General features: G+C 67.7%; 44 protein-coding genes, 2 tRNA genes and 4 pseudogenes (1 of these 50 only partly in view). 18 read left to right on the top strand and 32 right to left on the bottom strand.

Going from position 1 to position 45701, the window contains the following annotated elements:
* The 7 genes and pseudogenes from T398_RS17895 to amcA (T398_RS17865) all read right to left on the bottom strand — a co-directional run.
* On the bottom strand, positions 1–178 hold a 178-nt coding region (locus T398_RS17895), incomplete at its 3' end, for a coenzyme F420-0:L-glutamate ligase (RefSeq protein ID WP_496448372.1).
* 94 nt (positions 179–272) lie between these two features.
* Positions 273–842 (bottom strand): kinase, encoded by a 570-nt coding sequence (locus T398_RS17890; protein ID WP_496448353.1) that lies wholly within the window; start codon positions 840–842, stop codon positions 273–275.
* A gap of 15 nt (positions 843–857) precedes the next feature.
* Complete coding sequence (locus T398_RS17885; RefSeq protein ID WP_496448352.1) at positions 858–1520, bottom strand: pentapeptide repeat-containing protein; 663 nt, start codon at positions 1518–1520, stop codon at positions 858–860.
* A gap of 67 nt (positions 1521–1587) precedes the next feature.
* Positions 1588–1770, bottom strand: coding sequence for a multiple cyclophane-containing RiPP AmcA (gene amcA / locus T398_RS17880; protein ID WP_496448350.1), 183 nt, complete (start codon positions 1768–1770; stop codon positions 1588–1590).
* Positions 1767–2902, bottom strand: a pseudogene (gene amcB, locus T398_RS17875) (cyclophane-forming radical SAM peptide maturase AmcB). The gene amcA (T398_RS17880) and the pseudogene amcB overlap by 4 nt, the downstream one beginning before the upstream one ends.
* On the bottom strand, positions 2899–3246 hold the full coding sequence (locus T398_RS17870; RefSeq protein WP_496448370.1) for a hypothetical protein: 348 nt from the start codon (positions 3244–3246) through the stop codon (positions 2899–2901). The pseudogene amcB and the gene T398_RS17870 overlap by 4 nt, the downstream one beginning before the upstream one ends.
* Positions 3243–3407: a multiple cyclophane-containing RiPP AmcA gene (amcA, locus tag T398_RS17865; protein WP_496448348.1), complete on the bottom strand. Its 165-nt coding sequence runs from the start codon at positions 3405–3407 to the stop codon at positions 3243–3245. The genes T398_RS17870 and amcA (T398_RS17865) overlap by 4 nt, the downstream gene beginning before the upstream one ends.
* Before the next feature lie 369 nt (positions 3408–3776).
* Here amcA (T398_RS17865) and T398_RS17860 point away from each other — a divergent pair, with 369 nt between their 5' ends.
* On the top strand, positions 3777–5003 hold the full coding sequence (locus T398_RS17860; protein ID WP_496448346.1) for a helix-turn-helix domain-containing protein: 1227 nt from the start codon (positions 3777–3779) through the stop codon (positions 5001–5003).
* A 6-nt stretch (positions 5004–5009) separates the two neighbouring features.
* Here the strand turns inward: T398_RS17860 and T398_RS17855 are convergent, their stop codons facing one another.
* The 5 genes from T398_RS17855 to T398_RS17835 form a co-directional block, all read right to left on the bottom strand.
* Positions 5010–5690 carry a YdcF family protein gene (locus tag T398_RS17855; protein WP_496448345.1) on the bottom strand — a complete coding sequence of 227 codons (681 nt, stop codon included), beginning with the start codon at positions 5688–5690 and terminating at the stop codon, positions 5010–5012.
* A gap of 98 nt (positions 5691–5788) precedes the next feature.
* On the bottom strand, positions 5789–5986 hold the full coding sequence (locus T398_RS17850) for a hypothetical protein (RefSeq protein ID WP_496448343.1): 198 nt from the start codon (positions 5984–5986) through the stop codon (positions 5789–5791).
* Positions 5987–6285: 299 nt separating this feature from the next.
* Entirely contained in the window at positions 6286–7464 is a 1179-nt protein-coding gene (locus T398_RS17845) for a DNA adenine methylase (protein ID WP_496448341.1), read from the bottom strand.
* 5 nt (positions 7465–7469) lie between these two features.
* A complete protein-coding gene (locus T398_RS17840; protein ID WP_496448339.1) occupies positions 7470–8606 on the bottom strand; it encodes a hypothetical protein in 1137 nt (378 codons plus the stop codon).
* A gap of 248 nt (positions 8607–8854) precedes the next feature.
* On the bottom strand, positions 8855–10903 hold the full coding sequence (locus T398_RS17835) for a helicase HerA domain-containing protein (RefSeq protein ID WP_496448337.1): 2049 nt from the start codon (positions 10901–10903) through the stop codon (positions 8855–8857).
* Positions 10904–11214: 311 nt separating this feature from the next.
* On the opposite strand from T398_RS17835, the gene T398_RS17830 reads away from it, so the two are divergent.
* The 3 genes from T398_RS17830 to T398_RS17820 are packed head-to-tail and all read left to right on the top strand — an operon-like array spanning position 11215 to position 18248.
* Positions 11215–12327, top strand: coding sequence for a restriction endonuclease-related protein (locus T398_RS17830; protein ID WP_496448335.1), 1113 nt, complete (start codon positions 11215–11217; stop codon positions 12325–12327).
* The gene (locus T398_RS17825) at positions 12324–15668 is read left to right on the top strand and encodes a pPIWI_RE_Z domain-containing protein (protein ID WP_496448333.1); all 3345 of its coding nucleotides are present in this window, start codon (positions 12324–12326) and stop codon (positions 15666–15668) included. Before T398_RS17830 ends, T398_RS17825 begins: the two co-directional genes overlap by 4 nt.
* Positions 15669–18248, top strand: coding sequence for a pPIWI_RE module domain-containing protein (locus T398_RS17820; RefSeq protein ID WP_496448332.1), 2580 nt, complete (start codon positions 15669–15671; stop codon positions 18246–18248). It begins immediately after the preceding gene.
* A 74-nt stretch (positions 18249–18322) separates the two neighbouring features.
* Here T398_RS17820 and T398_RS17815 read toward each other — a convergent pair whose 3' ends face one another.
* The 4 genes from T398_RS17815 to T398_RS17800 form a co-directional block, all read right to left on the bottom strand.
* A complete protein-coding gene (locus T398_RS17815) occupies positions 18323–19798 on the bottom strand; it encodes a tyrosine-type recombinase/integrase (RefSeq protein WP_496448330.1) in 1476 nt (491 codons plus the stop codon).
* Entirely contained in the window at positions 19795–20205 is a 411-nt protein-coding gene (locus tag T398_RS17810; protein WP_496448328.1) for a hypothetical protein, read from the bottom strand. Before T398_RS17810 ends, T398_RS17815 begins: the two co-directional genes overlap by 4 nt.
* Positions 20180–21097, bottom strand: coding sequence for a DUF2637 domain-containing protein (locus T398_RS17805; protein ID WP_496448368.1), 918 nt, complete (start codon positions 21095–21097; stop codon positions 20180–20182). Before T398_RS17805 ends, T398_RS17810 begins: the two co-directional genes overlap by 26 nt.
* Before the next feature lie 216 nt (positions 21098–21313).
* A complete protein-coding gene (locus T398_RS17800; RefSeq protein ID WP_496448326.1) occupies positions 21314–22195 on the bottom strand; it encodes a replication-relaxation family protein in 882 nt (293 codons plus the stop codon).
* 1140 nt (positions 22196–23335) lie between these two features.
* Between T398_RS17800 and T398_RS17795 the strand changes: the two genes are divergently transcribed.
* The gene (locus T398_RS17795; RefSeq protein WP_496448325.1) at positions 23336–23992 is read left to right on the top strand and encodes an HAD family hydrolase; all 657 of its coding nucleotides are present in this window, start codon (positions 23336–23338) and stop codon (positions 23990–23992) included.
* On the opposite strand, the gene T398_RS17790 is transcribed toward T398_RS17795, so the two are convergent.
* Positions 23989–25323: a helix-turn-helix domain-containing protein gene (locus T398_RS17790; protein ID WP_496448324.1), complete on the bottom strand. Its 1335-nt coding sequence runs from the start codon at positions 25321–25323 to the stop codon at positions 23989–23991. The two genes, T398_RS17795 and T398_RS17790, sit on opposite strands and share 4 nt — an antisense overlap.
* Before the next feature lie 484 nt (positions 25324–25807).
* Here T398_RS17790 and amcA (T398_RS17785) point away from each other — a divergent pair, with 484 nt between their 5' ends.
* The 6 genes from amcA (T398_RS17785) to T398_RS17760 all read left to right on the top strand — a co-directional run bounded on the left by amcA (T398_RS17785) (position 25808) and on the right by T398_RS17760 (position 30073).
* Positions 25808–25990: a multiple cyclophane-containing RiPP AmcA gene (gene amcA / locus T398_RS17785; RefSeq protein ID WP_496448323.1), complete on the top strand. Its 183-nt coding sequence runs from the start codon at positions 25808–25810 to the stop codon at positions 25988–25990.
* The gene (locus T398_RS17780) at positions 25987–26175 is read left to right on the top strand and encodes a hypothetical protein (RefSeq protein WP_496448321.1); all 189 of its coding nucleotides are present in this window, start codon (positions 25987–25989) and stop codon (positions 26173–26175) included. Before amcA (T398_RS17785) ends, T398_RS17780 begins: the two co-directional genes overlap by 4 nt.
* Positions 26172–27185 carry a hypothetical protein gene (locus tag T398_RS17775; RefSeq protein ID WP_496448320.1) on the top strand — a complete coding sequence of 338 codons (1014 nt, stop codon included), beginning with the start codon at positions 26172–26174 and terminating at the stop codon, positions 27183–27185. Before T398_RS17780 ends, T398_RS17775 begins: the two co-directional genes overlap by 4 nt.
* A gap of 14 nt (positions 27186–27199) precedes the next feature.
* A complete protein-coding gene (locus T398_RS17770; RefSeq protein ID WP_496448318.1) occupies positions 27200–28192 on the top strand; it encodes a nucleotidyl transferase family protein in 993 nt (330 codons plus the stop codon).
* A gap of 227 nt (positions 28193–28419) precedes the next feature.
* Positions 28420–29061, top strand: coding sequence for a hypothetical protein (locus T398_RS17765; protein WP_496448316.1), 642 nt, complete (start codon positions 28420–28422; stop codon positions 29059–29061).
* Entirely contained in the window at positions 29054–30073 is a 1020-nt protein-coding gene (locus T398_RS17760) for an NAD(P)/FAD-dependent oxidoreductase (RefSeq protein WP_496448315.1), read from the top strand. The genes T398_RS17765 and T398_RS17760 overlap by 8 nt, the downstream gene beginning before the upstream one ends.
* Positions 30074–30088: 15 nt before the next feature.
* Here T398_RS17760 and T398_RS17755 read toward each other — a convergent pair whose 3' ends face one another.
* From T398_RS17755 to T398_RS17745, 3 genes are all read right to left on the bottom strand, one after another.
* Positions 30089–31108, bottom strand: a complete 1020-nt coding sequence (locus T398_RS17755) for a tryptophan--tRNA ligase (protein WP_496448313.1) — start codon at positions 31106–31108, stop codon at positions 30089–30091.
* Between the two features lie 40 nt (positions 31109–31148).
* On the bottom strand, positions 31149–31829 hold the full coding sequence (locus T398_RS17750) for an HAD family hydrolase (protein WP_496448312.1): 681 nt from the start codon (positions 31827–31829) through the stop codon (positions 31149–31151).
* A gap of 164 nt (positions 31830–31993) precedes the next feature.
* A tRNA-Lys gene (locus T398_RS17745) sits at positions 31994–32069 on the bottom strand.
* Between the two features lie 304 nt (positions 32070–32373).
* Here T398_RS17745 and T398_RS17740 point away from each other — a divergent pair.
* A pseudogene (locus tag T398_RS17740) lies at positions 32374–32514 on the top strand (L,D-transpeptidase); the annotation flags it as partial.
* A gap of 185 nt (positions 32515–32699) precedes the next feature.
* Here the strand turns inward: T398_RS17740 and T398_RS17735 are convergent.
* The 3 genes from T398_RS17735 to T398_RS17725 all read right to left on the bottom strand — a co-directional run bounded on the left by T398_RS17735 (position 32700) and on the right by T398_RS17725 (position 34929).
* Positions 32700–34082, bottom strand: coding sequence for a right-handed parallel beta-helix repeat-containing protein (locus T398_RS17735; RefSeq protein WP_496448366.1), 1383 nt, complete (start codon positions 34080–34082; stop codon positions 32700–32702).
* Between the two features lie 186 nt (positions 34083–34268).
* A complete protein-coding gene (locus T398_RS17730; protein ID WP_496448310.1) occupies positions 34269–34526 on the bottom strand; it encodes a hypothetical protein in 258 nt (85 codons plus the stop codon).
* A gap of 226 nt (positions 34527–34752) precedes the next feature.
* Complete coding sequence (locus tag T398_RS17725) at positions 34753–34929, bottom strand: hypothetical protein (protein WP_496448308.1); 177 nt, start codon at positions 34927–34929, stop codon at positions 34753–34755.
* A gap of 63 nt (positions 34930–34992) precedes the next feature.
* On the opposite strand from T398_RS17725, the pseudogene T398_RS17720 reads away from it, so the two are divergent.
* The 3 genes and pseudogenes from T398_RS17720 to T398_RS17710 form a co-directional block, all read left to right on the top strand.
* Positions 34993–35262 (top strand): annotated as a pseudogene (locus T398_RS17720) (helix-turn-helix domain-containing protein); the annotation flags it as partial.
* A 72-nt stretch (positions 35263–35334) separates the two neighbouring features.
* Positions 35335–36303, top strand: coding sequence for a hypothetical protein (locus T398_RS17715; protein ID WP_496448365.1), 969 nt, complete (start codon positions 35335–35337; stop codon positions 36301–36303).
* Positions 36304–36313: 10 nt separating this feature from the next.
* Entirely contained in the window at positions 36314–36907 is a 594-nt protein-coding gene (locus T398_RS17710) for a GNAT family N-acetyltransferase (protein WP_496448306.1), read from the top strand.
* Between the two features lie 77 nt (positions 36908–36984).
* Here T398_RS17710 and T398_RS17705 read toward each other — a convergent pair.
* Positions 36985–37060 (bottom strand) — tRNA-His (locus T398_RS17705).
* An 88-nt stretch (positions 37061–37148) separates the two neighbouring features.
* A complete protein-coding gene (orn, locus tag T398_RS17700) occupies positions 37149–37739 on the bottom strand; it encodes an oligoribonuclease (protein ID WP_496448304.1) in 591 nt (196 codons plus the stop codon).
* A 74-nt stretch (positions 37740–37813) separates the two neighbouring features.
* On the opposite strand from orn, the gene T398_RS17695 reads away from it, so the two are divergent.
* Positions 37814–39070 carry a glycosyltransferase 87 family protein gene (locus tag T398_RS17695; RefSeq protein ID WP_496448302.1) on the top strand — a complete coding sequence of 419 codons (1257 nt, stop codon included), beginning with the start codon at positions 37814–37816 and terminating at the stop codon, positions 39068–39070.
* A 56-nt stretch (positions 39071–39126) separates the two neighbouring features.
* Here the strand turns inward: T398_RS17695 and T398_RS17690 are convergent.
* The 3 genes and pseudogenes from T398_RS17690 to T398_RS17680 form a co-directional block, all read right to left on the bottom strand.
* Positions 39127–39561: pseudogene (locus T398_RS17690) on the bottom strand (hypothetical protein); the annotation flags it as partial.
* A gap of 135 nt (positions 39562–39696) precedes the next feature.
* Positions 39697–40437, bottom strand: coding sequence for a YcnI family copper-binding membrane protein (locus T398_RS17685; RefSeq protein WP_496448300.1), 741 nt, complete (start codon positions 40435–40437; stop codon positions 39697–39699).
* A 16-nt stretch (positions 40438–40453) separates the two neighbouring features.
* Positions 40454–42118, bottom strand: coding sequence for a copper resistance CopC/CopD family protein (locus T398_RS17680; protein WP_496448363.1), 1665 nt, complete (start codon positions 42116–42118; stop codon positions 40454–40456).
* A gap of 285 nt (positions 42119–42403) precedes the next feature.
* On the opposite strand from T398_RS17680, the gene T398_RS17675 reads away from it, so the two are divergent.
* A complete protein-coding gene (locus T398_RS17675; protein ID WP_496448298.1) occupies positions 42404–42928 on the top strand; it encodes a MauE/DoxX family redox-associated membrane protein in 525 nt (174 codons plus the stop codon).
* Positions 42921–43634 (top strand): DsbA family protein, encoded by a 714-nt coding sequence (locus T398_RS17670; RefSeq protein ID WP_496448296.1) that lies wholly within the window; start codon positions 42921–42923, stop codon positions 43632–43634. The genes T398_RS17675 and T398_RS17670 overlap by 8 nt, the downstream gene beginning before the upstream one ends.
* A gap of 12 nt (positions 43635–43646) precedes the next feature.
* On the opposite strand, the gene T398_RS17665 is transcribed toward T398_RS17670, so the two are convergent.
* The 4 genes in view from T398_RS17665 to T398_RS17650 are tightly spaced (at most 10 nt apart) and all read right to left on the bottom strand, a layout consistent with a single transcriptional unit that may run on beyond the window.
* Positions 43647–44420: an energy-coupling factor ABC transporter ATP-binding protein gene (locus tag T398_RS17665; protein ID WP_496448294.1), complete on the bottom strand. Its 774-nt coding sequence runs from the start codon at positions 44418–44420 to the stop codon at positions 43647–43649.
* Entirely contained in the window at positions 44417–45187 is a 771-nt protein-coding gene (cbiQ, locus tag T398_RS17660) for a cobalt ECF transporter T component CbiQ (protein WP_496448293.1), read from the bottom strand. The genes T398_RS17665 and cbiQ overlap by 4 nt, the downstream gene beginning before the upstream one ends.
* 10 nt (positions 45188–45197) lie before the next feature.
* Complete coding sequence (locus T398_RS17655) at positions 45198–45590, bottom strand: PDGLE domain-containing protein (RefSeq protein WP_496448292.1); 393 nt, start codon at positions 45588–45590, stop codon at positions 45198–45200.
* Positions 45587–45701, bottom strand: partial view of an energy-coupling factor ABC transporter permease gene (locus tag T398_RS17650; RefSeq protein ID WP_496448362.1) — the end only. Its footprint extends 602 nt past the window's final position; 115 of the gene's 717 nt are visible here — the last part of the coding sequence; the start codon falls outside the window, past its right edge; it ends in the stop codon at positions 45587–45589. The genes T398_RS17655 and T398_RS17650 overlap by 4 nt, the downstream gene beginning before the upstream one ends.

Raw genomic sequence — 45701 nt, 5'->3', positions numbered from 1 at the left:
GTTTCTCCGCGACACTCACGGCCTTGGAAGCCACCACCACCACATCCCCCTCCTGCAACTCGATACCAGTACAGGCCAGGACGCCGATGATGGCGCCCGCCAGGTCCGCACCAGGCTGGAGCTCGGGAAAAGGTTCCAGCGCGAAAGCGGAGAAAGCGGAGGTCGGGACAGCGGTCATCGTCGGGCTCCTGCGGGAGTGAGGACAACAGGTGCACAGGCGGATGGGTCCGGCGGCGAGCCTCGCTGAACGGCGAAACCCTCGGCCGGCAGTGCTATGGGAACGGGACGTTCGGAAGCAGGTCGTCGTCGCGTCCGGTCTGGGGAAGCCCGGCGGCAGCCGCGATGGCCTCGACGGCATCGTTCAGTCCCGTGGTTTCGGGCAGGACCAGTTCGCTCGGCCAGCCCAGTACGTCATGGGGGGTGTACAAGCCGCTCATGTGCGCGGCGGTGAACTCACTGACCTGCGGACGCGTGAGATGACGGCGCAGCGTCTCGGGCAGGGACACGTCGAGATAGCAGAACAGCGACCGGCCGCGGTGGCCGTCCCGCAGGGCCGTCAGCATGCTGCGGTAGCGGCTGGCGTGCATGATGCCCTCCAGCACCACGTGATAGCCGTGGTCCAGGGCGAACCGAACGGTCTGCCCAATCAGGGCAGGTGCCGCGCCGCCGGGCTTGTCCCGCTCGCGCAGCAGGATGCGGCGCAGGTAGTCCTGCTCGACCAGGGCACAGCCCCGGCCGTGCCGGCGACGTAGCTCCCGGGCGACGCTGCTCTTACCCGAGCCGGAGTTACCCCGCACGCAAACAAGGATCGTGGCCGGGCTGCCAGTGGCTTCAGCGACCACGATGCCTCCCTGGCTTCAGTCGTTGCGGACGGTCAGCTTGACGGCGGCGATGGCCAGCCGGGTGACGTCAGGAAGTTGGTCCTCGCCGAGGGTGACGCCGCGCAGGTTGTCCAACGGCGTCGTGAGCCCGTGGAGGCGGCTGCCCCGCAGGTCGGCCCCGTCGAGATGGCAGGAGTCCAACTCCAGACCGGCGAGGTCACAAGACCGCAGCGCGATACGCGGCAGCCGACAGGAAGACCACGCGCCGTTGCTGAGAGTGCAGTCGGTGAACGCCACCGACCCGGCGGCGGCGACCCGGTGGAACGTGGCGTAGTCAAAGCGGCAGCCGTCGAACAGGACATCCTTGAGACGTACGTCGGTGAACCTGGTGCCGGTGAACCGGGAACCGGTGATCGCGCACCGTTCGATGGTGGTGCCGGTCAGGGTCGCTCCGGAGAAATCGGTGCGGGTGATCTCGCAGCCGTAGAGGCTGCCGCCTTCCCAGGTGCTCTCGCTCAGGTCCACACCGGTGATCAGACTGCTGCGAATGCGGGCGTCCGCAAGGTTCAAGCCGCGCCACGCTGCGCCCTCGACCAATGCCTCGGTGAGGCCCCCGTCCAGGTCCGTCGTGGTGTCGAGGTCGTCCGGATCGAGGTCCGGCAGCAGGACCTTCACGTCGCCGATCGCGGTGGTACGCATGTGTCCCTCAACCTGTGTGGGCGCGGGGTGGGCACGCCACCCCCGCACATTTCCCGTGGTGGTGGGGCTACTTCTTCTTGTTCCAGTTGTCCCAGCCGGGTCGACTGTCAAACTTACCCTTGTTGTCCCAGGTGGGACGGTTGTCGAACGTCGCCGCGTCGATTGACGCTATCGACCGCTGGGGGTCGACGCCGAGGCGGGCGAGTTGCTCGGGTGCGGCGTTGACGAGGGTCGCGAGTGTGTTGGTCATGACGCTCCTCCTTGAGGGGTGAGCTGGTCCGCGGCGGCGCGAACGAGGCCTGGCGGGTGGTCCGGCAGTAGGTCGTTTCTCGGGCGGTGAACGTCGCGTGCTCGAAGTAGCGGTTACCGGCCTGAGCGCCCCGGCAGAAGTCGTAGAAGGCGCAGTGGTCGGCGCAGTCGTTGAGGGCTGTTACGAACTCGGCGACGTAGTCCAGGTCGCTGGCGCGGGCGAGCATGGCGGTGATGGGTTGCTGGAGGACGTTGCCGGCGATGAAGTCGCCGTATCGCGGCTCGGTGATGCCGAGCAGTTCCGGTGACAGCAGCACTACCTGTCCGTCCCAGGAGACGGTCGGGATCGGCTCGTACGGGCCGTGGTCGACGCGCCCGGAGCGGGTGGCGGCAAGGTAGTCGGCCAGCCGGTCCACGTCGCGGATCCGCAGCGGGCTGCCACCGACGCGACGTGCGATGAGGCGCTGCCAGAACCGGTACGCGGCATCCTCCGACACCGGTGCCCGGTCAGCGCCCTCCTGCTCTTCGATGTTGAAGCCCACCGACTCGCAGCCGGGAAGGCCGGTGAAGAAGTCGACGAGGGCTTCCGCGTGGTCGATGGTTTCCAGGGTGACCACACAGATCACCGAGTACCCCAGCCCCGCGTCGGCCAGGGTCTGCATGCCACGCAGGGTCCGGGCGTCCGTCGGGTTGCCGGCCCGGTCGAGGCGGTTACGGTTCAACGCGCCCGGTCCGTCGATGCTGACCCCCACCTCGAACCCGTAGGTGGTAAACAGCTCGCACCACTGGCGGTTGATCAGCGTGCCGTTGGTCTGAATCTCGTGACGCACCATCCCCGCGCGCCGCAGCTCCTCGAAGGGGGCCAGCAGGCCCCGGAACAGCCCTATGGGTGTGGCGGTGGGTTCACCCCCGTGCCACACGACACTCACGGGATGACCGCTGTTCTGCTGGGCGATCGACTCGGCACAGGCCCGCGCGACCGCGCCGCTCATCAGGCGCAGGGATCTCCGGTCGGGCAGGTAGCAGTAGGTGCAGTCGAGGTTGCAAAAGCTCGTTGGCTGCACGGCCAGGGTGTGGAAGCTGCCGGCGATCGCCGGCTGGCCGGTGGCGTTGATGAGGCCGATGCCGTTCACGAGGTGGCCCCCTCGATGCTGACGGCCGTGGTGGTACTGAAGCGGTAGGCGGGAGTGTGGCGGGCGGGCCAGCCGAGGAACCGATGGAACATCTCGGCGGCGCTGCCCGTGACGCTCGGGTTGAGCCGGTGTAGGTCGTCGATCGCGCCATGTAGGCAGCCGGCCAGGTAGAGGAACAGGCTCACTGGAGCGTCCCGGTACTCGGCCAGGAGCGCGAGCTTCGCTGCGCCGCAGGGCCACGGCTGCCCGCATCGGCGGCACAGCCACAGCGGGCGCATCGGCAGATGTTCCACCTCGGCCGGCGCGAGCCGGATCGCCGCGAGACGGCGCTGCTGCCCGGTCACCGGCGGCCGCACTCGCGGGCTTGCTGCTCGAAGAGCCGACGCCACACGAAGGTGAGCAGCGGCGGGTCAGCGGGCCAGACCTGCCCCGGCGAGGCCGTCCACCCGCGCTCGGGGCGCCGGGACTGGCCGGCCATGGCGTTACGCGAGACGTAGACCGTCATGCCGACACCCCCACCAGGGACGATGAGCGGCGGGCTCGCCGGGGGAATGGTGAGCCCGCCGCCGCACCGCGGCGGCTGGGAGCAGACCGCCGATCACCCACCCGCGCAGCCCTCATGGCGGTACGCAGGCGGGGAAAACGCCGAGACAGTTCGCTCCCGGACGGCCCGAGCCGGCTGCCCCAGCCGTGGTGTGGTGCCCCGCTCATCGATCCCTCCATCTGCAGCTCCCTGCCAGCGATCCCGTCACGGGCATCGACATGCGCCGGTGATCTGGGGTGAACTGAACGTAGGGGCGGACTGTACGGAGGACCGGGAAAATCCGTACCGGGTCCGACGGGCTTCAGCGGGCAGGGTGATGGTGTGCGAGGGATGACGGACGACATGACGATCGGCCAGCGCGTCGCCTTCTACCGGCGTCGGCGAGGGCTCTCCCAGGAGGTGCTGGCCGGTCTGGTCGGCAAGACGCAGGAGTGGTTACGCAAGGTCGAAACGAATCGGGCCGACCTGGACCGGCTGTCGGTCATACGCACGATCGCCAAGGCCCTCGACGTGTCCCTCGGCGACCTGATCGGTGCGCCGAGCCTGTTCGAGTGGTCGGACGACTCAGGGCGCGAGACGATCCCGGCCTTGCGGGCCGCGCTTCACGACTATCGTCACCTCGCGCCGGCGCTGGCCAGCACGGGAGACGTCGCGGCCCTCGCCCTGCGCAAGATCGAGAACGACGTCGCCGAGATCTGGACCGCCTACCAGCACTCCCGGTACGGCACCCTCGCCCGCCGGCTGCCCTACCTCATCCACGACTGCCTCACCGCCACGGAGGCGTACGACGGAGACAACGGCCAGCGCGCGCATGCGATGACCGCCTACGCCCACCAGCTCGCCGCGTTGTTCCTCACCAAGCTCGGCGAAGGCGACCTCGCGTGGACCGCCGCGAGCCGAGGGCTGGCCGCCGCCAACGCCAGCCACGACAATGTCGTCATCGGCTCACTCAGCCGCTCCGCCGCGCACTCGCTGGCGTCCATCGGTGAGTACGCCCAAGCCCGAGGCCTCGCCGCCACGGCAGCGCAGTTCCTGGAACCACGGCTCGCCAAGCCGACTCCGCAGCTGCTGTCGGTCTACGGTAGCCTGCACCTCGTCTGCGCGCTGGCCGCCGCCCGAGACGACGACCGCGCCTCGGCCGACACCCACATCACCGAGGCCGACGCCGCCGCACGACGGCTTGGTGCCGACGGCAACCACGTGTGGACCGCGTTCGGGCCGACCAACGTGTCGATCCACAAGACGACCGTAGCGATGGAACTCGGCGACGTGCAACGCGCCATCGCCATCGGCGCCCCACTCGACACCAGCACCGTGCCCGTCGAGCGGCAGGTTCGGCACACCATCGAAACCGCCCGAGCCCTCGCCCGGTGGAACCGCATCGACGACGCGCTCGCCGCGCTTTTGGACGCCGAGGTCATCGGCCCCGACCAGGTGCGCTACCACCGGCTCTCCCGCGACCTCGTCCGGGACATCCTCACCCGCCCCCGGCCACCGCGACTGGCCGTCGAACTCAGCGAACGGATGGGCGTCCGGTCGGGAGGGCCGCGCTGGTAGCTGGGCTCAGACCAACCGGCTCGTGTAGCCAGCCGCCACCAGGCGCTCGAAGGCCGCCCGTACCTCGTCCGGCATCTCCTGCGGGATCGCGAACCCGCGCTCCGCGTACACCTCGATCCGCTGCGTGTCGCCCACCAGCATGTCCACCACCCGCCGCCGGTCGCCGATGCTGCTCATGTAGTCGTCCAAATCGAGCGGGTTCGACGCGCACACCACATCGACCTCCGGCCACATCAACCTGCAGGTGGCGTAGGCCCGACGCTGCTGGTACGGCCGCGACATGATCAGCACCGACTTCACCGGGATCCGGTGTTCGGTCAGGAGCTGACGCGAGTACTCCAGGTTCTGAGCGGTGTTCATGGCACGCGGCTCCACAAGAATCGCTTCCCCGGGTACGCCCTGCTCAACGGCGTACTCGCGATAGTGCACCGCTTCCCCACGCGGGAACCGCTCGACGGTCGTCGGGGCGTTCGCGCCAGTGAACACGATCCTTGGGAACAGGCCCTCGCGGAACAAGCGCGTCGCGATGACAGCCACGCCGAGGTCATGACTGCCCAACCCGATCCCCACGTCGCACGGACGCAACTCATGACGCATGTCGTGGTAGCGCCAGAGCGTCTCCACGTCCGCCCGAATAGCGTCGGGAACCGCCTCGGCAGCAGCTGCCGCACGCCGGTCCATCAGCACCTACCAGGCCGGTCCGCGCTGGGCTCCCTCACGCCGCCAGCGTAGGGGTAGCAGGACAGCACGACACCGCTGACTCCAGCACCACACCGCCGACCTCCTCAGACCAGGAGGTTGACGACGGCCAGGGCGATCGTGAGGTCCAACGGCTCCCGAGCACCCACCGAGCGACCGACCACACCGGCGTACGCGAAAAGGCCCTGACCGGCACAGAAGTACCAGGTCAGGGCCTTGCTCGTTGGTGCGCCGCCAGGGACTCGAACCCCGAACCCGCGGATTAAGAGCCGGCGTTGATCCATGCTTCGCAGTCCCCACGACTCTCATCGGTCCATGCACCGGCCGGTTTCGGCTGGTGCTACCGGACGCACGTACCGCACGATCCACCCGCCGCCGGGCCTGTCCACGGCGACCGAGCACCCGCTGAGCACCCGCTGACGCAATGCCTCGATCTTTAGCCCTTAGGCCGCGGCTACTACATTGAGAGACCCAATAGCCTCGTTGTCTGTTACGGTCGGAAGCTTCGAGAGGCTGATGACTTGAGCTGACGTTGGCAGGGTGAGTCTTAGCAGAATTGGCCACGCATTGAGTGACCCGCAGATCAGCCAGGCGCCTGGGCGAGTAATCTGTCGTTTGTTGGCACTGTTGCCGGTGGAAGCGTGGTGAGCAAGAGTTCCTGTGCCGGACCACGTCCGGTTCGCGAGGAGGCGGTGTAGTTCAATGTCACCATGCGCTTGCTGATTCGCCAAGCCTTGACACCGTTCAGCTCACGGCTGGCCCTCGAGGGGCGCATTGCCCTTGCTGCATACAACGCGTCCTCCGTGAGCAGGCGCTCGTCATAGTCGTACGACAAGATCCAGCGGTACTGCATCTCTTGCCGCAGGTACTCGGCCAGGTTGCGATGCTGGAGCATGCCCATCCAGTCGAGATCCTTACCCGCCTGCGCTGCCTGACCATCATACGAAGCCCGATAGAGCTTGCCCGACTTCGAGAGGTAAGGCGGGTCGAGGTACGCAACCACACGGTCGGGAAGCAGCGTCTTATAGTGCGAGGCGACGCCGTGAAGCGTGGTCTTCCAGTCCGATCGCCAGACGTCGGCGATCCTCCTCGTGTCGTAAAGGTGACCAACGTATTCGAGCCGCTCGACTAAGCTCTTGAGGTTAAATCGGCACCCAATGCCGTACGCCGAGATTTGCGCGCGACCGCCGATAGGGCCTGCCTGCCCATGGAGGATGCCTGAGAAGGTGGTTCGGTTCAGGAACAGGCACTTGGTGGCGAGTTCGAGGTCCTCAGTCGAACGGCTGGTGCCAGGAGACGCCTTCCAGTCGCGCCAGTAGTCCCAACGTGCCAGTGCTGTTGCCCCGCCTGCAGCGACGTATGTCACATGCTCGTCGGCAATCCGCTCCACAAGCTCCTGCGTACGAGAGGCCGCCACCTGCCAGAAAGCCGCCACGATCGGATCTGCATCCGCAAGTAGCGCCCGCTCGACGATGCCTGCACCAACCAGCCTGAGAGTGGTCGACGCGCCACCAGCGAAAGGCTCCACCAGGAGGTCGACTCTCCTGACTCGAGCGGACCGCTGAGAGGCTGCAATCAGCTCGCCGATTACATTCGATAGACCGCTCTTGGCACCCGGATAGCGCAGGGGACTCTGGTAGCGGCCTGTGGCCAGGGTATGCGCGACCTGTGCAGGCGTTCGGTCGATCTTGCGCGGCGTCGTTCCCACTGGAACCAGAATCTCCGTACGCGCCGACTCCTGCTCGCGTAGGGTGCCTGTCACGGTGATCATGATACCAGTCCCGCACTGCGGGCCGTTCCATCGAAGCCAAGTCGCTTGCTGGCCACCAGCCGCAGCACGTCAGTGCCGATGCCAATGGGAAACGCCGCCTTTCCATGCGCGGCAGCCACGGGGATAACCCCGTCGATGTACATGGAGGAACCCGTCCGGTCGATAACGTCGAGAATTGGGGGAAGCGTCGGGTAGTTCTTTGGGGCGGACTGTCCCCCGTTCGCGTCGTACGGCGCGCCTGACGGTGGCATGACCGTTGGGACCACCACCCGTCCGTCCAGCGCCCGATATACAAATTTCCGCCCCCAGTAGGTTTCCTTGCCGTAGGCACGCGCATTCGTCGCGTTGGTGACGCGAGCGATGATCTGCTCATCACAAACAAGAAGGTCGCCAGGGGTTAGCACATTATGGCGAGCCAACTGACGTGCGTAGTCGACCATGGCACCCGACTTCTCGATACCACAGACAAAGGGACCGACGCCCGGCGTGGTCGTAGCCATCGCTTGGAAGTAGTCGAGGGCACGGCCTCGCAACTTGGCCGGAGGCCCGTACACGGCAAGAGGCCCATCGACAATGAACAGAGTAGTAGGCAGTATCTCCTGACGAGACTGCTCCCACAGAAGGGTAGCCAGCCCGACGAGCACAAGGAGTTCGACAACCGACATGAGCCGACCGAGGGCAGACTGGTTACTTCCTTCCTCACCCACTTCCTCGTGGATGCGCAGGACGTCGGTAGGAAATAGACAACTTCCGCATTGATCGCAAGCGACTCCACCCCGCGGGACTCGAACGTCCTTGCGACAGTCTTCACTCGGGCAGTTCACGGGCACCGTTGACGCAGGCACGCCCGGCTTCCCATGTAAGAGGAAGAGCAGTTCGAGCAATGTCTGATTCAGACGATTGACTTCCACCTTCTTCGTACGAAAGAGCTGGTCGATCGCCTCTCGCCACGAGGTCGCGATGTCGACACCCTCTCGGGTGTAGGCGCCAACGACCGGAAGGTCGAGCGTCACAAGCGCCGTGTTGACGGCTCTTGCGATCTCGTAGGGATCGACAAACCGCTGCGCCTTCTGCGCTTCAAGGATACTGAGGTCGAGATACGCCGCCGCAGCCTGCGCAAACCCATACAGCACGGACGGCAATCCGTCCCGCACTCGCTCAACAACGTACGACCCATCGACAGCGAGGGCAGAGGACAGCGACGATGCTGAGGAATTGAGGTCGCCTCGGGGTCGGACTCGCTTCCGGATTTCCTCGACATCGCGCAGCACCTCGACTGGGACGTGGAACGTACGTTGATCGGCGATGGCACGGACTGCGGCGGTTGAGTGCCCGAGGCGCGAGGCGAGTTCGCGCGTTCCACCGACTGTCTCGTATGACATCAGCCAACCGACCCATCACCGTTCGGAGTCAACGGAGGATCTCCCGCAGACCTGCGGGCTTCATTGACGAGTTCCGGGTCGTAGCGATCGATCTGCACCGGAACGATGTATGGCGACGACAGGGTCTTGACCCTTACGTAGCCGCGGTCCTCAGACGCGATGATGGCATCGGAGAACGAGCCGAAGTCATAGAATTGGGCGAGTTCGCGAACTTCCTTAGTGTTGTTCAGATGCGCAACAACCCAGTTGGCGGTGTTGGCCTTTACCTGGTGCGCTACGCCTGAAACTTCCTGGGTTGCGTATGTCATGCCGAGATTCAACTTGCTCGCCTCCTTGGCAAGCTTGACCCAGATGTCTCGGTCATCCTTATAACGGTCCGACGAGAACAGGTTGTGGGCCTCTTCGAGCATCACCTGAATGGCTGGAGGCTCCTGCCCTGCCGTGAAGACAGAGGTCTGGCGCTCAAGTAGCCGGGCGGTTATCGATTCGCTCAAGGCCTTGGTTATCGCACTCGCGCCGACATGAAGATCGACGATGACAATACGCCCTTGAACGAGTTCGTCGTAAATTTCGATTGCGGGATCATTCAGTGTCAGGGGGCTATGGAATGGCCGCAGCGGGTTGAGGTTCTTCCAACCGCGAACGTTGCGGTTCTGACTCTTAGTCGTGAAGATCGGCTCCACGCTCGTCCATCGGACATTCTTCGTGAAGTCCACGGCGTAGGCGTCGCCCGCCTCGCGAAGCTTCACGATTGCATCTACGACGGCCTCCACGTCCGAGGCACCCACAGTCACCATATTAGCCGTCGACCCCACTTTGACGAACGGACTATGGGGAAGCTTGTCGGTGATCACCCGTTGGAACTCGGTCTTTATGTTGATAAGAGCTCGAAAGCCAGGCGGCACTTCGAAGCCTGCCCGCATGAGCGCTCCGTAGAGAACGAGTCTTGCGCGCTGCGCGTGCGTGGTAGCGGACCGGTCGCTTGGGACATCCGCGTAGGACGCCCCCGCGAAATCCTTTACGTAGCCCGCTTCGTCAGTACTAAGCTCACCGGAAATGAGGCTCTGGACCGCGTCTATCTGGTTTTCCGAGTAGAAGTTGATTGAGAGAGGCTTCACGTGAGACTGCGATCCATCCGCACCAAACTTGAAGATTCGGACGTGCTTCTCACCGATAGCCGCGATCTCGGTGCCGTCTTGGGTGTTCGGGTTCGCGTACTCGCCCTGCGGGTCAAAGATCAACTGACCCACAGGGCGTTTACCAGCAGAGCGCTGACGCTCCGAGATAGCGAAGGTGCGGGCAACGATGATCTTCGCAGTGTTCGACTTACCCATCCGGGTCATGCCTAGGAGCGCAGTCTTGTGACCGATGAAGTCACGGATGTTGACTTCAACAGTAGCTGCGGCCTGCTTCGATGCCTTCGCCCGGCGACGAGTCGCGGAGTACCGTACCGCACCGATACGGACGCGTTCTACGGGACGGCCGGTCGGCTTCAGGTATGACGCGATTGCCGAAAGCCCATCGCCGACTGGCTTCAGTACTCGATATGTGGATGTGGCGTAAAAGTTGTCGACATCGGCACCGAACTCGAGGACTTTCTGGCCTTCGACGTCATCTTCGTAAAAAGTGCCGAGAATTCTACAGCGCAGCCCGGTGAAGGAGACGCGATTCTTCGTGAACGGATCCATATCCACGTCGAGCACGACGGACGGCGATGGGCTCTGGCTACTCGAGAGGGCGGCACGAAGGGACTCCTCGCGAACAGCATGGAGGTCACTATCCATCGAGAGTGGCGATGTTCCCTCAACACGCAGCAGCAAGACTTCATCGTCATCGACCTGCGGGGTGTTGATATCCTGGGCCGTGGCGAGTAGGAATGAATGCTGGGGTATGCCACCCGCGTCGAACTTCCAGCGGTCATGCGTAAGAACGATCGCCTCGGTGTAGTCGATCCGGTAGATCGCACCGATCCGAGTTGATCGGTCCTCAGCCAGCAGCTTCGAGTTCAGCAACGAACCTGCGCCTACGCCAGGAATAAGATTGGTCATGCGGCTCCTCTGCCCAATCGAAGTTCCTAGCCTAGTCATCTGCAGCCATCCACGGTAGACCCTGGTGGTCGGCGATTTCGGTGCCCGCATGCGACTGGGTGCACAGGTACGGGTAGCGGCCCGGCCGGCGGTGGACGCGGTGTAGCCAACGCGGGATCACGGAGCCATCAGTAGCGGTGGTGCTGGCCATGAGGCCGCTTGTCGGCGATCCTCGATGCTGCGCTCCGTGGCCGAAGGGGTGCGCATCCGAGACCAGTCGGGCTGGCGCAGACGCCTTGGGCCTACGTCGTCCTCTGACAGAAGGTGCATGCATGATCGACACGTCAGCAGCTCCGACGTGGCTGCCCGGCCCGCAGATTGCGGTTGCACAACTCGCCAGCGGAATTCTCGAGTACGCACAGCAGACCGCATCGGGTGACGCGTTCCGGCTGCCGTACCCGGTGAACCTGCAGCTCGCGCTGGACCGACTGACCCTGCTCGCCTGGCATCAGGACGCGCCCGTGCCGGCCAGCGTGGTAGAGCTACTCCAGCTTGCGCAGGAGCCGTTCGGCGACTGGAAGATCGACCTCACCGGCACCGACGTTGACCCAGATGAGTCGCTGCTCATCTATGGCCGCCCGACGGCAGCCTGTGAGGAACTCGGCAGCCTCCGTGGGAATGTCGAAGGCGAGATCCGCGAGAACGCGCTGTTGCGGGCGGTGATGGACAAGACCCGGGCCCACAACGCACCGCAGTCCTACGTCGCGTTCCGCGAGCTCCTGATCCGACAGCCGGCGATCGCGGCGATGGAGCTCGACGCGCGGCTGACCGATCCTGACCTGGCGCTGCTGTCAGATGAGGTGCGTCAGGCATATGTGGAGGCGCCGCCGGAAGCGATGGCTGACGGCGTGATTCGGACCTGCGGCGGATGCGCCGGTCTTCGGTTGCCACTCGATGATGACCGGACCTGGGTCTGCGAGGACGAGACCTGCCCGGCACCCGGAACGGCCGGGGCGGACCACCTCGCCAGCGAGGGCGTGTGGTGGTTGCGGCGTGAGCTGCGCACCTTCATCACGGCACCGGGTCGTGCAGAGCTGCGAATCGTCGACGCGATCGGGAAGCTCGGCGCCTCGGTGGCGTTGTGGCCCGACTTCGACGCATGCGACATCGCGGTCTTCGCGGAACGACCTTGGGTCGCCGATATCAAGGCCTGGCGCAACCCGGTACGGCTGGCCCGACGACTGCGTGAGCGGCTTTTCACCGTGTCGCCGGAGGCGGAGAGGGCCTACGTCGTCATCGGCCAAGAGCAGGTCAAGGCACATCCGCGATACGTGGCACGGCTGCGGAATGCCTGTCCCCAGGTACGTCCGGGCCAGCGAATCGTGGCGGTCTCCGAGACGGCGTTCATCGATGCCGTGAAGCAGCGGGTGGAGGCCGAGGCATGAGGCAGATCAACACCATCCGCAACCGCTTTACCCGCGCACTCCGCGGCCACTACACCCCGGCTGGCGAGCAGCCTTCACCCTCACGGCTGATGGACACCGAACTATGCCTGTATCTGCTGGAAACAGTCGCCGCCGATCAAGCCGCCAGCGGAGTGCCCGCGTTGCTCGACGGCTACCGGGCACTGTGGGACGCGGTCCCCCGCCCACCAGCCGACGCGGTGGTGCGGCTCGCCAACGCGCGATCCCTGCTGTGGCGCAGCCAACGCCCCTACGGGTGGGACGAGTTACTGCGGGCTTACCGGTCAGCTCCTGAAGCAGTCCGGGGTTACCACCTGGACCCGCTCGGCCGACCGGTACGGCGGCAGTGCAGCGTGGCGGCGAACCGATGGGACTGGTACGAGCAGCTACTCACTGAGCCCCTGCCCTTCGCCACCACCCGCGTCCGGTTCGCCGCACCCGGCCGGTACCGCATGAGTTCTACAGCTCGTGGTCACGGCGTGACGGTACCGGACAACCTTCCACCCGCGCCGGCGCCGGCTCTGCATGACCTGGCCGTCCGGGCCCGGGCACCGATCGAGGTCACCTGGCAGGAGTTGGTGGCGACCGCTCAAGGTATGGACGCCACCGATCTGGAGGCCGGACGTTCCTCCCACCGATGGGAGGAGCGCCTGCTGGACGTCACGCTACAGGTCCGGCTCGCCAACAATACCTTCGGCGACACCACGACCCTTCGCATCGACCGGATCCTGCACATGGTCGGCATGGTTAGTGTCGGCAAGAGCACCCTCGTAACGATTCTGGCGGCCTGGGCAGCGCAACATGGCCTCCGGGTGACGATCGTGGTCGGCGACAACTCAGCAGCACTACGCATGGCGCACGAGCTGTCCTGGTATGACGGCGTGGTGGCGGCACCGGTCATGGGGCAGAACCGAACCCGGCATGCGGAACGGCTCCATCGGCTCCAACCGCCTGCGCCTGGCCGGCTTCTGCCCTCCGATCCGTACGGGTTCGACCTGGTCAGTACGGCCTGCCCACTCGATGCTGTCCGGGGCACCCCCATCCCCCTAGAGGTGCGCGAGGCGCCCTGTCAGCACCTGATCGAGACGGATCCGGACGCCCCGGTGGATGGCTGGCGTGACGGAGTCCGGCGCACCTGTCCCCTGTGGTACCGCTGCCAGCGGCATGAGGCCGCGCGTCGACTGGTCACGGCGAACGTGTGGATCGCGACGCCGTGGAGTCTTGTGCACACCCCCGTGCCTGGGCCGTTGAGGCACGAGCAGATGCGGTACCTGGAGGCGGCGTGGCGGCGCAGTGACCTGATCCTGGTCGACGAGGCCGACCAGGTGCAGGCAAACCTCGATGAGATGTTCGCCAGTGCCCAGGTGCTGCTTGGGCCGAGCCAGGAAGCGTGGATCGACGAGATTGGGGCGCGGGTGGCGGAGAAGCTGCGGGCAACCGGCCGTGCGCCGGTCAGTTCCCGACAGATCCGCCGGTTTACGACGGCTCTGAACCAGGCCCGCTCCGCAGCCGACATCATCTACCAGTTGCTGCAGAGAGACCGGGTCCGGGCCGGCCGGCCAGTGTTGAACTGGCTCGACCCCGACTACTTCACCGCTTGGACTCTCTTCAACAGCCTTGCTCAGAACTGGGCCGGCTACACCTATGCGAAGGGGCGCAAACCAGACCCTGGATGGGACAACGATGAGCTCTACAAGCTGCTGCGCGAGCAGTTCAACGCGTTCATTGACGACCCGACCGGGGCATCCGGCGAGGTTGCGAAAGGTCTGGCTAATTTGGCTGAGGCGCAACTGTCAGACACCGAGGAAGAGACGAGGGAGGACACCGTCCGGCAGTGGCTGACCGAGCTGAGCGATCGAGAGCTGGTCGAAGGCAGGAAGATCGCACCCGCAGAGCTCGACCGCAACGTGTGGCGGCTGGAGTTGGCCATCGCCGTAGCCGTGATGGCACACCGACTCAACCTGATGCTCGCCATCTGGCCCGAAGTCGCGGCCGAGCTGGATATGTTCGACACGCTTCCGGCGGAGGTACGCCGTCCGCCCAGCGACCTCGCCGTCGCGGCACCCGAGTCCCCGATGGGCAACGTGCTGGGCTTCCAGTACGTCGAGGACGAGACCGACCGCCGTGATGGCCAGCTGGGCGAGTTCCGATTTTTCCGCTACACGGGCGTAGGGCGGGCCCTGTTGGTTGGCCTGCCCTACCTATTTCCCGCCGATGGGCCGGGCCCGAACGTACTGCTGTTGTCTGGGACCAGTTGGGCCGGAACCTCGCCTCGCTACCACATTGATGTGCCGGTCGAGGCGATCCTGCGCCCGTCACCGCAAAAACTCGCCGCCATCTCCGAGACCACATTCGCTCTGGATATCCAACACCAAGGCGAACGGAGTACACCGATCTGGGTGTCCGGCCGCTACGGGGAGGAACGCGCGGCCGCCCTGCGGCAGATGGTCGCCGCTCTAACCCAGCCCGGCGCGGGTCCCGGGCGACGGAACCGCCTGGAGCGGGAGCGAGCCGACCTGCCGCCCGGCCGACAGAAGATCATGCTGCTGGTCGGCAGTTACGCCGAGGCCCGCACCGTCACCAATGAGCTGCTTCGGCGCAAATCCTCCTGGGAGGGGCAGGTGCGCTGCCTCATCGGCGACGACGAGTTGGAAACCGGCTGGGACGACGGCCACTTGCTACGCCGCGGCGATGTCGCGGACTTTGGCACCGACAGTGCGTGGCTGCTAGTCGCCCCCATCCTGGCCGTCGAGCGCGGGCACAACATCCTCAACAACGACGGCGTGGCCGCCATCGGCGCCGCGTTCTTCCTGGTACGTCCTCACCCGCGGCCGAAGGATCTCAGCTACGTCACTCAGCGGATCAATCAATACGCCCTCGAACAACTACGCCCGCACCCGCTTGGGGGCGACTGCCCGGCGCACGAACGCCTCGTAGGTGCTGGCAGCCAGCGACGCCGAGCCGCGCAGCGCCAGTGGCGGCGGTTGCTGCACGCCCTGGTCGCATACAGCCAGCTCGGCACGGACGAACGCCAACGTGTGGCCTGGACCCAACTCGTGACCGTCTGGCAGGTCGTGGGCCGGCTCCTACGCGGCGGCCAAGCCGCGAAGGTCTACTTCTGCGACGCCGCCTTCGCACCGGTCACTGCGCGCAGGAGCGACACCGACACTGACCTCGACGATGCCAGCACCAGCCTGCTGCACGGCATGCGCGAAGTGCTCACCCCGTACTTCGAGCCCAACGGCGTCAACACCGATCGGCACCTGGTCCAGGCGCTCTACCAGCCCCTGTACCGCGCCCTGACCAACATGGGAGACCGCTGAATGGCACCCCGCTACGACAACCTCGCTGTCACTGTCATGCGTCTCGATCCCGCAGCCCCGATCGAGCGTGCCTACTACCTCATGCGGTTCCCTGGCCGCTGGAAGGAGCCGCTGCGCCGGCTCGCCCAGGCGCAGCGCGGTGGCGACGTCACCAGCATCCCAATCGCCTCGCTCAACGACGCAATCACCGCCCTCGTTCCCGACTGCGTCGTCACGCTTCCGTACGCCGGACGTGGCGACGACGACCAGGACTGGCTGCTCGCATACCGCGCGGTAAACCCGGCAGCCATCTTCAACCTGGTCGCGGCGTGGGTACGCGCGCAGAAGGGCACGCCGGAGCAGGTCTCCCTGGCCCTGTCCGAGCTGCACGCCAGCCACCTCACTTGGTCGCCGGTTCACCTCAACCTGACCGCTCCGGAAGAACGGCAGCGCGCCAGGCGCCTGCTCCCGATGGAGATCGCGGCGACGTTGTCCCGCCCGGACGCAACGTGCCCGCATAACGAGTTGCGGTTCCTGCGCTGCCCAAGCGCCGACGGCGCAGAAATCATGTCCTGGCCGCCGGAGCGAATCGAGGATCAGACCCCGTTCTCGGTCAAGATCGGGGTCAGCGTGCAGACCCTGCCCACCAGTGATGAGCTGCTGGTCTATCTGTCGTACGGCGTGCGGCGCTGGATGCCTGTGCGGGGCAAGCTCGCCTTCGACCACGGCCACTCGGTGTACCTAGCGCCGACCGTGCCGTACCTGGCCGGCCTAAAGAACTCTCGTCACTTCGGCACGGCTCGGATCAGGCAGGTCAAGGTGGCTGAGAGGGACGGCTCGAGCAGCTACGGGCCACGCTGGCACGACGCCCTCGCGAGCATACTGAAGGAAGCCGGTTGTCTCGGTCGCCTGCCCGACCCGCAGCAGCTAGTGGACAAGCCACTCGACTACCTGCAGCGCCACGGCGACGCAGCTGCGCTGGTCTACAGCACAGGCATGCTGTCGGCTGAAAAGGTTAGCGCCGGGCTGTCGGTCGCCGATCGCCAGCCGCTGATGGACTGGGTCATCAACGCACTCACCCCATACCTCCGTCCGGCCGCGGCGCTCCCCCGCGAAAAGTGCACTGTATACAAGGGGCTTGGCGGCATCAGCGAATGCCAGGTTTCGGCCACCTATCTCGGTGAGATCTTCGGGCCACGCCTGGACATCGAGCTGCTCACCGACACCGACCGGGCCACGCAGTACGCCCTCGACCGGCTCGCCAGCCGTCTCGGTGTCCCGATGCCCCGTGCCGAGCAGCTCGACGAGGCCGGGGCCCACATCGACCTTGGCGCGGTGACCGTCGGGATTCGGCGGCTGGCGGCACCGACGATTCGCGCCGACCTCGACCGGGGCGGACGCCGGCCCCAGGCTGCGGTGGAGGCTCGCATCGAGCACATCGCCGACGCACTTGGCCAAGCGGCAAACCCGACAATCGCCCTGGTCGAGATCGCCCACCCCGACGCCTATCAGGGCCGGCGACGCGGCGACGATCCCAAATTCGCGATCCGGCACGGCCTGCTGCGGACGGGACGGCTCAGCCAATTCGTCACCCCGGTTGCCGAGCCGAAGCGTCCCCCTCGTTCCCGTGAGGGCAGGGAGCCCTCTGACCCGAACCGAGAGCGGTTCGCCGCAGCCGTCGATGATCTGTTCCGGCAGCTCGGCGTACGCCCCGAACCGCTCCCTGAGCCGGCGCGAGATACCCTACTCCGGCAGCCTGCCCTCCTGGCCGTCTGGATGATTCGCCAGAACAAGGGACGCGTCTGGGGGCTCGCGCGACAGGTCCCGGTCGCCGTGCTTGTAGACCCCACCGGTCAGCATGTGCAAGTCCGTGCGCCCAAGGTGCCCTGGCAGCCTCTGCACACCGGGCTTGTGGAGATCGGTAAGCAGTACGTCAACGTAGACCTCAAGTGCGGCCCCGACGACGTGGTCCGGTTCGCCAAGGACGTCGTCGATGAGGCCACCAGCGCTTTCCCCGACACCCTGCTGCTCACCCATGCGCAGAACCTGCGCGGCGTCTGGAACACCCTCACGAACGGCCGCATCCAGCTCGACAGCCTTGGCTTCGGCGCCACTGAACCTCAGCCGATCAGCAAGTTGCCCGGCCTGCGTCATGTACGCGTTCGCACCGCTGAAGGCTGCGAGACGCCGGAATGCTACGGCGTGACCGACGACGACACAGGACAGCCCAAGGGCTTATGGAGCTTCCTGGTCCCTCGGGTGTACGGCAGCACTACGGGCAAGCCCAGCACGCACTCCGGGGCGTTGAAGGGCGTGTCGAAGCTGATCCCCGGCGAGCACAACGGCAAGCTCACTGCCCCGAAGCCGAAGGCGCAGGTATGGAACCCGCAGTTTATCGAGCTGCTCGTGGCGGGAATCCAGGACGGCGACCAGCCCGAGCACTGGGCGACGCTGGCACACGAGCTGCGAGATGCAGCACCGTACGTCCGGGGCACCACCGTCCTACCGTGGCCGCTGCACCTCGCGGAACAGATCGAGGAATACCTCCTGCCAACCAAGATCGCTAACCTCGATTTGCAAGAGGTTCTCGGGGACGAGTAGCAGACGTGGCCTCCCTGGATTCTCTGAGGTGGGGGAGGCCACCACCGCGAGCATCTGCCGCTCGGCCCGACTGCCTATGCCGATCGCGCTCCGCTGCCATGCCGCCGGGGTACGACAGATGCGGTGGCTTCGGCAGCAGCGTGTGACAGCTCGGGTAAGACATCCCCGTAGAACTTGGCGGTGAAGTGTGGGCTGGAGTGGCGGAGCCGGTTGGAGATGACCTTCATCTGGACGCCGGCGGCGAGGCCCATGGTGGCGGCGCCGTGGCGGAGGTCGTGGAGGCGGATGGGTGGTAGCCCGGCTTGGGTGGCGAGGTGGTGAAAGTGGTCGGTGACGTCGGCGGGGTGGAGGCGCTCACCGGTCGGGGTGGTGAACACCAGCCCTGTCCTGGTCCAGGCGACGCCCGCCGCTAGGCGTTCACGGTGTTGCCGGGCGCGGTGGTCGCGCAGTACCGCGACGGTATCGGTGTCGAGGGCGACGGTGGCTTCGCTGTCGGTGGTCTTCGGGGTGTCGATGGCGGTTGCCCAGCCGTGTTGGACGAGTTGCCAGCGGACGGTGAGGGTGGCGGCGTCGAGGTCGAGGTCGTCCCAGTGCAGGCCGCAGGCTTCCCCTCGGCGGAGGCCGGTGAAGGTGATGAGGTGGTAGAGAGCGTAGAGCCGGTCGTTGGCGCCGTGGGTGTGGTCGAGGAATCGGCCGGTGTGTTCGGGTGTCCAGATCATGACGGGGCTGGGTGGCTTGCCGGTGTCACGCCAGGTGCGGATGCGTTGGTCGGTCCAGATGGTGGGCCTGGGTGGTCGGGCGGTGGGTAGTTCGATCATGAGGGCGGGGTTGGTGTCGAGGTAGCGGTGGCGGCGCATCGCGTCGTTGAGGGCCTTGCGGAGGGTGGCGTGGATGACGTGCAGGGTCCGGTTGCCGACGATTCGCTGGTTCTTGACTTGGGCGCGTTTGGCGGGGTCGCGGCTGGCGCGCAGGGTGGCGATGGTGGTGTTGCGTGCGGCGATGGCGTCGTACATGGCGTCGATGTGGCCGGGGCGGAGCCGGTCGATGCGTAGGTGGCCGAGGTGCGGGATCAGGTACAGCCGGATGTGTCCTTCGTAGGAGCGCAGGGTTCCTGCCTTGATGTTCTTGCGTCCGGCGAGCCAGTCGGTCAGGTACGCCTCCATCGTCGGTAGTTCGGCGGGGGTGATGTCCAGGTGCAGCGCCCGCCGGACCTGGTCCGGGTTGGGAACGGGCGTGCCGGCTTTCACCGCGGCCTCGATGAGGTCACCGGTCTTGATGGTGGAGTGCGGATCGGTGGGGTCAGGGACAGCGAGCGCGGCCCGGATGCGGTCCAGTACGGCGTCGGCGTCGGCCTGGGTGGTGTAGGGGCCGTGGCGTAGTGGGCGGCGGGTGGCGTCGGCGCGGGCGGGGATTTCGATCTGCCAGTGCCAGTGGCCGTGGGTGCGGGACCAGCCACCGCCGGGCCGGCGAAGCTGGGGACAGGAGCGTCCCAGCCTGCGGCCCGTGACGCTGTCGCGGCAGCCGCAGCGTTTGAAGGTCGATCCCTTCACTCGTCGTCTCCTGGATGCTCGGTTTGGTGCCGCCAGCGGCGCCGGGTGGAATCCGCTGGTGGCGGGGTCGTTGCATCCACGCTCACCTTCGCGTCGGCATCAAGTCGTCGGTGGTCATCGGTTGAAGCGGGGTTCCCGACCAGCAGGAGTTGGAGGAGGCCGGCGACCGGGACGATGATGCGGCTGCCTGCCCGGATCAGCGGTACGGGCAATTGGTCGGTTGCCGCGAGCCGGTACGCCTGGGATCGACTGATCCCGAGCACCGAGGCGGTGGTGGCGAGGGTGGTGGTGACGCCGAGGGCACGGATGCGCTCGATCGTCCACACCTCCCCGACGCCGGGCGCGGTGGTGGTGCTGTCGGTCGTGGTGTGGGTGATCTTGTCAGCGTGATTGGTGAGGCTGTTCATGATCAGGTTTCTCCTGGTTACGAGAGGGATAGCTGTGCGGTAGGAACGGATTGCTCCCGTCTGGGTCGACCGGCGCAGGGGTGGCAGCTTCGCCACCGTTGCGCCGCTCCGGTGACAGAGGCGATGGCGTCGGGTTGGTCGGCATGACCGGTTCCACGATCAGCTCGGGTGGTGCCGATGACTCGGCCTTGAGGGTCTTGAGGAGTTCGGATACTCGGGTGTTGGACACGGTGTGACCGGCAGCGCGCAGCGCTTCGGCGAGTTCAGCCCGGGTCAGTGCCTGCCCATTCGCGGCGAGCCGGTCCCGAACCTTGCGCGCCGCCGGCAGCAGCTCGCCAACATCGGCGGACGGCTGCGCGGACCGTCCCCGGTCCGCTCGCTGCCGGTTCCGTCCGCCATGTCGGCGGCGAGCATCCGGTGAGCGGACGGTCCGGGTCCTGGACCGCTCCCCCGCCGTGGTAGCGGTCCGGGTGGCCTCATCTGGTCCGCTGTCCGCAACGGTCCGCCCGGCCTCATCCGGTTGGTAGTCCACTACCGCCACGGCAGGGGCGGGCGTGGCGGCGCTGGTCCGGCCGAGGGCGATCTTGACCATGACGAGGAATCCGAGCGCGGGTACGGCGGCGGCGATCCACCCGATGATCGAGGGTTCGGCCTCGACGACCTGGGCTGCCAGGGACAGGGTGACGGCGCAGGCCAGCACGGTGGCGGGGAAGACGGTGGAGGTGTGGGCGCGTTTGCGGCGGCGCAGTTCCAGGCCGGAGGCGATGGACATCAGTTCCAGGACGATCGCGTCGGCCCAGGCCAGCCAACCGGGTTGGCCGTGCGCGGCGGCCACGTTATGCACGTGGGTGAAGCTGGCCGCCCCCGCTGCGCCGCCGATGGCCAGCATGATGACGACCTGGACGACGCCCTCGACGCGGCTATCGCGCGGACTGCCGTCCGGGGCAGGGACCGGCGCTGTCGTGGCCCATCACCTCCTCAACGATTGATGCCCTCACGGATCTGTCAGCACCGGCCGAACTGCTCACGACAGATCCGGGACAGACGCCGGCGGTTGCTGTGCGCTCCGCCGCGGAGGTACTGTCCACGGCCGTCGTGCTCTCGCCGATCACGCGGCCGCACCCGCCCGGCTGGATGCGTCAACGGCATACCCGGCCAGATCCGCCAGCCGCAGCCGCTGCCCTTCCCGACCGGCCACGGCCCACACCGCCTCTGCCGGGCCGAGGCCCGTCGTCGCGGCGTGGTCGCGGGCCCCGGTGGCGACCGCCAGCGCCACGTCGGCCAGCACGCGGCGTAGGTTGCGCTCCCGGGCGGCCGAGTGCAGCCAGAACAGCACCGGCCACGCCCGCCCGATCGTGCCGAACAGCTCCCGATAGCCGTCCACCTTGCCGGCCAGGATCGACAACTGCTCGGCGCCGGTGTCGTACTCGACGAAGAACGGCACCTCGACACCGCCATCGACCCACCGGCCGTAGCCGTCCGGGCGAACCCTCGGCTGATACGCCCGCACCAGCCCCGGATCCTGGCAGCTGGTGAACGTCCCGGCGCGCTGGCACACCATCTCCGGCAACCACTCGATCAACCCGGTGTCCGGATGAGTGCGGGCGTGGCCGGCCAGGTCAGTGAAGAAGCTGTTCACCCCGAGGCGGTGAGAGAGGCTGCGGGTGGAGGTCCAGCGTCGCCGTTCCACCCGGGCGTGGTCGCGCCGGGGTGGGCGTTCGTCGCGGCTGGCGGCGACGACCTCAGCGCCGAGTTGGTCGATGACGTAGTGGTACGGGTAGGAGCCGCCGTCGGCCCGTTGCGGTCGGAACCGAGCGACGAGGCGCAGCCGATACAGAGTCCGTAATCGGCGCTGGCAGAAATCAAGGGATGGGAACAGTGCCTGGGCGATCTGGAACGACGTCAGCACGCCGTGGTCGTAGAGCCAGCCCAGCAGGACCCGGTCACGATCGGTCAACTGCGACTGCACCCGCAGAACCGGATCATCCATCCACCATCACCTCCTCTCTGATACGTATGGCCTCCCCAGGGGGAGAGACCCGAGACCAGGACGGGTCTGTCGCAGCACAACCAGCCAGTGTTGACAGACGGGCTGACCTGCGGTGTGAGCGGGAAACGGGGGTCCGTTCGGGTGTCCGGCTGAAGACTGACCCCAACGGGGACGTCAACCCGGACCCCGCAACGGAGGTCAACACGGAATCTGTCACCGCCACCGGCAGAAAGCCGGAACGCGGTGAGACGCGATGCACAGAGAACACAAGAGCTCCTTGATCGAAAGAATGGGGCGTCGACTGCCGTGACGCCATAGGTGTGCGCCGCAGCAGCCGCCGGGCGCGGAAGACGACGGCAAGGCGCACTGTGGAGTTGTCAATGAACACGCCAACCGGCACACCGGCCGACCCGAGGCACGGATCAGGGCAGCAACAAGCCGACACGACCACCAGTAAGGTGGTCGCGGCAGCGGGAACAGCGGTCACAGTTGTGGAGGGCAGGGCGGGCGGCAGCGTGCCGCGCCGGCAGCGGGCTCGTCTCTCAGCCTTGGGACAGATACTCCGGGAACCGTCGACATCACGACGGCCCGGTGGGGCGTCGACTCAACCCGCCGGAGAAAGATCCTTCATGACGACTCCCCTGTCACTCGACACCATCGACAGCACGCCCACTCCCAAGCCTCCAACGACCGGCGACGCTCCCGAAGGAGCGCCACCACCCCGGCCGATCGAACACGGCGGGCAGACCGTCACGCGGTCGCGTTCGTATCAGTACGCCTCCGCCGGCAGCACCCTGTCAACCAACATCACCGGCAGTCGATCATGACTGTTCAGAACCCAGTAGGACGCGCTGGTACCCGTCAACCCGTACTGATATCCAGTGGTACAGATTCGCTGCCGAAAATGACAGAAAAATCTTGACCCACCCCGTTCAGCCATCTCACCTTGCGAGACAGCGCTCCCGCTAGCCGAGCGGGCCAGGGTTACAGGTCGCCGAGGACCCCATCGGTGAGTCGGACCGGCACGGCTTCCCGAACCGAGGCGTACCCGGTGCGGCCGAAGGGTCGGCACCGGCCCGCCGGGCGGCTCGGCTCGCGGTACACGTTGATCCTGATGGGAGCACCAGGCACAATCGCCAGGTGATCACGAGCGTATTCTTCGACGTGGGCGAGACCATCGTTGACGAGTCCCGGGAGTACGGCACCTGGGCGGACTGGCTCGGGGTGCCGCGCCACACCTTCTCGGCCGTCTTCGGGGCGACCATCGCTCGCGGCCTGGACTACCGGGAGACGTTCCAGGTCTTCCGACCGGGCTTCGACCTAACCGAGGAACGGGAACGCCGGACGGCGGCGGGCCAGCCCGAGTCCTTCACCGAGGAAGACCTCTACCCGGATGCGCGGCCGTGCCTGGCCGCGCTACGCGAGTCGGGGCTACAGGTCGGCCTCGCCGGCAACCAGACGGCGCGGGCGGAGACAATTTTGCGTGCCCTGGACCTACCGGTCGACGTGATCGGCACCTCGGACGGCTGGGGCGTGGAGAAGCCTTCCACCGCGTTCTTCGACCGCGTAATCACCGAGGCAGGATGCCCCGCTGACCAGGTGCTCTACGTCGGAGACCGGTTGGACAACGACATCCGGCCGGCGCAGGAGGCGGGTATCGCCACCGCCCTGGTCCGTCGCGGCCCATGGGGTTACATCCTCGGCGACAAGACGGTCAGCGACCGATGCAGGTTCCAGCTCGACTCGCTGGCCGAGCTGCCTGACCTCGTACGCAAGCACAACCAGTCGGCACGCTAACTACCCGGCAGCGCGGCCCGACTGGCAGTGAGGGCGGCAATGCGTTCGTCCAGCAGGATGCCGTGTCGACTGTCGTTGAGCGTGGGACGAACGGCTCGGACCCGGTCGAGGCCGACGCCGTACCAGTCGCTCTCCACGGCGTCGATAGCCTGGTTGAGGTAGTCGGCGGCCCGGTCGCCGTCGTCACCATGAGCGGTGGCGAGGTCGGCGAGTACGACGCTGCGCTGCTTGGCGCCGGTGGTGGTGAGCGCGGCGAGCGCCTGGTTGAGCTGGCCGGTGGCTTCGCTGTGGTCGCCGCAGGCGAGGGCCGCGTATCCAGCGAACGAGTGCAGGCGGCCGTTGTCGTAGAAGTCGAGCCATTCGGGCGGCGTGCCATCACCGTTGACCGCACCCGCGGCGAGGTCGATGTGACGACGGCTGGCGGCTGCGGCTCCGGCACGCGCCTCAACCTCTGATGCGACGCAGTGCAGCCAAGACCGGACCATGGGGCTGACGCCGTGCCAGGTGTGCTGGAGAGCAGCGTCAACCAGTGGCCGAGCGTTGCCCGGCTGGTGGCCGAAGGCAGGAACGAACGCCATGTGGCCAAGGACAGCGGCGGCCAGGGCGTGGTCGCCGGCCTCGCGGGTGGCGGCGAGGGCGACGTCGTAGCAGCGTTCGGCGATGGCGGGTTGGCTGAGGTCGAAGAAGGCGAGCCGGGCGGTGAGCAGCGCGGACTCCGCGAGAGCGGAGGCAAGACTGTTCCGGCTGCTACCGGTGGCAGCGCGGAGGAGCCCGATCCCGAGCTGGGTGTGGGCATAGGCGGCCTCGTAGAGCGGCCGGGCCGGGCTGGTCCAGTACAGCTCGCGTTGGCAGTTCACGATCTGCCGGTACGAGTCGGGGTCGACGGTCTTGCCGTCGGCGTGTGCGGCTTCCGGGTCGAGGGATAGCAGGGGTGCGACCAGGGGCAGCATGCTGGCGCCAACCAGGGCGCGTAGGACGGACCCACGGTCCCAACCGTTGCCGCTGTTCTCTCCAGTGAGCATGTCCCACAACCTCCTGAACTCGTGCAGTGTTTCCTCGTCCGGGCGTACGGCCAGCTCGTCGGGAGTGAGTAGGCCAAGGTCGCTGGCCGGCTTACCGAAGATCGCGACCAGATGTTTGCGGTACCGGGGGTCCGGCCGCCGCTCGCCGATCTCCCACCGCCGGACGGTGTTGGCGTTGAGCCCGGTGTCAGTCTCACCGGCGCAGCTCATCTCGATGCGGATGCGTTCGGCGACCTCCTCGTAGGACCAACCGCGTTGGAGTCTCTCCCACGCTAGCCGCCGGTTCGAGGGGTAGCGCCGTCCCGTCATCGCGCACCTCCGGACATCGCCTGTCGACATCGATCACGCTAGCCAGTCTGGCTACGGGTCGTCACCACCTGGTTGCGATTGGACGGGTGGTGGACGGTACCGGTCTGCCGCCATGGACGGTTCGCTATTGCCGAACATCGAAGCCTCCTGCTCCGGGCTGGCCTCGGTGATCGTCGACCAATCCCGTCAGCGGCAGGAGGTTCAAGGTGGACACGTCGCACCAATTCGACAAAGCGTCGCCCCGACCGGATCCGATCGCCTCGACGGTGGTCGGCTTCGGTGCCGTGAGGTTGACTCCGCGCCCGCGTACTGCCAACGAGGCTGCGCAGGCGAGTGACCGGCGAGATTCCTCCACTCGCCGCCTCCCGGTGGCGGGCCCGTCCGGCTCCCGACGGGCCCGCCACACCGACAGCCGGCGTCGCGCGCCCACCAGCCGGCCGCACCAGCCCGAGCACGGTACGGCGCACGTGGGGGCACAGCGGCGATGACTGTCTACATCTCCTGCCATGCCACGGCAACGACCACCAACAACTCCACCAGAGCGGTCCGTTCTGACCCCGTGCTCACGGCCGAGCGACTCGACCTCCCTCGGATCGACCCGCCCCTGTTTAACCACGTCTGGCAGCGACTTTTCGAGCAGACCATGCGGAAGGAAGAGCAGCGATGATGTCTCTGGCCCTTGTCGCCGGCGCCGCCGGGTTCATCGGCTTGCACCTGATCAACGCACTGCCGGGTAGCGGCACCATGCACCTCGCCGCCCGGCCGGGCGTACGGCTGTCACACCGCATGCGCGGCGAATCCCGGCCCGAGCTGTGCGGTGTTCGCCAGAACGGCACGTGGTGGTCGGCGTGAAAGCCCGACAGGTCACCGCCCCGACCGGCCCGTGGTCCCCGGACTTTCTGCACACCCTCCTACGGGACACCTCACCGTCGGCGGATGAGCGTTGGCGACGCTGGTGCGCTGATCTACTCGTCAAGGATCGCCTGGGTCCGGCGGAGTTGTCCGAGTGGTGGGCGGTGATCACCGATTTTGACAAGGTGCTGGGTGGCTACGCCGCGCAGCCTCTGGACGTGCCCGAGGGTTCCGTAGTCGTGGCGGGCAGCGGCAAGGAGCAGTTCAAGACCTTCAACGTCAGCACTGCTGCCGCGATCCTCGCCGCCGCCAGCGGAACGTCTGTGGTCAAAGGGGTCTCCCGATCGGTGTCAGCTGTGTCCGGGGCCGCCGACATCCTGGATGTGCTCGACATCCGTGCCGTCGACCGGCTGGATGCCATTCCCGAGATGCTGGCTCGATTCGGGATCGCCTTCGTCTCGTATCCCCTGTTCTGCCCGCGCTACGCGGCGCGTTACGACGGCGTCTTCGGTGCCTTGAATCCGGCGAGCTTCTTCATGCCGATCGCCACCATCTGCGTACGCGCCAGCGGATACGTGTTGGGCCTGGCGCACCGAGACGTCACCCTCGCCGCAGCAGCCCTCCGGAGGATCAGGCCGGATCTCACCACGGGCGTCGTCGCCTCCACGGAGTTGTCCCCCGGCGAGATGATCGACGAGCACAGCGATATCGGTACCAGAAGGCTGGCGCGGCTCGACAACGGCTTCATCACCTGTGGAATCCAGCAGGGACAAGAGCCGGCCCAATCCTGGCGCCAGGCCGTTGCCCACCGGCCCACTCACCATGGCAATGCCGCACTCGTGGCCTCCGCTCTCACGCCCGGGGACGACACGCCCACCACCGCACTGGTCGAGCTGAACGCTGCCCTCGTCGTGGCGGCGAGCGGGATGGACATCGACGAGGCGGTCAACCTGGTCCGCCACGCCCGCCGGTCCGGACACGCCATGCGCCTGCTGAGCACGCTCTCCTGAAAGAAGGGGCCGCCATGCCCGCCGTATCTATCGACGCCGAATCAACAGCAATCCTGACCGAACGGCTCGGAGCAACCGCTCTCCGTTTTACCCACACCGACGACGCACTGTGGGTCTTGCACCCCGACCGGCGCCAGTCGTTAGCGATCGTGACGGGCTTCGGTCCGACCAATGCACCGACCGCCGGCACCTTGTCGGTCATGCTCGGCGCGATCGAGTTGCAGCGACAACTCGATGTGCCGATGACGGTCGTCATCTCCGACCTCGGGGCATGGAACTCCCGCAACGTCTCATGGTCGGCCCTGGTGCGGGTTCGCGACCAGATGCTCGCGTTCCTTGTCGAACTCGGCCTGGGTCCCCACCAAGCCGAACTACGGTCCCACCTTGAGCACGACAACCTCGTGCGTGCCGGCCGGGTCGCCCGCTATCTGTCCCGGGCTGACTTCCAGGAGCACCGTGAGAGCCTCTTGGAGCTTTACGCCGAGCACGGCTTGCTCGGCAGCGAAACCGGGGTGGTGGTCGACTCGCTGTACACGGTCGCTGACGTACTCGGCCCCTTCGACAACGGCGCCAGCAACGTCCTCATGGTGTCGGGTATGGAGGAGGCGTACTTCACGGACCTGGCCCGCCTGGTGCTACAACGACAAGCGAACGCCGGTGAGCTGGGCCTCGGCTGGAGCGGCCGGATCGGCGGCCTCTACTTCCGGGTCCTCGAAGGGCTTGCCGGTTACCCCAAGATGTCCAAGAGCATCCCCGCGTCGAGCATTAACCTCAACATGACCCGGGCCGAGATCACCGACCGGGTGATGGACGACGAGGAGTCGTCCCAGGCCGCGTTGCTGTCAACGATCGAACTCAGTAGTGGCTGGGACGCCGTGGATGTCGCCCGCACCCGCGAGGCATTCGCAGACCGCGTCCTACGTCCCGACAGTTGGCGCCAGGCTCGCCGAGAGTTCTGCCACTCATTCGGCCAATTCGCGGAGATGTGGCAGCGATGCGCCCGATGAGCCCGGTCCTCGTCCTCCTCGGTGCGTCGGGGCGCCTCGGCCGTGCAGTCCAGCCGCTGGCCGTCGCCGCCGGATTCCACGTCGTTGCGGTCGCGCGGACGCCGCCGGCTGTCCCGACGCCGGGCAGCACTCAGTGGGTTGGCGCAGACTTGACGGTCGTCCGGGACCGCGCCCGAGTTGCCGCCGCCATTACAAACCGGATCGCCTCATCCGGTCCTATCTACCTCGTGGACGTCGTTCTCGACCGTAGCGGGGTAGACGCCATGCACCGCAGCATCCGAGGCGCGACCGAAGGCGTGCTGCAGCTACGAACCGAGTTTCGCGCCGCTGGCCGGGAAACGACGCTCATCGCCGCGAGTACGACCGCTGTGCTCGCTCCCGGGCTGTATCAGACGCCGTACGGGCTCGCGAAGCGCAGGCAGGTCGTCAGGTATGCCCGCTCCGGAGTCGCGGGCGCCGCGCTACTGCTCCCCCAGCTCGGCTCGGGAACGGGCACCGTATCGAAACCTCAACCTATCTGTTCCTTCGAGCAGGCCGCTCACGCATTGGTCAGCACCGTGTCGGCTGCACCGCACCACGGCTTCACGGTGCGCGTACCAGCCCTCGATGTCGAGTCCAGCCATACGGCTGTCAATGGCAGCGCACTCCTGGCCCATCTCCACAGTCTTGTACTCGACCGCGACTCTATGCTCGCCCATCGGGCGGCAGCCCGCGGCCGGCTGGGCTGGACTCCCGCACGGCTGCGGCTTCGCTTCGATCATCACCACGCACCGGTGGAACTGGTACGCCGGTTCGCCAACCGATACCACCTTGTCGTCGTCGATGAGCGGTCCGGCCGGGGCCCTATCCGTGGAGGCAGTCATGAGTGACGACAGTGTCGATGTCCTTGTTATCGGGGCGGGGCTGTGCGGCCTCACCATCGCCGTCACCGCCGCGCGGCAGGGGCTGCGCGTTCGCTGCCTCGACGATGGACGCCCCGGGGCCTCGCGCGCCAACTTCGGTCAGTTGCACTCCGGCGCCGTCTACGCCCCGGTACTCCCCGCACTCAGCGCAGCCTGTTGGGAGCAGCGGGACCGCTGGCACGACCTGGCCAGGCCCGCACGGTGCGGCGAGGCCACCGGGATGGCGCTGTTTCACTCAGCAGATGGCGTGCAGCGCTACCTGGACGGGTGGCAGCAGATCGGTATCGACGCCTCGGAGGTGGACCCGCGAGGCGCGGGAAGGTTCCCGCCGCCGGCAGCCGCCTTTCGCATCCCGGACTACAGCGTCGACCTGTCGGTCCTCAACACACGCCTCGCCGATCTGGCACGGACCAGCGGCGTACCGGATGTCCAGCGGTTCACCGCCGTCCTGCGTCGCGATCCGGATAGCGGCCTCGCCTCGATCGCGTCTCCCGCGCCGCAGTCGCGGATGGTGGTGCTGGCAGCCGGCGCCAGCACACCGACCTTGCTGTCCAACGCCGGAATTCAGCACACCCTGCACAACCGCCGAATCGCCGGGGGCCGACAGCCCGGGCTTGCGGTCGACGGTGTGACCTACTGGCTGGACGGCGATCTGCTCGCGATCAGCCCGGATCGTGGTGGCATCCGTGTGGGCTTGCCCAGCGTGCAGGGTGAATACGGCACAACGGCGGAAGAGCATGCCCGACTACGGGAAGCACTCGATCGACACCGTCTCAAGCAGGCCCGCCAGGACCTCAGCCTGATCTGGGGGACCGTATGCGAGCCAATCAGTCTGCAGACTGACCCATCCAGCCTTGTCGTGGACCTCCGACAGCCTCCAGAAGGATGGACTCCCACCGGGAATCTGCTTGTCGCGCTGCCCGGCAAATGGACCACCGCCTGGCACTGCGCCGACCAGGTGATCGACGCGCTCACCTGACCGGCGGAGCCCAAGCTATCCGATGCCGATGGCGTCTCTCACTCGCTCCAGCAACGGCCTGGTCTGCTTCCGGGCCTTGTCCGCGCCGTGGGCAAGCAGGTCGTCCAGCTCACTACCCTGCGCCATCAACGCCTCGTAGCGCTCCCGAAGCGGCGCGAACTCCGCGACAAGCGCGTCGGCGAGCTGCGCCTTCACCTCTCCCCAGCCCATCCCACCGGCCGACAGCCGCGCCCGTGTCTCGGTGGCCACGTCAGCCGCGCCGAACCGCTCGAGCAGCTTGAAAACGGCAGCCGAGTCAGGGTCCTTCGGTTCCTCCACCGGCACGCTGTCAGTCGGGATACGCCGGATCTGTTTCCGCAGGCTGGGCTCTGGCGCGAACAGCGGGATCGTGTTGCCGTACGACTTGCTCATCTTGCGACCGTCGGTGCCGGGCAGCGTGTGCGCCGACCCCGCATCCGGAATCACCGCAGCGGGGATCTTGAACTTGAACCGGTCCCCGTACACGGCGTTGAAACTGCCCGCGATGTCCGCGGCGTACTCGACATGCTGTAACTGGTCGCGACCGACGGGCACGACATCGGCGTCCATGATGAGGATGTCGATCGCCATCAGCACCGGGTAGTTGAACAGGCCCATGTTCACGCCGGCGTCAAGATCCTCCTTGCCGGCTTCCCGGTTGCGGTCCCGCGACGCCTTGTAGGCGTGCGCCCGGTTCATCAGGCCCTTGCTGGCCATGCACGCCAGGATCCAGTTCAGCTCGAAGATCTCCGGGATGTCCGACTGGCGGTAGAACGTGGTGCGATCCGGGTCGAGCCCGGCCGCCAACCAGGTGGCCGCCACGGAGCGGGTGTAGTGCCGCAACTGATCACGGTCGCGAATCGTCGTCAGTGCGTGATAGTCCGCGATGAAATACAGCGACTCGTAACTGTCGGCCAATCGCAGCGCCGGCAGGATCGCGCCGATGTAGTTGCCCAGATGCGGCTCACCGGTCGGCTTAATGCCGGTCAGCGATACCCTTCGCGCCGTCGAACCCATGGGCATGATATTACCGTGATCAGCAAGTGATCTTCCGTCCTCATTGGCTATCAGGCCATACCGAGATGCTCCTGTTGCCGTTGGCAAGGTCGAGCAGCGACGGCAACTCCGCCATGCTCCTGAAGGCTCGAACAGGCTCCGGCGCGCAGCCGTCAGGCGCGTACCGCAGCACGCGCATTCCCGCGTTACGTGCAGCTGCCACCCCGGACTCGCTGTCCTCGACAACAACGCAGCGGGCCGGTGGGACACCCATCCTGGACGCGGCCAACAGAAACAGGTCGGGAGCCGGTTTGCCACGGGCGACCTCGGCGGCCGTGAAGACCCGGCCCTCGAAGTACGCCGCCAGGCCGCAGCTGCCCAGGGTCAACGCGACCTTCTCGGGCCGCCCGTTCGACGCCACGCAGGCGGGGACACGAAGCTGTTGCAACACCGGCACGATGCCGGACACCGGCGTCACCTGGGCGCGCAGCGCGGCATCAACCGCGACGGTCAACGCGTCGAACCAACCGGGTGGGACAGCACCACCAAGACGATCGGTGATCAACTGGGCCGCCGCCGCCTGATCGAGACCGGCGAACGCGCGAGTGCACTCCTGGTCGGTGATCTGAATACCAAGCTGCCGCATCCGGTCGGCGAGTACCCGGCTGACGATCAGCTCGCTGTCCACCAATACCCCGTCACAGTCGAAGATGACGAGATCGACCCGGCTATGATCGCCCATCGGTGATCGCCTCCCTTCCGGCCGCGTCGCACCAGTCACCGCCGGTCCCAGCATCGCCGGCCCGGTCCAACGGCTACCGAGCACCCACCGAGCGACCAGCCACCACCGCCGTACGCGAAAAGGCCCCGACCGGCACAGAAGTACCAGTTCAGGGCCTTGCTCGTTGGTGCGCCGCCAGGGACTCGAACCCCGAACCCGCGGATTAAGAGTCCGCTGCTCTGCCAGTTGAGCTAGCGGCGCTCGTTGGCAACGGGGAGAACCCTAGCACGCCAGTTCAGCCGGCTTCTAATCCGATCCCCACTCCCTTCTTTCGGTCGAGTTTTCAGGACAGATAGCACCAAAACCACCGGGGCGACCTTGGGCGGGTGAGTGCGAAGGGGGCGCGGTTGCGGCACGATGTGCGCCAGTTGCGCGGCGAAGGCGTGGGAGACAGTTCCGCACGCGAGACGCCGTCCCGGTCTGCGTCGGCCCGCGTTGGTGGCCGGGCTACTCACGGGTGTCCTGACGCTCACCGCCGCCTGCGCCTCCGGGGGACCAACCGACTCTCACCGTCGATGTCAAGGTCGACACAGCACTGATCATGACAGTGGAGAACGAGACAAAGCGGATGGTGGTCACGAAGGACGGCGAGAATGTGCGCACGATCCCGGTGAGCCTCGGCAAGAAGTCCACGCCCTCGTCGAGCGTCAAGGGCAGCGCCTCCCGGCGGAGTCGGGACATCTCCCTCCGCTGGCACCTGAACCGGCCGGCAGGCAGCCCGAGGCCAGGACCCGGCTGCTCCGGCCTGCCCGTCCCTGTCTCGGCCTGCCCGTCCCCGTCTCGGCCTGCCCGTCCCCGTCTCGGCCTGCCCGTCCCCGTCTCGGCCTGAGGTCAGCCTGAGCAGCCGGGGACGTTGACGCAGTTGTTGGGTCGGTTCTTGACCACGATGGTGCCGGTGGCGGTGTTCAACTCGACCGTACCGTCGTTGAAGATGCCCCCACCGTCGGTGACGGCGATGTTCTTGACGACCTTGGTCCCGTCGAGGGTGAGCGTGCCGGTGCCGGTATTGAAGATCCCGCCACCCAGAAGAGCGTGGTTTTCGGTGATCTTCGTGCGCCGCGCCACCGTCTGGCCCCCGTTGAAGACTCCGCCAGCGATGTTGGCCGTGGAGACGTTCTTCTCGACGAGGCTGTCCGCGACTACAGCGGTACTGCCGCTGACCACGCCCCCTTGGACGAACAAACCGCCGACGATGGCGGCCGTATTCTGCGCGAGCCGGACGTTCTGCAGCGTCAGCTCGCCGTTGCCGGTGACCGCGGCGCCGCCGACGATGCTGGCGGTGTTCCCGGCGATCCGGGTACCGACAACCGTGCTGACCCCGCCCTGGACGAACAGCCCGCCGACCACGGAAGTTCCGTGATTTCCAGAAATGCTTCCCGCTCGGATCGTGACGCCCGGGGCGAAGATCCCACCGGCGATAAGTGCCGAGTTGTCGTCGACCTGCGACTTAACGATCTCCAACCGGCCGGTACTTTCGATGCCGCCGCCGAGTTGGTTGGCGGTGTTACGGCTGACGTGGGAGCGGGTGACGGCGGTGACTCCCGCGTTGCGGATACCGCCGCCGTTGCCGACGGTGAGGTTGCGGGTGACGGTGCTGTCGTTGGCGGCTAGGGTTCCGCCGGCGTTGACGAGGAGTCCCCCTCCCCCCGCGCCGTTGGTGTGGCCGCCGGTGATGGTCAGATGGTTGAGGGTGAGGTCGCCGCCAGCATTGACGGTGAGGATGCGGAACTGGTCGGCGGCGGCGGCGCGTTCGATGGTGGTGTTCTTGCCGCCGTTGAGGGTGATCGGGGTGGTGATGGCGGGCAGCCCGCTGCCGTCGAGGTCGGCGGTGAGCAGGTAGGTGCAGTCTCGTGCCAGGTCAAGCACGGCACCGCCGCGGGCGTTCGCCTGCGTGATCTCGACGATCAGCCGGTCTGCGTGACAGGGGACCGGCTTGCCCTCGCCCCGGTCGTTCTTGCCGTCCTGGCCCGCACCATCTCCGTCCGCGCGCAACTCCCAGCCCGGGGGCCGGTCGTTGGCGGATCTGCTGGACCGGTCGGTGGTGGGTCTGCTGGGCTGGTCGTCGCCGGGCATGGCGACCGGTGTGCCGGCAGCGGTGAGGGCCAGGCCGGTCATCCCGGCCACCCCGATTGCCCACCACCGTCGCCGTGGCCGCGGCCGGCTCTCCCCCGGGTCGTCCAGTTCGGGTCCGTGGGTGTGCTCCTGCTGGTTCATCGCGGCGTCGGCGTCCTTCCCCGTGAGCGGCAAGGAGGCACCAGCCCACGCGGACGGCTGGGTTGGTGTTCCTCGGCTACCGAGCCGGCCGGTAGCCGCCACCCGCAACGCTAAGCCGGCATAAGTCACCCGAGGCCAGGAACACGAAAAAGAGTCCACAAACCGTACAAATCGCGCCCGGGTCGGCTACCGGTACAGCACGATCCCGTCGCGTCTGACGTACAACTGGCGACGGCGTACCGCAGTACCCGCGTCGTTCAGCTCGTAGCCCTCCAGCCACAGCCAGCCGTCGTAGGTCGGCCGATCAAGGACCCGGATCACCCGAACCGTGATCGGGCGAATGAACTGCGGAGCGGCACGGCGGTCGAGGCGGATCGCGTCCCCCGGCCGCGGCCCGCGGACGGGCGCCACCGACCTGGCCGCGGTCTGGCCGCTGGCCGGCATCAGGGCCGGCTCCCCGTGCGCCCCGGAGGTGCCCAACTGCCCTGACCGACCGAGGTCAGGTAGTCGTAGGCGGTATCGGTAGGTGGGCACGGCCACCCGCAACCGCAGACCGGGCACCGGTCCACCCGTGGCCAATGCTCGGTGATGATCCGCCGGGCGGACACGATCATCCGGTTGCGTAGCTGGACCGCCGACAGGCTCGGGCGGGGCCGGGACTGGGTGGTCGTCACCGCTGGCAGGCCCGCTGCCGGGCCAGCCGGGTCAGCAACGGCCGGCTATCAAAGATCACCGTCGACTGGTCACACAGTGGGCGGTACGCGCCGGCTCGCGCCGCGTATCGGGTAGCGGGGCCGACCGCGTCCAACTGGGCAGGACGGCGGCGACGGCGAAACAACCGGATCATGCGCGTGCTCCCTGTCGTCAGATGAGTTGCCCATACCGGATTTGATTCCCGGTAGAGCGATCCATGGACAGACAAAGATTCACCGTTAGGCTGCGGGTAGCGGTAGGCGTGCGTTGTGTGCACACAGATTGCCCACACTTCCAGGCAGGAGACGAGATGGCCTTGTTTGGGCAGGTTCTTCGGCGATACCGCCAGCAGCGACAGCTGTCTCTCCGCAGCCTGCAAAATAAGATCCAGTTCGACTACAGTTACATTTCCCAGGTCGAGCGGGGCACCCGTCGCCCCACACTCCAGTTTGCGCAGGCGTGCGAGGATGCCTTGGACACCGGTGGAATTCTGGTAGACACCTACCGACAGGATCAGGCGGGCGATGCCGCTATGCGTAGACGGTCCCTGCTCCAGGCTATGGGCGCACTCGCCGCTACTCCTGTGGCGGGAAGTCTTGTTGAGTTGGAAGCGCTGCGGCACGGCCTAGCCGCTGCCGCCGGGTCCAGCGAGTGGGAACAGGTGGTAGCCGACTACGGTCACGACTTCTACACCGTTCCCCCTACCCAGATGATTGAGCGGTTGCGCGGGGATCTGACTGTGCTGCAACACCAGCTCGCCGCCACCCCGGCCGATCGGTCATTGCTCCGCGTAGCCGGCAGCCTGTCGGTGATCATGGCAATGGCCGTCTCCGCGTTGGGGCAGAACGCGATGGCTCGACGGTGGTGGCGCACCGCCCGCGCCCACGCCGACAATTCCGGCTGCACAGCCACGCGAGTATGGGTACGGGACTGGGAGGTCGTGAACGGCACCTACGAACGCCGGCCCACCACCGAGATCCTCGATCGCGCGGAAGAGGCCACCGCTATCGCGGGCGACCGGGCGTGTGTCGGGCATGCGGGCGTGCTGGCCGGGCAAGCGCAAGCGCTTGCGGTGGCTGGGCAACCGGAGGCAGCGCTGAGTGCGCTGGAAGCCACGGCTACCATGACCGACCGGATGACCAGCGAGGCGACGCGCGATACGGCCAGCATGTTCGGGTGGCCGGAGGTCAGACTGCGGCACACCGAGTCGTACGTGTACACGCAACTCGGTTACACCACGAAGGCGCTGGCCGCGCAGGATCGGGCCCTGGAGTTGTACTCCGCCGACCTGAACCGGGAACGTGCGCAGATGCTGATGCACCGGGCGTCGTGCCTGGTCCAGGACGGGCACGTCGGCGACGGCCTCAGGTGCGCAGCCGATGTTCTCGACGCGCTACCGCAGTCTGATCACAACGCACTGCTGTACCAAGTGGCTACGTCGGTCGTCGCTCAGATACCCGAACGGGAACTACACCGGGTGGAGGCGGTTGAGCTGCGGCTACGGCTCGCCGAACTGCCATCGGGCTAGGCTGTCGCACGTGGACGGATTGACGTACACGATCACCGACGCGGCTGCCGCCCGTCAGCTCACCGAGGACGTGCGGGACCTGTACGCCGCCGTTTATGCCGAGGCCCCGTACCACGAGGGGCCGGAGCATGTTCGGCAGTTCCGTCGCTGGTGGTCGGATCACCTCCGGCGACCTGGCTTCGCCTTCGCCTACGCTACCGACGCCAGCCGGCTGGTAGGGGTTAGCTACGGCTACACCATGCCCGGCGGCGATTGGATCGAGCCGAACGCGGACGAGCCACCCGCGCTCCTGCGGGCCGCGGAGAAGCTGCTCGTGCCGGAATGGATGGTGGCGGGAGCCTACCGCGGGTCCGGGGTAGGCCGACGACTGCTGTCGATGCTGCTCGACGGGCGATCCGAACCATACGCGGTGCTGGCCGCGAACCCGCACGCGCCGGCGCGCCGGTTGTACGAACGGATGGGCTGGCGACAGTACGGGCAGATCAGACCCAGATCGATCCCGGACATGGACGTCCTGGTGCTGCGGTTACCGGGCGCACCGCCGCGCCCCCCAACGACGCCGCGGGCGCCGACGGACCCGCCGGCGCCAACGGACCCGCCCTAGACCCCGACGCCACCCCTACAACGACTCAGGCCCCCTCCGCGGAGGGGGCCTGAGCTGCGGTGGAGTGGATCCACCTCTGGGGTGACTGATGGGAATTGAACCCACGACAACCGGGACCACAACCCGGTGCTCTGCCAACTGAGCTACAGCCACCATCCGCCGCACCAGACAACGCCCTGGCGGCGCGACCAATGATAGCCGCAACCGGCACCGCCGCGTCCAGTGGGTTCGACGCTACGGGCTACAGCTTCGCGGCGATCGCCTTGGCGCTCTCCACGTCCGGCCCCGGCAGCGGCACGAAGAGCGTCCGTCGGTAGTACTCGAGCTCCCGGATGCTTTCCCGCACATCGGCCAGTGCCCGGTGCGCCAGGCCCTTCTTCGGCTGGCTGAAGTACACCCGGGGATACCAGCGTCGGCAGAGCTCCTTGATCGAGGAGACGTCGATCATCCGGTAGTGCAGGTGGTTGTCCAGCCGGGGCATGTCCCGGGCGAGGAATCCCCGGTCGGTGGCGATCGAGTTGCCACAGAGCGGGGCGGTACGCGGGTCCTTCACGTGACTGGTGATGTAGTCGAGGACCAGCTCCTCCGCCTCGGCGAGCCCGATCGTGGAGCGGCGGACCTCCTCGGTGAGCCCGGACTTGGCGTGCATGGTCGCCACGATCTCGGGCATTTTGTCCAGCGCCGCCTCGTCGGTGTGGATCACCACGTCGACACCCGCACCGAGTACGTTGAGATCTGGGTCGGTGACGAGCGCGGCTACTTCGATCAGCTTGTCGCCGCCGAGGTCCAGGCCGGTCATTTCACAGTCGATCCAGACGAGTAGATCTGCCACCGGCCCAGCCTACGCGCAGCCCAGCGGCCCGCGCGCCGCGCGTCTGTCGGTGCTGCGACGGTTAGGGTTCTCTCGTGCCAGCCGAACCCGTCTCTCCTCCCGTCGTGGTTCAGGACGACACCAGCGGGCGGACGGCGCGTCGGATCGTCGCTGTGTTGGCAATCGCCGCGATGCTGCCCGCGCTCTACCAGAAGGGATGGCACGACTTCTTCGACCTGAAGATCTACATGGCGACGATGGACTGGTGGGCCACGGGGGAACCGCTCTACGACTACGCCCAGCCGGACCAGTTGCAGGGCGAGCTGCGCTTCACCTACCCCCCGTTCGGTGCGCTGTTGCTGTCGCCGTTCGCGCTGCTCCAGCTGGGCGTAGCCGCGATGATCTTCACGGTGTTGACCGTGCTGGCGGTGGTGGTGACCACCCGGTGGCTGGTTGACCCGGTGGTCGCCCGACACCACCTGCCGCGGATCTTCACCCTCGCCGTGGCGGCGCTGCTCGTACTCGCCGTGGAGAGCACCCGCGAGACCATCTCCTTCGGGCAGATCAACATGCTGCTGGTGGTGCTGATCCTGGCGGACCTGCTGTTCGCCGTACCGCAAAACCGGCGCTGGGCCGGCGTTGGTGTGGGGCTGGCGACGGCGCTCAAGTTGTACCCGGGCATCTTCATCGTCTATCTGCTGGCCGGCCGGCAGTGGCGGGCGGCAGCGGTGGCGAGCGCGACGGCGGCGGGCGCGACACTACTCGCCGGGGCGCTCCTGCCGCTCGAATCGTGGCGCTACTGGACGCACGAGCTGTGGGCAACCGACCGGGTGGGCCGCACCGACTACACCGGCAACCAGTCGCTGCTCGGTCTGATCCACCGCCTTACGGTGCCACAAGAACCCGACCAGCTTCTGTGGCTCGCCCTGGTCGCGGTGGTCGCCGGGTACGGGCTGTGGCGGGCGGCCCGGGCGGCCCGCGCCGGCGACGCGTTGGCCGGCCTCACCCTCACCGGCCTGGTTGGTGCGCTGATCAGCCCGATCACCTGGCCCCATCACATCTACTGGTTCGTGCCGGCCGTCGTGGTGCTGGTGGACGCGGCGCTCGCCGCGAGGACGGGCGGCCGGCGCTGCTGGCTCTGGCTGCTCGCCGTCGGCGTCGCCGTAATCACCGTCTACGGCGTGGTGACTTTTCAGGATTGGGGCACCGCCCCGGTGCCAACCGACACGGTCACGGACTTCGTGGAGCGCAATGTCTACGTGCTGCTGGGGCTGGCGCTGCTGGCAGCCCTACCGATCCGCAGCAGAGCGATTCAACCGGACACTCTTCACGAGATGCCCACAGGGCGCTAATCTGACTTCAGGGAAAGTAAGTGACGTTTCAGTAGCACCGATCCCCCGGTGCGGGACGGCCCTCCGTGTCGGCAGCACGGAGGGCCGTCCTCGGGTTCCCCCCCCGCTACCGACACGAGTTGCCGGGCCGGCCGGACGAGTTGGCTTCCGACTCGCGCGCCGACAGGATGATCTCCCGCTCGGGCAGCGGGTGCACCGAGCCCGCTGAGCGAGGTCACCCCCAGCCGGCCGGCCAGCAGCGGCACCTGGTCCGGCTCGACCACGAAAACCACCTCCCGGGGCCGAACCGGTCGCAGCAGCAGCGCCAGGGCCCCCGACACCAGCAGCATCCCGCCAGCCAGCAGACCAGCGGTAACCGGTGCTACCCAGCTCTCCCGCAGCTCGGCACGGAGGTCCAGAGTCAGGTCAGCGCCGAGTGCGGCCCCACCGAGCAGCACCGGAATCCCGGTGACCAACAACAACACCCCGGTGATCATCCGCACGAAACGCACCGACTCAACCCCTCTCCGTAGCCGAACACCCGGCTGACCTTACCGACCTCAAGCGACGGATCAGGGGATATCCACAGCCATCGCCGCGGAAAGCGCCGGCCGGCGGAAGCGGGTCAGGCCTTCGGCGGAAGCGGGTCAGGCCTTCGGCGCCGGCTCGCGCCGGGACCGGGTGAAGGCCAGCCCACCCAGCACCAGACCGCCCAAGCCGGCGACCAGGCCGGCGATACCGAGACCGACGGCCAGCCCGTCCCCCGCCGCCGCGTCATCCGCCGCCGCGTCATCCGCCGCGGGCGGCGTCCCGTCCTGGTCTGCCGCCGCATCGGCGTCCTCGGCGCCGGCCAACTCCAGCACCGGGGCCGGCGCCGCCGGCTCCACGCCGTCGGCGGTCGGCTCGTCGATCCACCGCACGACCGCGCCATCCGAGTACGTCTGCAGCGCCTTGAAGACCATCGTGTCAACCGTGGGCAGCGGCCCCACCGAGACCGGGAACTCCTGGAACGTGCCCGGCCCGATCCCGGCCTCGGGCTGCGCCGTCCAGGTGATCTTCGCTACCGCCTCGGTGAGCTGGCTGCCGTGTACCTCCACCGGCGCCTCGAGCGTGCGCTTCTCCACCTCCGCCGTCCAGCCCGGGACCAGCATCGTCGAGACCGATCCGAGCGGGGCGTCCTCCGGCAGGAAGATCTCCACCTTCGTGGTGGACTCGGTGTCACTCTCGTTCGGCACCCGGAAGGCGAACCGGCCGTACCCGCCCTGGGTCGCCTCCTTCGGGTCGACCGTGATGTGCGCCGAGGCGGCCCCGGCGGAGCCGAACACGGCAGCGGTGACCGCGCCGAGCGCGAGGAGGGCGGTGGCGGAGGTGCGCCGGAGACGGATCATGAAGTGGAACCCTTTCCTATTTGACGGCCACGGTGGTCGCCACCGTGGCCTGGTCGATCTCAGACGTGCGGACGGTCACCCGCAGCTGCCAATCCCCGGACGCGGGCAGGTTGATCTCGCCGGTCGCATGGTTGTCGGTCAGTGGCAGCAACGGCACCTCGATCGGTTCGATTCCCGCCGCCGGCAGCGCGACGGTGGCCCGCCACTCCGCCACCGGCTGGGGTCGGTTGTCCGGGGTGTAGGCGTAGAAGTGGACCGAGTTGTTGCCACGCCTGGCCGGGTCCACCTCAACCTGCAGCGAGTACAACGAACTGGTCAGGGTCGTCGAGAAGTAGCCGCCGTTGGACTGGGCGGTGTCCGCGACCGCGGTCCGTGCCGGGGTGGTCTGGACCAGCACCGCCGCCAGCCCGAGCAGCACGGCGGTGATCGCCAGCTCCACCATGATCGCCCGTCGCACCGGCGCGGGCCGCCCGGCCGCCGTACGCCGACGCACCAGGGTCCGGGAGTACGCGGCCACCGCGAGCACCAGAACGAAGAGCCCGACCTTGCCAAGCAGCAGCCGACCGTACGGGGTGTCGACGAGAGCCGCGAAGGAGGCGACCTCGATCAGCGCCTGTACGACCCCGGCGACGAGCAGCGCGGAGACGGAGAGCGTCGCCCAGCGGGACCAGATCGGCAGGATCGCGGCTAACTCTCCCGCGTCGGCTCGGCGCAGCAGGAAGCCGACGAGCATCACCAGCCCGCCGAGCCAGACCGCCATCCCGCCCAGGTGCACCGCGTCGAGCACGACCGAGACCACCGGGGCCGGGGAGACCGCCGGATGACCGGACACGGGCCAGGTCAGCAGGGCCGCGCCGCCGAGTACGCCCAGGATCACCAGATCGGTCCGGCCGACCGGGCCGGCCAGCACCGGCCGGAGCACGAACGCCGCCGCCGCGAGCAGGCCCAGCCGGACCAGATGCGCCGCGCCGAAGGCGCTACCCAGCACCGTGCCCAGGCCCGCACCGGTGACGTCGAGGACGCCGCCGCCGTTGGTGTAGGGAATCTGGAGCCAGCCCGTCGCCAGGGTGGCGAACGCCAGCAGGCCCAGGCCGGTCCACGCCAGCCGGGCCGGACCGCGACGGGGCAGCCGGCGGGGCCAGAGCAGGGCGAGGACCAGCACCGGGCCGACCAGGAGCAGCAGGCCGAGGTAGCCGAGATACTTACCGACCTTGATTCCCGCACTCACCACCGGGTCGGCGCGGCTGTCGCTGCCGGTGTCGACCGGAGGTGTCGACGGGGCACCGACGGAGTAGGTGAACGCACCGGAGACCGGGTGACTGTCGGCCGAGATCACCCGAAAACTGACCAGGTGGGTGCCGCGACCGGAGTTCGGGTCGACCGGGATCACGACGACCGCGCCGTCGAAGCTGGGCTCACCCCGATCAGCCCGCGACCCGTCCGGGGCGATCACCCGGGTCTTGCCGGGCACCTTGCGGACCGACTCACTGAAGGTGAGGACCACCTCGGTGGGTGCGTCCGGCACCACCGCCGACGAGGCCGGGCTGCTGCTCACCAGCACCGCGTGGGCGCTGGCCGGGCCGGCCGGGGCGAGCAGCAGGGCAACGAGGGTGATCAGGAGGCCACCAACGGCGGTGAGCCGGGCGCTCCAGCGGCGGAGGACGACAGTCATGCCGGTCATGCTCACCCAGAACGCTCCCTGATGCCCAACCGGACCCGGGCCGGCGGGGTCCCCGGACCGGGCCGCGCCTCCCAGCCCGTGCATGGGTGGTCGGATCTCGCCGGCGAAAAGTTCCCGACGTGGCAGAACCATCTAGGGGCGAAGGTCCCTACCGCCACATCTAGCTCCGCGTAGCCTGGATTGTCATGATCCCGGCCCCGCGCGACACCGCACCCGCTGCCCCCGCCGGCGGCCTGACATGGATCGGCTGAGGGCGGGAACTTGCCGGCGGCGAGGAGCGACCACATGAACGTGACCACATCGAGCAGCCCTGTTGCCCGCTGGCCGACCGTCCGCCCCTGGATCGGCCTCGCCGCCCGGATCGGCCTGGCCGCGGTCTGGATCCTGGCCGGCGCCGCCAAGGTCGGGGACCTCGCCGCCTCCGGCCGAGCGGTGAACGCGTACCAGATCTTCCCGTACGACGTGGCGACCGTGATCGGCGCCGCGCTGCCCTTCCTCGAGCTGGCCCTCGGCGTACTCGTGCTGCTCGGGTTGGCGACCCGGCTGACCGCCGGGGTGTCCGTGGCGCTGCTGCTGGTCTTCATCGCCGGCATCGTCTCGGCTTGGACCCGCGGGTTGAACATCGACTGCGGCTGTTTCGGCGTCGGCGGCGAGCTGGCCCCGGGGCAGGCCCCGAGCTACCTCCCGGAGATCCTCCGGGACCTGGGATTCCTGGCGTTGGCCGGGTTCCTGTTGATCTGGCCCCGGACCCCGTTCTCGGTGGACGGCTGGTTGCTGGGCGAACGTGCAGTGGAGGACAAGGATGAGTAGTCGCAAGGGCCGCAAGGAGGCCGCCCGGGTGGTCCGGGAGCAGCTGGCCCAGGAGCGGCGGCGCAAGCGGACGCTGTGGGTGTCGGTGACCGCCGTATTTGTGCTGGTGATCGCCGGCTTCGCCGGCTGGGCCGTCTACTCCGAACAGCGCGCCGGCGAGTTCACCGCGCCACCGGGCGCCAACGAGGCCGGCACCGGCATCGTGTACGGCTCCGGGCCGGTCACCATCGACCTGTACGAGGACTACCTCTGCCCGGCCTGCAAACAGTTCCAGGAGGCCAACGGCGAGACCATTGACCAGCTCGCGGACGAGGGCAAGGCGCGGGTGGTCTTCCACCCGATGGCCATCCTCGACCGGGCTTCCACCACCCAGTACTCGACCCGCTCCTCCGCCTCCGCCGGCTGCGCCGCGGCAGGTGGAAAGTTCCGCGAGTACAGCGAGGCGCTCTTCGTACAGCAGCCAGCCGAGGACGAGGCCCAGTTCAGCGACGACGAGCTGATCGACCTCGGGGTCGGCGTCGGGCTGGACCGGGACAGCTTCGGCTCGTGTGTCAACGATGGCACCTACCTGTCCTGGACCGAACACGTCACCGAGGAAGCCAGTCGATTGGAGATCACCGGTACGCCGACCATCCTGGTCAACGGCGAGCAGGTCAACGACTGGACGCCGGAGAGCATCCGGGCCGCGGTGGAGGCTGCCAGTTGATCCGGATTCGGATCAGCGGGACGTCGGACGGGGCGTGAATCCGTAGGGCAGTTCGAGGCGGTGCCGGGCGAGTAGCGCCTCGTCCGCCAGGATCTCCCCGGTGGGGCCGTCGGCGACGAGCCGGCCGGCGTCCAGGATGACCGAGCGTTCGCACAGCTCCAACGCGTACGGCAGGTCGTGGGTGACCATCAGCAGGGTCACCGGCAGGGCGCGCAGGATCTCGGCCAGTTCGCGCCGGGCGGCCGGGTCGAGGTTGGACGACGGCTCGTCCAGCACCAGGATCTCCGGGTGCATGGCGAGCACCGTCGCCACCGCGACCCGCCGGCGCTGCCCGAACGACAGGTGGTGCGGGGCGCGGTCCCGGTGTTCGCTCATGCCGACCGCGGCGAGCGCCTCGTCCACCCGGGTCGTCAGCTCGGCGCCGCGTAGCCCCAGGTTGGCCGGGCCGAACGCCACATCCTCGGCGACGGTGGGTAGGAAGAGCTGGTCATCCGGGTCCTGGAAGACGATGCCCACCCGCCGGCGCACCTCGGCCAGGGTCGACCGGTCCGGACGGACGGTGAGCCCACCGACGGTCACACTCCCCGCGGTGGGGGTGAGGATGCCGTTGAGGTGCAGCACCAGGGTGGTCTTCCCGGCGCCGTTCGGCCCGAGCAGCGCCACCCGGTCGCCGCGGGGCACGGTCAGCTCCACGCCGCGCAGCGCCTCGTGCCCGTCCGGGTAGGCGTAGCGCACGTCGCGCACGTCGAGGCTGGGAGGCGTCGTCGGCTGCACGCCTCCGATCATGTCAGGACCAGGGCGGTGGCGGCGACGCCGGCCGCTACGGCGGGGACGGTCGACGCGAGCAGCCACTGTCCGACGGTCGCCGCCGCCGGGCCCTGCCACACCTGCGGCATCCGCCCGGTGTAGCCGCGGGACAGCATCGCCAGGTACACCCGCTCCCCCCGCTCGTAGGCGCGCAGGAACAGCGCCCCGGCCCCGGTCGCGAACCCTCGCAGCTGCCACATGAAGCGCGGATCGTCTCCCCGGGACAGCCGGGCCACCCGCATCCGCCGGGCCTCGCCAACCAGCACTTCCAGGTAGCGCAGCATGAAGGTGGCGATCTGGGTGAGCAGCTGCGGGCAGCGCAGCCGGTCCAACCCGATGATCAGGTCCCGGGTGGTGGTGGTCGCGGCCAGCAGCAACGACGCCAGGACGCCCAGGGTGCCCTTGGCGATGATGTTCCACGCCCCGTACAGCCCGTCCACGGAGACCGACAGGCCGAGGAGTTCGGTCCGCTCGCCCGCGCCGAGGAACGGCAGGGCGAACGCGAACAGCACGAAGGGCAGCTCGATCAGCGACCGGCGCAGCAGCCAGCCGGGCCGGACCCGGGCCACCGCCGCGACCGTCACCACCAGCACGGCGTAGCCGCCGAAGGCCCAGAGCGCCTCCCGGGGGGTGGCGACCACGGCGAGGGTGAAGGCCACCATCGCCGCGATCTTCACCTCGGGGGGAAGCCGGTGCACCGGCGAGTCGGAGCAGTGGTAGAGCAGCTGGGTGTGCCCGGCGCCCACGGCCCGTTCCTCAGCCCACTCCGGCGGCGGAGGTCGGCTGCGCCGCGTCCCCATCCCCGGCGGGTTGCTGCCCGGCCCGGCGCCGGACCAGCCAGAACCCGCCTCCGGCCAGGGCGAAGGTCAGCAGCACGCCGGCGACGCCGGAGAGCCCGGTGGCGAGGGTGTCGTCGGCGATGCCGGTGACGCCGTAGTCGGCCAGCGGGCCGCCGATCTCGTGCTCCGCTTCCCGCTGCGCCGGACAGTCACCGCCGGTGACGGCACCCGCCGCGTCAACGGTGCAGCCCTCCCGCAGCGCGGACTCCAGCCCGTCGGGGTCGGCCGACGCGAAGCTGCTCACCAACCCGGCCAGCAGCAGGGAGACCAGCAGCCCGCCGGCGATGAAGCCCCAGGTCCGTTTCCTCACCGGGCACCTCCAACAGCCGGGACGGGGGACGACGCGACCGGTCCGCGGGCGCGCAGCGCGTACACCAGGTCGGGTCGGGTTTTCGCGACGGTCAGCACCGTCATCGCGGTG

The organism is Salinispora goodfellowii, assembly GCF_059570675.1.
Note: the sequence above shows the minus strand (reverse complement) of the source record. Positions and strands in the feature narration are given on the sequence as shown.

Bases quoted from the DNA above. Each gene is read 5' to 3' on its own strand.
- T398_RS17730 (WP_496448310.1), bottom strand. From the start codon at position 34,526: ATGCCGGCCAGCGGCCAGACCGCGGCCAGGTCGGTGGCGCCCGTCCGC.
- T398_RS17800 (WP_496448326.1), bottom strand. From the start codon at position 22,195: ATGGATGATCCGGTTCTGCGGGTGCAGTCGCAGTTGACCGATCGTGAC.
- T398_RS17670 (WP_496448296.1), top strand. From the start codon at position 42,921: ATGAGTAGTCGCAAGGGCCGCAAGGAGGCCGCCCGGGTGGTCCGGGAG.
- T398_RS17780 (WP_496448321.1), top strand. From the start codon at position 25,987: ATGATGTCTCTGGCCCTTGTCGCCGGCGCCGCCGGGTTCATCGGCTTG.
- T398_RS17715 (WP_496448365.1), top strand. From the start codon at position 35,335: ATGGGCGCACTCGCCGCTACTCCTGTGGCGGGAAGTCTTGTTGAGTTG.
- T398_RS17830 (WP_496448335.1), top strand. From the start codon at position 11,215: ATGATCGACACGTCAGCAGCTCCGACGTGGCTGCCCGGCCCGCAGATT.
- T398_RS17810 (WP_496448328.1), bottom strand. From the start codon at position 20,205: ATGAACAGCCTCACCAATCACGCTGACAAGATCACCCACACCACGACC.
- T398_RS17680 (WP_496448363.1), bottom strand. From the start codon at position 42,118: ATGACCGGCATGACTGTCGTCCTCCGCCGCTGGAGCGCCCGGCTCACC.
- T398_RS17835 (WP_496448337.1), bottom strand. From the start codon at position 10,903: ATGACCAATCTTATTCCTGGCGTAGGCGCAGGTTCGTTGCTGAACTCG.
- T398_RS17860 (WP_496448346.1), top strand. From the start codon at position 3,777: ATGACGGACGACATGACGATCGGCCAGCGCGTCGCCTTCTACCGGCGT.
- T398_RS17665 (WP_496448294.1), bottom strand. From the start codon at position 44,420: ATGATCGGAGGCGTGCAGCCGACGACGCCTCCCAGCCTCGACGTGCGC.
- T398_RS17735 (WP_496448366.1), bottom strand. From the start codon at position 34,082: ATGAACCAGCAGGAGCACACCCACGGACCCGAACTGGACGACCCGGGG.
- T398_RS17820 (WP_496448332.1), top strand. From the start codon at position 15,669: ATGGCACCCCGCTACGACAACCTCGCTGTCACTGTCATGCGTCTCGAT.
- T398_RS17750 (WP_496448312.1), bottom strand. From the start codon at position 31,829: ATGGGCGATCATAGCCGGGTCGATCTCGTCATCTTCGACTGTGACGGG.
- amcA (WP_496448350.1), bottom strand. From the start codon at position 1,770: ATGACCAACACACTCGCGACCCTCGTCAACGCCGCACCCGAGCAACTC.
- T398_RS17685 (WP_496448300.1), bottom strand. From the start codon at position 40,437: ATGATCCGTCTCCGGCGCACCTCCGCCACCGCCCTCCTCGCGCTCGGC.
- T398_RS17725 (WP_496448308.1), bottom strand. From the start codon at position 34,929: ATGATCCGGTTGTTTCGCCGTCGCCGCCGTCCTGCCCAGTTGGACGCG.
- T398_RS17790 (WP_496448324.1), bottom strand. From the start codon at position 25,323: ATGACGGGACGGCGCTACCCCTCGAACCGGCGGCTAGCGTGGGAGAGA.
- T398_RS17755 (WP_496448313.1), bottom strand. From the start codon at position 31,108: ATGGGTTCGACGGCGCGAAGGGTATCGCTGACCGGCATTAAGCCGACC.
- amcA (WP_496448323.1), top strand. From the start codon at position 25,808: ATGACTGTCTACATCTCCTGCCATGCCACGGCAACGACCACCAACAAC.
- T398_RS17825 (WP_496448333.1), top strand. From the start codon at position 12,324: ATGAGGCAGATCAACACCATCCGCAACCGCTTTACCCGCGCACTCCGC.
- amcA (WP_496448348.1), bottom strand. From the start codon at position 3,407: ATGACGGTCTACGTCTCGCGTAACGCCATGGCCGGCCAGTCCCGGCGC.
- T398_RS17675 (WP_496448298.1), top strand. From the start codon at position 42,404: ATGAACGTGACCACATCGAGCAGCCCTGTTGCCCGCTGGCCGACCGTC.
- T398_RS17770 (WP_496448318.1), top strand. From the start codon at position 27,200: ATGCCCGCCGTATCTATCGACGCCGAATCAACAGCAATCCTGACCGAA.
- T398_RS17760 (WP_496448315.1), top strand. From the start codon at position 29,054: ATGAGTGACGACAGTGTCGATGTCCTTGTTATCGGGGCGGGGCTGTGC.
- T398_RS17885 (WP_496448352.1), bottom strand. From the start codon at position 1,520: ATGCGTACCACCGCGATCGGCGACGTGAAGGTCCTGCTGCCGGACCTC.
- T398_RS17850 (WP_496448343.1), bottom strand. From the start codon at position 5,986: ATGGATCAACGCCGGCTCTTAATCCGCGGGTTCGGGGTTCGAGTCCCT.